The sequence below is a fragment of the Cohnella sp. genome (assembly GCF_041641335.1).
Lineage (GTDB): Bacteria > Bacillota > Bacilli > Paenibacillales > Paenibacillaceae > Cohnella.
In genome coordinates, this window is sequence record NZ_JBEPYQ010000049.1 from 1 (window position 1) to 48,635 (window position 48,635).

The window sequence follows — 48,635 nt, forward strand, 5'->3', positions numbered from 1 at the left end:
GCGAACAGCCACAGCTTGCGGCGCAGCCCGATCTTTGCGGTCGCCGGGGTTTCCTCGGGTTCGCCGCTTAGAACGAGCGTTTCTTGCGGTGCTCCGCCCGGAGGCGCTACAGGCTTGTCCTCCGCTACGGCCCGCTTCTTCTCGGATGGAAGCCATACCGCCCTCAGGACACCGAGCGACAGCAAAATCGCCGCGGACAGCAGCAGCGGCGTCCGGTACGCTCCGCCGTCTCCCCCGCCTCCCGCCAAATCCCCCGCTGCCAGCATTCCCGCTCCCGTGAACGCGGTAAATACCGCAAACATAAGCGAATAGGCCCGCGTCTCCTCCTTGCGATTCGCGCAGTAACGAAACAGCAGTTGCACTTCCGTCGTCTCGACCAACGTAAGCCCGACGGAGACGAGCGTCTGCGCCGCGAGAAAATAGCCAAAGCTTTCGCTGACGGCATAAGTCAAGCTGCCCGCGGCGACAAATCCAGCTCCGACCGCGAGCAGCCGCTTGCGCCCCAGCCGATTCGCCAGCAACGAGACGGGAATGGCCGACACGCCCATGATCAGAATGCCGATAGACGCAAGCGTTCCGACCTGATCGGTTTTCAGTCCCTGCGACAGCAGATGCAAGTTCAGCACGAGCGCGTACATGCCGATCCCGATTCCGTACAACGCCTCCGTCGCGAGGAAACGCCTCACCCCCGCGGGCAACCTCCACAATTCCTGCAAATAAGCCATCTGTTGCTCCTTTCCTTGCTGCCTGACCGTCTGGGACGCCGCTTGAGATACGCTCGCTGGGCGACGCTTATTCGCCTCATCCTCGTAACGCCGCCAGAGATAAGCTCGCACGGCGCGCTTACTCGTCTCGTCCGCGGGGACCGGTGTCTGAAAGATGAAGAAAGGCCCCTGGTCGGAGCCTCCCTTCATCAAACTGCTACTTCGCCTGCGTCTTCTTCAAGTACGCCCGCCAGGTGATGCACCACTGGGCCGGGTCGTCCAGAGACGATTCGTCGTTGCGGTGGACGGTGCTGTTGTGCGGAGCGGTCTTTACGATATCCGGGTTGGTGTACGCTTCCTCGGAAATGTGCGCCAAAGCCTGAATATACTCGTCCAGATCCTCCTTGGAATACGACTCGGTCGGCTCCAGCGTGAACGGCTGAGGCACGATATACGGATGATGGGACGTCCAGTAATGGAGGCCGAAGTCGCACATCCGGCGCGTGATGTCTTCCGTCGTCACGCCCGTCTCGTCGGTCAGCTGCTTCCAGCTATAGCGAACCTGCTCCAGGCGGCGGCCCTTAATGTAAGGGGCGCTCGCACCGCGGATTTGCAATATTTTATGATACAAATAGTTGTTGTTCAGCACGGCGATGCGAGCAACGTCGCGCAGTCCTTCCGCGCCAAGGCTCATAATCCAGGCGTAGGAGCGCAGCACCGTCTGGGCGACGCCGTGGAAGCTGCGCACCTTGCCGATGCTCACGTCCGGTTGATCCTTCAGCGCATACTTGCCGTCCTCGCGTACGACCAGCGGCCCCGGCAGGAAGCGTACGAACGGCTCCGCCACGCCAAGTGCCCCCGTTGCCGGCCCTCCGCACATGTGGGGAGCGGCGAACGTCTTATGCAGGTTGAAGAAGCACATGTCGAAGCCCGCTTCCTTCGCCCGCGTAATGCCGAGCAGCCCGTTGGCGTTGGCCTGATCGTAGAAGCAGACGCCGCCCGCCGCGTGCACGACGTCGGTAAACTCGCGAATCCGGTGATTGTAGATGCCGGTATCCTCCGGATTGGCGACGACGAAGCCCGCCGTACGCTCGGAGACGGCGTTCTTCAGCTTCTCCAGGTCCGGGAAGCCGTCCTCGTCGGGATGCAGCGTAATGATCTTGTAGCCTTTGACCGCCGCGGTCGCCGCCTGGGAAGGATGAGAGAAGATCGTCGTGATGATCTCGTCCCTCTGCTCTCCTTCGCCGCGGGATTCGTAGTAAGCGCGGACGATCGAGGCCATCGCCAGCAAAGCCTGCGTGCCGCTGCTCGGCTGGAACGAGAAGGCGTCCATGCCGGAAATCTCGCGCATCGCCAGATCGAGCTTATGATAGATTTCCAACATGCCTTGCGCCGTGTCTGGATCCTGCAGCGGGTGAAGCTCCATCATGCTCGGCGTGCGGATCAGCATCTCGTTGATGCGCGGAATATATTTCATCGTGCAGGTCCCCTGCCCAATCTCCACGTTCAGATCGGAGCCGAGCGTCTCCTGCGACAGCCGCAAGTAGTGGCGCAGCACCTTGGCCTGGCCGATCTCCGGCAGCTTGGGCGCTTCGCTCCGGCGCATCGTCGCGGGAATGAGCGAAGCCGCTCCTCCGACTTCGGACGCAATGCCTGCCTCCGTACCCGGCGGGATAACGCCTCGCTCTCCCGAACGATGCAGCTCGAATACGACCGGTTCGTCCCATTTTGCCTGGTGGAAATTACGCACTTTATGATCTCTGCGAATCCGCTGCATAGGGCCGGATGATTTGTTCGTCGATGCATGGCTCATTGAGGACTCACAACCTTTCTGATCGCGTCCGAGAGCCGATCCAGATCGGACTGGGAGTGGATTTCGGTTACGCAGTAGAGCGCGCATTGTCCCCATTGGGGATAGCTTGCGGACAAGTCCTTGCCGCCGAAAATGCCTTCGTCCAACAGCCGCCGATTGATCTCGTCAACCGTCAAGCCGGTGCCGCCAAAGTCGACGACGAACTCCTTGAAGAAAGCCGTCTCGCCGAACCGCAGCGTTACGCCGGGGATGGCCGCCAGCCTGCGGGCGGCGTAGCGCGCCTTCTGGACGATCGTCTCGCCCAGCTCTCTCATGCCGTGAGGCCCGAGCAGCGACAAGTAAACGCCGGCCGTAATGCCCCAAAGCGCGGTCTGCGTGCCGACCGACTCCTTGCCCTTCTCGCGCAGAGCGAACGAAGTGCGCTCGTAAGCGACGTCGCCGAAGCCGTATTCCCCTTCCATCTCGGTCGGCACGATGCCGAACAGCCGGGAAGGGTATTCCATGACGAACTTCTCTTCGTCGCGAGTGGCGATAAAGCCGGACTGGCCGCCGCCGTAATTCATATGCATGCCGAGCGGCTGCAGGTCGCCGCACACGATGTCGGCGCCGTAGCGGCTAGGCGGCTCCAGCAGGCCGAGCGAGATCGGGTCGACGCCGACGATCGCGATCGCTCCGGCCCCTTGGGCCAGCGCCGCGATCTCCGCGCCCCGGTCCTCGATGACGCCGAGGAAACCCGGATTCTCGAAGTAGACGGCCGCGACGTCCTCCCCCAGCTTGCGGCGAAGATCCTCCAAGTCAAGCTTGCCCGTCGTCGGGTCGATCTCGATCTCGCGCAGCTCCATGACCGGTGTGCAGTAGTTGCGGATGATTTTCGCCTTGTCGGGATCGACCGACTTCGGCAGCAGCGCAACCGGACGGCCGGTCATCCGGCCCGCCATGCGGATCGCCGTGGATGCGGCCTGCGCCCAATCGAACGTCGGCACGTTGACGACGTCCATGTCTACCAGCTCGGCGACAAGGCTCTGGTATTCGAACAGCGCCTGGAAGCGGCCGTGGTCCTCGTACGGCTCGCCGGCATAGGCGGTGACGAACTCGGAGCGCTGGTTGATTTCGTCGCAGATCGCCGGCACGAAGTGCTGCCAGCAGCCCGCGCCGAGGAAGTTCAGGTAACCGCCCGCTCCGGCATGCTTGTTCTTGGCCAGCAGACCTTCGATATGCCGGCGCAGCTCGTATTCGTTCATCGCCGGCGGCAGATCCATCAGTCCGCCCAGCTTCAAGCTGTCCGGGATGGCCTCGTGCAGCTGCTCGATCGACGTCAAACCGATCTCCTTCAGCATCGCCTCCTGAACTTCGGGCACCGTATTCGGAATATAGGGATGGGCAAAAGCTCTATTTTCGGACAAAGGTAACGCCTCCGTTTCTATAGGGTTGACCCCATGGACCATAAGCCCATTGCATTCCGACAGGGGTCGAGGTTAAATTCACGCAATGCCGCCGCCATCGACGACGAGCACGCTGCCGGTCACCCACGACGACAGGTCGCTCGCAAGGAACAGCACCGCGTTGGCGATGTCGCGCGGCGTGCCGAGCCGCTCGAGCGGACGGCCTTTGGCCGAATCGACGAGAAACGCCGCCTCGTCCCGCCGTAATTGCTTCGCCTCATCGCGCAGCAGCGGCGTATCCGTGTCGCCGGGCGACACGCAGTTGACGCGGATATTCTGAGCGCCGTGGTCGATCGCCATCGCTTTCGTCAGGTTGACGACGCCCGCTTTAGCCGCGCAGTAAGCCGCGGCGCGATCGCCGCCCTTCAGCCCCCAGCCGGAGCCAGAATTAATGATGCTGCCCCCGCCGCTCCGCTCCATAATCGGAATGACGTACTTGGACAGCAGGTACACGCCCTTCAGCGACACGTCCAGCACGAGATCCCAATCGCGCTCTTCCAGTTCGACCACCGTGCGCCGGCGAATGACGCCCGCGTTGTTGAACAAAATATCGATGCGGCCGCACGCGGAATCGATCTCCGCCGCCACTCGTTTGCAATCTTCGGCAGAGGAGACGTCGCAGCGATAATAGCTCGCCTCTCCCCCTTGGCCGCGAATGCCCGCGACCGCCCGTTCTCCCAGCTCATCGTTAATATCGAGCAGCACGGCATGCGCCCCGAAGCCCGCCAGCAGCTCCGCAGTCGCGAGTCCGATGCCGGAAGCTCCTCCCGTGACGACCGCCACCTTGCCCGTCAAGTTCAATACGTCGGCTGTATTCAGCATCGCTTATTCCCCCTTCATCCATTGCGCCGCTTCCGCAGCCATTCGTCTGCTTAACCGCTCCGGATCTTGATCTCCCGCCAAGTAAGGCGCGAGCAAAATCCGGAACCGGAACTCCTCCGAGCCGACCGCGTACGGCGGCAGCTGCGCCGGGCCGCAGCTGTTGCTGCCCAGCCCGTTCTGCCGGTAATCCAGATTCAGCGTGATGAACTCCCGCGGCGCAAGATCGCTCTCGTGCTTCGCCGCCTCCAGGTCGCGGTCGGTATACCTGCGCGCGCTGAATTCCAGCGTCGGCGCTCCCGCCGCCAGCAGACCGATGCCCGCTCCGTCCGTCGCCGACACCCAGCGGACGTCGGTGCGGTTGCCGTTTTCCTGCGGATACACATAAGGCGTGAACAACTCGTCGACGGTCATCTCGTAGACTCCGAATTTGCCTGCCTGCTTGCTGTCGGAGTAGCTCTCGCCCGGTCCGCGTCCATACCATTCGACATGCTTCGCGTCTCCCGGCAGCTCGAGCTGCAATCCAATCTTCGGCAGCATCGCCGGCGGCTTGCCTTCCGGCATGCCGAGGACGTCGACGACGACCAGGCCGGAGCCCGTCACCGTATAGGTCGTCTCGCAGCGGAATCCCCAGTCATGCACGGGCGGCGCGATGCGGGAAGTCCAGCGCGCGCGGATCGCGCTTGCGCCGAGACGCTCCCAGCGGAAGCGGTCGACCCGTTCCGTCAACCGGTCCAGATGCGCCTTGCGCCAGTCCGCGACGACGTACATGTCGTTGTCGATCGGCGCGCGCCAGAAGTTAAGCCGCGGTCCGCCAAGTGTCAGCGCCTTGCCGTCGGCCGTCCAAGAGGACAACCCCGTCCGCGACGCTTCGAACGTCGCGCGGAACCTGTCGTTGCCGACCGCGATCCGGCGGCCCTCCTCGGTACACGCTAGCACCGCGCCTTCGCCTGGCACCGCCTGCACACCTGCCTCGCGCAGCAGGAATTGCGCCCAGACGACCTCATGCCCAGCCTTCGCCCAAGCTTGATCCGCCTTCAGCGCGAAGCTTAGATTCAGCCATTCTTCTTCCCCGCGGCCAACGCCCTGCTCACCGAACGGAACATCCATCTCTGCGCTCTCGCCCGGCTCAATGCTCGGTAAAGCCAGTACGCCGCTGCGCAGCGGACGCCCGCCGATCGCCAAAGACCAGGAGACGCTCAGATGATCCAGCGTCAGGAAATCGTATCGGTTAACCATGCGGACGCGACCGCCGCCGAGATGCTCGACCTTCACCGGTTCGATGATTTTCTTGTACTCGATCAGCCCGGGAGAAGGCGTACGGTCGGGACGGACAAGTCCGTCGATGACGAAGTTGCCGTTGTTCGGCTCGTCGCCGTAATCTCCGCCGTAAGCGTAATCGATGCGGCCTTTCTCCTGGCGAAGGGTCAGACCGTGGTCGATCCACTCCCAGACGAAACCGCCCTGCAATCTGCGATAGGCGTCGAACGTCTCGAAATACTCCTTCAGCCCGCCGGGCCCGTTGCCCATCGCGTGGGCGAATTCGCACAGGATGTGCGGCTTCGGATGGTCTTCCAGCTTGCCGAAGCCTTCCATCTTCTCGACGGACGAGTACATCGTGCTGACGACGTCGCACACTTCCGCTTCCCGATCCTCCTCGTAATGGACGAGCCGAGTCGGATCGTTCTCTTTGCACCATGCGGACATCGCCCGAAAGTTGCAGCCGAAGCCCGACTCGTTGCCGAGCGACCAGAACAGGACGGACGGATGGTTCTTATCTCGCTCCACCATGCGGCGCACCCGGTCGACGTAAGCGTCCTCCCACTGCGGATCGTCGCTGAGCCGCGAGATGTTGCCGAGCGGCTCGAAGCCGTGCGTCTCCAAGTCGGTTTCTTCCATCACGTACAGACCGTATTCGTCGCATAAGTCGTAGAAACGCGGATCGTTCGGATAGTGTGCCGTCCGAACCGCATTGATGTTGTGCCGCTTCATCATCAGCACGTCCTCGCGCATCGTCGCGAGCGACACGGTCCGTCCCGTATCCGGGTGATGGTCGTGACGATTGACGCCCTTCAGCAAGATCGCCTTGCCGTTAACGAGAAACTGGCCATCCCGAACCTCTATTGTGCGGAAACCGACGCGCTGCGCCACTGCCTCCGCCAATCGGCCCGCCCGGTCGAACAGTTCCAGCGTCAGGTGGTATAGCGCCGGGCTTTCCGCGCTCCACAGCGCCGGCCCTCTGACCGGCACCGCGATATCGACAACGCCGCCTTCCACCGCGCTCTCCGCCGCGGCGACCTCCGCGCCCTCCGCATCCAGCAGCCGCAGCTTAAGGTTGCCGGTCACCAATGTCCCGGCCAGCTCCGCGCGCACGCTCAGAATCGCGTCGCGAAAGTTTTCGTCCAGCTCGGTCACGACCCGATAGTCGGCGATCCGGACGGCCGCAGGCTCGGCCACCAAGTAGACGTCGCGGAAAATACCGCTCATCCACCACATATCCTGATCCTCCAGATAGCTTCCGTCGGACCATTGATAGACGCGCACCGCCAGCCGGTTCACGCCCCCGATTACGTAAGGCGTCACGTCGAACTCCGAGGTCAGACGGCTGCCTTGGCTGTAGCCGACGAACTGTCCGTTGATCCAGACGTGGAACGCGCTGTCTACGCCGTCGAATTTGATCGCGATCTTCCGGCCGTTCCAATGCCCGGGCAGCTCGAATTGGCGGACATAGCAGCCTGTAGGATTATCGTTCGGCACGCGCGGCGGATCAACGGGGAACGGATAGTACAAGTCCGTATAATGAGGATTGCCGTAGCCCTGAAGCTGCCAATGCCCCGGTACCCGAATGTCGTCCCACGCTCCGATCGCATAGCCTTCCTCGTAAAATTTTTCCGGAGCCAGATCCGGTCTTTCCGCATATTTGAACTTCCAGAAGCCGTTAAGCGACTTGAACCAGGGAGAGCTTCCCCGGTCGTAACCCAGCGCTTCGGAGGCGCTTGGGAACGGGATGAAATACGCTCTGCTCTTCGCCCTCCCTCGCTCTAACACCTGGATATTTTCCCAATCCTTCGCTGCATTCAAGTCTCGCATGGATGTCTTCTCCTCTCGTTTCTCTCTATACAGGGCGGACAGCCCTTGCCCTGCTTGGCTAGCCTTTGATGCCCGTTCCGGCGATGCCGCCGATGATGTACCTCTGCGCGAAGAAGAATACCGCCAGCGGCAATATCGAGATCAGGCACGTAATCGCCATAATCGATTGCATATCGACGCCGAACATGCCCTTGAACTGCGCCAGGCCGAGCGTCAGCGTATATTTGGACTGATCGTTCAGGAAGATCAACGGTCCGAGATAGTCGTTCCAGCAGCTCATCATCTGGAAGACGCCGACGAGAATGAGCGCCGGTCCCATCAGAGGGACGATAATCCGGAGGAAAATGCCCATCTTGCTCGCTCCGTCGATCGTCGCCGCTTCGTCCAGCTCTCTCGGAAGAGTCAGGATAAACTGCCGCAGCAGGAAGATGAAGTAGGCCGAGCCGAACCATGCAGGCACGATAAGCGGTTTAAGCGTATTGATCCAGCCGAGATAATTAAACTCCATATACTGCGGAATCATCGTGACTTCCCACGGAATCATCATCGTCGACAGGACGACGAGGAACAGGAAGTTGCGTCCCTTAAACTCGAAACGGGCGAAGCCGTAGGCCACGACAGCGCACGAGACGAGCTGCCCAAGCGTCGCCAGCACGGTTACGATCACCGTATTTTTCAGAAATACGTTAAACGGCTGCACCGTCCAAGCCTCCGCGAAGTTGCCGAACTTCCATACGGAAGGCAGCCATTTCGGCGGAAACAGATACAGCTCGGTCGGATCCTTGATCGCCGTCGTCAGCGCCCAGAACAGCGGAGCGATAAACAGCAGCGAACAGAACGTCAGCAACGCGTAAACAACCGTCTTCCTCATGCGGACCGCCTCCTTGCCCCGGACTTCGCCTTCGCGCCGCTCTTGATCTCGCCCTCGTAGTACACCCAGGCCGCCGACGACTTGAACACGAGGAACGACAGCGAGAGCACGATCAGGAACATGAACCAGGCGTTCGCCGCGGAGTAGCCCATCTTGAAATATTTAAAGGCGTTCTCGTACATGTACATCGCGTAAAAATAAGTCGACTTGAGCGGGCCTCCCCCGGTTAAGACGAGAGCCAGGGTAAGCTGCTGGAACGCCGCGATAATCGAAGTGATAAGGTTGAACAGAATGGTCGGGCTGAGCATCGGAATCGTAATGCTGCGGAACTGTCTGAGCCTGCCTGCTCCGTCGATCGACGCGGATTCGTACAAGTCCTTCGGAATGCCTTTCAGTCCCGCCAGGAAAATGAGCATCATAGCGCCTTGGCCCCACAGGCTGGCGATGACCATCGCGACGAGCGACCATCTCGTATCGTTCAGCCAATCCGGACCGTCGATGCCGACGAGAGACAGGAAATAGTTCAAAATGCCGTATTCGCCGCTGTACACCCACCCCCAGATCATCGCCAGCGCAACGCCGGAAATGACGGACGGCAAGTAGAACGCGGTGCGGAAAAAGGCGCTGCCACGCACGTTCTGATTCAGCAGCATGGCCAGCCCGAGCGCGACTACGATGTTAAGCGGCACGAACAGTGCGGCGAACTTGACCGTTACGCCGAACGACTTCCAGAACAACGAATCCTGGGTGAACATCTCGATGTAATTGCCGAAGCCGACAAACTTGACTTGACCTACGATCGGCCAATCGAAGAACGAGATGACGAGCGAAAAGATCAGCGGGCCTAACGTAAACGCGAGGAATCCGAACAGCCATGGAAAAACGAAGAGGTAGGGAGTGACCCTACCCCGTCCGCGTTTCCTTGCAGGCTTGAGGCTGGCCGCGTAGGTTCCCGCTTGAGCAGGGTCGAGTTTAGCCATCTCTTAACCTTCTTTCAAGTAACGGACGCCGTCCTTCACCGCTTCGTTCAAGGTTTCCTGGGCGGATGCGCCGTGCACGACCGCTTCGATCGCGGCGGACAGATGCCGGTTCACTTCGTTCCACTTGGCGTTGAGCAGGAAAGCCGGCGTATTGTCGGAGCGCTCCAGCATCGTGTAGAACGGTTTGTACAGCGGATCCTGGTCGACCTTCAGCTCGTTAACGACGCTGACGCGAACGGGCAGATCGGCGGTGCGCATCTTGATTGCCTCGTTGGAGACGAAGAACTTCACGAACTCCCAAGCCAGATCCTTCTGCTTCGAATCCTTGGCGATCGACAGCGCGGATTCCGCGATGATACCTTTGACCGGCTTGCCCGGGAACGCCGGCATTTCTACCGTGCCGATGTCGATGCCCGCTTCCTTGAAGCCCGCGAGCGGCCAAATTCCGCTCTCCCACATGGCGAGCTTGCCGGCTTTGAAAATGTCCTCGCCGCTCTGCTGGCCTTTGCCGCCGACGAGCACGCCGGACCCGTTCTTCACCAGATCGCCGAAAATTTGAATCGCTTCCGCGGTTTCCGGGCTGTTCATATAGCCTTCGATCGTCTTGCCGTCTTCGGAGATAAACGAGCTGCCGTTGCTCCAGACGAAGCCTTGCAGATCGTACGTATCATTGGAAGCGCGGACGCCGAAGCCGTACTGCTTCTTGCCCTTGTCGGTCAGCTTGGCGGCGACGTCCTTGAAGTCGTCCCATGTCCAGCCGTCCTGCGGATAAGGCACCTGGGCCTCGTCGAACAGCTTCTTGTTGTAGTACACGACGCGGGTCGTAAACCCGACCGGAATGCCGTACAGCTTGCCGTCGATCTTGCCGTAATTGAACAGGCCGGAATAGAAATCGTCGATGTTCAGGCTGGCGTCCTTGGCCGCGTAATCGTCCAGCGGCTCCAGCGACTGATGGTACGTCGGGAAATCCCACATGTACATCACGTCCGGCGGGTTCGTCGCTCCGAAGCCCGCGGCGAGCTTCTGATCGAAGCCGTCGGCGTAAGCTTCTACCTGCACCTTCGTTCCGGGATGGCTTTCTTCGAATTTCTTGGCGATATCCTGCTGGATCTTCAGCGCGTCGCCCGTATCCCAAGTCGCGAATCGAACCGTTTTCGTGCCTCCGGAGCTTCCGCCGGAGGACGACGTCGCGGACGGCTGGCTGTTATCCGCCTTGTCGCCGCCCCCTCCGCAGGCGGTTAACAAAGAGACGATCATCGTTGCGGACAGTAGAAGTGCAGAGCTTTTCTTTTTCATTCGTGCTGCCTCCCCTTGAAATCGAGCTAAATTAATTGAACCGCTTACATCCTTATCATAAAGGACATGAAAGCGGTTCAAAACGGACATCTATTCGGACCTTCGTGCGCATTTGTTCGATGTCGGGGAGCGAGTGTCATTCTGTTCGGGACGCGCCGTCTTTTTGTTGCGCGCGGTAGTGGCTCGGCGTCTGCCCCGTACAGCGCTTGAACCATTTGCTGAAATATTTGCTGTCGCCCAGACCTGTGCGCTCGGCGATCTCCTGCATCGTCAGGGAAGTATCCTTCAGCAACTCGTTGGCGATCTTCAGCTTGCGCTTGTACTGGTACGCCACGAAGCTGAGCCCGACCGTTTTTTTGAACAGGATCGAGAAATGACTGCGGCTGAGACCGACTTGTCCGGCCACGTCGCTGACCGACCAATCGGCGGCCGGACGGTCGCGCATCAGCCTTAGCGCCTTCCAGATCGGCTCCGGCCAGTCTCCGGACGACACTCCGTACGTTTTCTCCATTTCCGCTTCTTTATGCAGGGAACCGATCGCCTTCAGCCACTCGGCCGCCTCTTCGTCCGGGCCAAGCCTCGCCCAGTGCAGCTCGGCTCTCTCGCTCTTACGTTCGACGAGCCAGCCGTCCGCGGCGTCCGCGAGGGCGGACGGGAGCAGCCAGTACCAGCGTTCCTCGCTGAACGGGATGATCGCGCCGTTCTTCCTTAACGCATCGTCCCGGCCCAGCCCTTCCGCAGCCTCTCGCCAACCCACGCCGGACTTGACGGCATAGACGTACAGCGGCTGCCCCTGCCATGAGCTTTTAGCTTCGGCCAGCTTCTCCAGCTCTCGCGCGAACTTGTCGCTGTGGCCGCTCAGCCACGCGTACAACTGCGTGCCCAGCCGCTCCTCGTCGACACTCTCGTCGGAATCGTCGCCGGAATCGGTGCGCGGAGCGGACAGCTCCTTGCGGAACTGCTCCAGCATGCTCTCCAGCTCGTCGTCCTCGAACGCCGTCTTCAGCAGATAACCCGAAGCGCCGAGCTTTAGCCCTTCTTTGGCATATTCGAAGTCCCGGTGGCAGCTTAACAAGACGATTCTCGTATCCGGCGCGGCCTGCTTCACTCTGCGCGACAGCTCGATGCCGTCCATCTCCGGCATGACGATATCGGTAATTACGACGTGCGGCCGATGAAGCTGGAACGCCTCCCACGCCTTGCGGCCGTTCGGCGCGTCCGCGACGACCTCCATTCCGTATTTCTCCCAAGGCACGGTCGCCTGCAATCCCTTGCGCACGATGCTCTCGTCATCCGCGATCAGCACCTTAATCATTCCCGTCGACGTGTCCATGCGGATTCTCCTCCTTCTTGGGCCATTTGATGAAGATCGTCGTTCCTTTGTCCGGAGCGGACTTGACCGTCAAGCCGTACTGCACTCCGAAATGCAGCTTGATTTTCTGATCCGCGTTCCGCAAACCGAGCCCGCCTCTTCCTTTACGCTTCTCTCCCGGCAGCAGCAGCTTCTGCAGCTTGTCGGGCGGAATGCCCGCTCCGTTATCCGACAGCTCGAGCCTGAGCAAAGTTCCTTCATCCGCTACCGCCAGCCGTATCGCGCCCTCGCCGTCCTCGAAACCGTGGAAAAAGATATTTTCGAACAGCGGCTGCAGCGTCATGCGGGGAATCGGATACTTTTTCAACTCCTCGTCGCATTCCAGCTCGTATCGAAACACGGGACCGTAGCGAACCTCCTGGATTTTCAGAAAATGCTCGATCATCCGCAGCTCGCGCCCGAGCGGCACCAGCTCTTGAGAAATGTCCAGATTGCCCTCCAGCACCATCGTCAGGTGGTACAGCATTTGGCGGATGTCCTCCGCTCCCTGAAGCCGGGCCTTCCATTGAATCGAGTTCAGCGTATTGAACAGCAAATGCGGATTGATCTGGTAATGGAAAGCGCGCAGCTCCGCATCCTTCTTCTGCCGTTCGTTCGTCTCCACCTCGCGGATAAGCGACTCGATGCCGCCGACCATGTTGTTGAAGCTGACGTCCAGGCTGCCGAGCTCGTCTTTGGCCTCGACCTTCGTTCTCGTCTGCAGCATGCCGAAGCTGACCTTCTGCATCGAATCCTTCAAGCGCCGGATACGCGCGGTAAATCGCGAAGAGAATAAGTAAGCCAGCGCAAAAGCGAGCAGCGTCGACGCAACGGCGGCGATAACCGTATTCGAGCGGATCAGACCCGAGGAGCGGTAGAAAGATTTGGCCGGCAGCCTTGCTTCGATCGTCCAGTCGTTCGTCTCGATGGCTTTGTGCCAGACGATATCGCTGTCCTTGGCTTCGTACGCCGACGCGGTCTCGTAGACGACGCGCCCTTGCGAATCCGCGATCGTCAGATGCGCCTGCGTGTCGCTCTCGAACAGCTCGAACATGCCCAGCAGATCCTCCGCCTTCTCCTCGATCAGAATGACGCTCCCGCGCAGCGCGCCGTAAGGATTGTTGATCGATTCCGCCAAGCCCAGCACGACCGGCAGCCGCTCCCCTTCTTCCGGCTCCTTGATGCCGTGGTTCTGAGGGTAGAAGCCGAGCCAGTAGTCGCCCGCGCGATCGTCCGGTATTGCCCTCCAGGTCGAAATGCGATCGAGCTTGGCCACGTCCAAATTGTTCTCTCCATAGTAATATCCCGACTTGGCTATAATATAAATTCCGGCGTTCCTTTCCGTTTTAAGCGCTTTCAGGAAGTTTTCGAAATTGTTTTTATCCAAAATCTCGCGATAAGTGCTCGGACTCTCTCCGCCGAGCCCGCTTCTCGCCGGGTCCAGCAAATAGGAATAGATGGTGGCGGCCGTCTGGCTCATTCGGGTCAAATAGGCGTTCGTCTGCTGCTGAAGCTGGGCGACGGCGTTCTCCCCGTATTTCCCGAACTGGGAGTTAATCACCTTGGCCGACTGATAATAGGACAGCGCTCCGACGGACAGCAGCGGAATGACCGTGACGATGAGGAAGCAGACAAGCAGCTTCGTGCGGATGCTCTGATAGGAGAGACGGGCGGAAAACGGTTTGAGCAGAGATCTGAGCATCGGTTCCGGTCTCCTTCGTTGCTGATGTTAGGCGATTCGTATATGAAGTGTAGCATGGACGAAAACCGTCTTACAATGCGCTGTCCGACAAAAAACGGCAAAAGCACTTCTCCCCCGGCCACGATCGGTCGGGCGGTAAGAAGTGCGATTCGCGCAGTTAAGTCAAATACTCGTTCGCCAAAATGAGAAACACGCTCGACGTCCAGGTGAACGCCCGGTCGCGCAGCCCTTCGCCGCTGATCGCGTCGAAGTTTTCCGCCATGCCGCTGCGGTTCAGCATGTCGCAGAAGCGCCGGGCGACTTCGCACGCCAGCTCCCGGTCTCCCGAGGCGGCCGCCCCTTCGACGAGCAGCATGGTCGACGGCGCCCAGATCGGTCCGCGCCAGTAGCCGTCCGGCGTGTAGAAGGGGCTGTTCACATTTTCGGTCGCCCAGCCGTTCGCCGTCAGGAAGCGGTTCTCGTCGCGGAGTCCGGCGAGCAGTGTGTCGCGCACGCGGTCCGGCAGACGGCGACCCAGCAGAATCGGCACGAACAGCAGCAGCGTGTCGCCTTCGGACGGCTCGTGCGTGCCGGAGCGGCAAGCGATGAAGCGGTCTCCCTTCCAGAAGTGGGCAAGCATTCTCTCTTGCGTATCGGCGGCGAGCTGCCGCCACTCGGACGACTCTTCGGCATAGCCAAGCAGTCCGGCGATCTCCGCCAAAATCTCGGCTTGAAGAATCAGGAACGCAGCCAGATCCGGACTTTCCACCGGAATGCCGTTATTAAACGCCGTGCTGTTGTCCCAGCCGGAGTCGTTGCCGTGGTTGTATTGCGGAATGCCGTCTCCGTCCCCGTCGCGGTAACGGAACCACCATTTTGTCCATTTGGACAGCGGCCCGTACACTTCGCGCAATTGCGCCTCCTTGATGAAATCCGTTCTTTGCATCATCCAGGCCAGCGTCCAGCCGTGAATCGGCGGCTTGTTGCAGTTCCACAGCTCGTACTTGTCGTTGACGAAGTCGGGAATAAGGCCGCTCTCGTGCTGCCGGTCGAAGAAAATCATGAACTGGTCCCAGGCGAGCTTCGGATCGTGACGGACGAGCGCCATCGCGTTAAAGCAGTGGTCCCAGCTCCAGATGTTCGTCATCCAGTTTTTGGACATATACATCGCCGGACGGGTCAGACAGCCTTCCGCCGGCACGAGACAGCTCCACGTAATATAGGCGGCCAACTCGCGCGCTTCCTTTAGCCGATCCGGCCCGGGAAGGCAGCGCCTATGCCAATCCGCGAACTCCTCGCCCACTCGCCGGACCGCATCGGCGAACGGCTCCCAGACGCGTCCCGGCTCCCATACCGTGCGGAATTCCTCGATGGCGAATTCCGCGACGCCGGCAGGCTCATCCGGTAGAAACTCGGCGGTAATGCGCGAGCTTTTGATTTTATCCCACGGCACCTCGGTCCGCATGCCGCCGGCAAGCGACGACAGCATAAACCGGCATTCGTGGGTAAAGCTGTTGACCTCCCAGCAGCCGCTGGCCGCCTCGTAAGCGTAGTCGTACGCGGAAGTCCGGAACGTCAGCCGGATGCCGCAGCCTTCGGCGCGGAATCTGGCGGTTCGGGAGTCGGGGAGGCAGATTTCCGCCGCCGCTTGTCCGGGTACGGCACCCGTTGCGGCATACAGCCGAATCCGCTCCGGGGACGCTTCTGCCTCGAAAGGGAGCGCCGCGCCGTCGGCATCGATCAGCTCGATGCGGAACGCTTCGCCGAATTTGTCGTCGCCTCCGCGCACCGTCCGCAAATACAAGCCTTGCTCTCTATTGTCGGCCTTCGGCAGCAGGGAAATCGCCAGGAACGATTCCCTTCTGCTGAAGGGCACGATATTCAAATCGAAGTTCATAACATCGGCTCCTTTGCCATGAGGGATGCGCTTTCATTGTACCGAACGGAGCCATGCGAAAGAACCGACGGTTGTTCTCGCCGGTTCGCTTTAATGTTATGGATCTCCGCTTTTCGCTTCACGGGGTGTCTTTTTGTGCGCGAAGTTTCGCTCATTTGTTCGCCGCGTTTACTTCTCCAGAAGCTTCCCCAGCGGCTGATAAATCCTGTCCACCAACTGCGTAGGACCCGGCATTTCCGGATAGAAAACAAGCAGGGAAGCGATCAGCCATCCGATGAACGTGATAGCCGCGAATGCCGCCTTCTCCTTTTTCTGATCGGGCTTCAGCTTCGGCCATTCCAACGCCGCCATAAGCGCAACGATAGCCGTAATTCCCGCCACGGCCGCCCATTTCACTTTTTCCTCACCTCGTCTTCCGGCCTGACCGCTCCCTCGGAGGACATTCCCGGCCGGATGATTCTCACTTTCGCCTCAACCTCGACTTCGATTTCCGGAAAGATTTCGTCCCAGCGCCCCTTCTCCTTGTTCCATTGCTTCGGGTATTTGCGACGGAAGGCGTCGGCAAATCCGAAAACGTCCGTATGGAGCTTTTTTTGCCCCCGCAACAGCGCTATTCGGACGTAATGCTCGATTTCTTCTTCTGCCTCTTTTTCTATTTCCTTGACATGCTCCGGATTGAGCATGCTGAGACGGGTCGTATTCTGCACGATTTCGTTGGTCGTTTCGATTTTGACGGTTAATTTCCACCCGTCTTCCCCGATTTTCGGTATGAACCCGGTTTTGCTCCGCAGCATTCTCGCAGAGACGAACCCCTCCGCCTCCTCCGGTCTTACGGTAACGGTGGCCAGCTTGACCTCGTCCCTCACCCAGAGCAAGCCTTTGGTCGTTTGGGCGTCCATCTTACCGACCATTTTATCTTCCTTGAACAAGGCGGTTCCCGTAATATAAGGAATCGTTTGCTTCTCCTTCTTTTTCGACTTCGGCGGCAATATTTCAACCCAAGGCACCGCGGCCGCTCCCGAATCGCCGGAGAGCATCTGCGCCAAATCCTTCACCGTCGTTTTAATGCCGATTTGGGTGATCGCCATTTCCCGAAGCACTTCCGCGGAGCTCCGCTCCAAAGGGGGGATCAGCTCCAACGCGGCTTTGGCCTGTCCCCGGCAGACGAACAGGTCCGCTCGTTCGCGAGTTTCCGGATTTCTCATCAGAAAATCGGCATGCTCGCGGATTCCGTCTCTGGCCAGTTTCTCGCCGATGATGAACACTTCTCCGTGTCCCCAGAAGATTTTGCGGGGGATTTTCGCTTGCAGCTTCGCCATCGCGTCGGCAATGGTCACCCCTTCCTGGGATCGGACCAACGTTTGCTCCCCTCCTCCTCCGCCTCCATTTCCCATTCCTCCTCCGACGCCGCCTCCTCCCCCGGACGCCTTGGGAATAAAGATTTGTACAGAAAGCTCGATGGAGCTTTCGCTCTTCTTGTCGATCCCCGCCGCCATAATGAGAGCCAGATCGTTCACTTCCGTTCTGTCCCAGCAGCCGGAGAGCAGAAAAAGGGGGAGGCATAGTAATGCGATTCGATAAGTTGTTCTCGGATAGGAGACCTTCATCCTTTGTCGCCCCTCTTTTTGCCGAATCGGAAACGGACATAAGCGATGACGAGCAGCAGCACCGGAATGACGCCTTTAATCGAGACGATGTAAAAAAAGGCGGAAGTGCTGAAAAAAGCGGACATCTCCTGCAGGTTGGGCGCCACCCAAATACTGAGCGGCAGCAAGAGAAAGCCGAGCGGGAAGACGATCGGCCTGGCGTCGGACAGATTCAGCCATTGCGAGGCAATCAGAACGAGCACATAATAAAACACCGCGATCTTCACAAATGCGCCCAGCACCCAAACGGCCATCAGGAGAGCTTCCACATGCTGAACAAAATCGGCGAGGCTTACATAGCGCGTCGCAGTCAAGACCGGATAATTAAAGCTGTCGATCATCGTTCCGAATAAGAAAAGAGCGACGAAGCTTATCGCTATCATCGTCAACATCACGGCGAATACCGAATAGATGCCCCATTTCAAGCCTTGCTCCCGATCGGTCAGGAAAGGCAGAAGAAAAGCGATATCGATAAATTCGACGAACCAGCCTTGCGCCGGAACGGAACCCATGAGGGAAGCTCCAAGCCCCTTCTCCAGGACCGGAAACATATGGCTTGGATCCAGCTCCGGAAGGAGCAGCGCGTTGATCAAAACCAGAAATAAGAGCATGACCGGGACGAACAATTGGGCGCATCTAGCCAGCACCTCCACTCCTCCCCGTACAGCGAAGGCGCAGACCATCACCATGCTCCCGATCACCACGATTATCGGAGTTTCGGGGAGAAAGGAATCGATCAGAAATTCCCCGTATTGCCGAAGGACGAAACCGTTGTCGTGCGCGTACATGAAAAAAAACAGGAATCCGACGATTTTGGCCGGTACGCGTCCGATGATAAGGCAACTGTATTCGATCAGGCTCATCTTCGGAAACATCTTGTTCAACCGATACGCGGTAACTACCATCAGAATTCCAAGCAGCGAAGCCCAGATCGGAGACAGCCACAAATCCTGCCCGGCATGGGACGCCATGATCGTCGGCACGGAAATAATCGCGGTCGCGATGATCGTAGGATACATCAAGAAGGCCATTTGAAATGCGGAAATTTTCCCTCGTTCGATCATCCATGCTCGTCTCCCTTGGCCGGACCCGGCTTTTGCCCGGGAGCTTGGCGGTACAGGTTGCTATCGCCGGTTAAGCGCGGACGGGTATTCAGCGCCCAGAGCGGCGCGCGAAACAAGACATCCTTCATGTCTCTGCCCTTCATCGGGGCCAACGGGCTCAGGTAAGGGACGCCGAACGACCGTATCGTGCTAAGATGAACGACGATCAGAATAACTCCGAGCATGAGACCGAGCAGGCCCAGCATTCCGGCAAGCAGAATCATCGGGAAACGCAGGATTCTTAAAGCGATTCCTGCCGTATAGCGAGGGATCATGAAGGAAGCGATTCCCGTAATCGCCACGACCATGACCATAGGGGACGATACGAGACCGGCCGCGGTGGCCGCCTGTCCGATGACGAGAGCGCCGACGATGCTGACGGCGGCGCCCACCTGCTTGGGAAGCCTGACCCCCGCTTCGCGCAGCGCCTCGAAGGTGACTTCCATCAGGAAAGCCTCCACGAGCGCGGGAAACGGAATCTCTTCCCGGGATTGGGCCACGCTGAGCAGCAGAGCGGTCGGAATCATTTCTTGATGGAACGTAAGAATCGCAACATAAATCGAAGGCGCCGTTAAGGCGAAAAGAAAAAACAAGTAGCGCAGCCAGCGGACGAACGTTCCGATCATAAACCTCTCATAATAATCCTCTGGCGACTGCAGCAAAGAAAAGAGCGTTGCCGGCGCAATCAGCGAAAAGGGGGTTCCGTCCATCAGGATGACGACGCGGCCTTCCAGCAGCGCCCCGGTCGCCGCATCGGGCCTCTCCGTCGTCAGAAGCTGGGGGAACGGGGAGAACGGATAGTCCTGGATCATTTCTTCGATATAACCGCTCTCGAGCACCCCGTCTATGTCGATGCGCTGAATTCGCTTCGTCACTTCTTCAACCAGGGCAGGCTGGGCGATTCCCTCGACGTATGCGATCGCGACCGAGGTCCGGGTATAACGTCCGACCTGGATCGATTTGATTTTCAACGCCGGGCTTTTGAGCTTGCGGCGGATCAGGGAAGTATTCACGCTGAGCGTTTCCGTAAATCCTTCGCGCGGTCCCCGAATGACGCTTTCGGCTACCGGTTCTTCCACCCCGCGTTTATCCCATTTGGCCAGTCCGAATGCGAAGGCCCGAACCTGCCCGTCGACGATCAGAACGGGATTTCCTTTCGCCACCTGCTCGATCAGCTCGGCAAACGTCGTTAGTCCCTTTCTTTCGGAAACGGTGACCTTCGTTTGCACCATTGCGTCCGTATCTCCCGGCTTGGAAGAAGCTTGCATGAGCGGAGCGAGAACGTGCTGATCGATCAGATCGATATTGGACAACCCGTCTATATAAACTAGCAAGGCTTTCGTTTCTCCCGCGATCAGGAAGTCGCGAATGACGACGTCCATGCAATCCGCGTATATCGATTCCAGAATCGAGCGGTTTTCGTTCAAGTCCGCGGAGAGAGGATGCTGCGGGTTCTCCGGCTGGAGATCCCGCGCGGACGGATGGTCGCTTCCGGACTTCTTCCGTTTCCTGGCTGCTTTATACACGAATCGCATCGTATGTCCCCTTCTCTCATTTCAATCCCCATTTTCGCCGAAATCGGGAAGTTCTATAACTTGCGGAATTCCGCGCCCCCAGACTTTCGACCCTGATTTTCCCAGCCGTTTATGGGAATGCTTGTAGAATGACTTTGGAGACTGGGGGCGGGAACCTTGCTCGAGAAAGGCCAAATATCCGGTTGGCAAATGGTTCTGATGATGCATCCGACGATTATGGCTTCCGGACTGATTCTGATGCCCTCGATTACAGCCCTGTACGCCAAGCAAGATGCTTGGATAGCTCCGATTATCGCCTCCGCGATCGGCTACTTGAACGTGCTGCTCGTCTACCAGTTGAACAAGCGGTATCCCGGAATGACGATCGTGGAATACAGCCAGCGCATTGTCGGCCGGATTCCCGGGAAAATAGTCGGCTTGATTCTGATCTTCTTCTACGTTCACGCCAACGGAACGATCATTCGGGAGTACGGGGAGTTTATTCATTCTTCGTTTCTCTTCCATACCCCGATGGCGGCGATCATAGGAAGCATGTTGGTCGTCTGCGCCTTTGCAGTCCGGGGCGGGCTGGAGGTCATCGCCCGATGCGCCCAACTCGTTGAAATGTTCCTATTCATCTCCCTGGTCGCTACGTTCTCGCTTCTTATTCCGGATTTCAGCCTTTCCAACCTGCTGCCGGTGATGGAGCATGGCCCGGCGCCTTCCTTAAAGGGAGCGGTCGTATCGAGCAGCTTTTACAGCTATTTTCTTCTTCTGGCTTTCGTTCTGCCGCATCTATCCGAGGGCAACAAGGGGATGAAATGGGGGCTGTACGCGGTCCACCTGGCCGTCCCGACCTTTGTTATGCTAGACCTCGTTCCTTTGCTTCTGTACGGAGGGATAACGGGCAGTTTAACGTACCCGTTGATCAGCGCCATTCGCTATATCAGCATCGGTGAAATGTTCGATCATCTTGAAGCGGTCGTCATGGCGATCTACGTGGGAGGCGTATTCATTAAAATATCGGTATTCTTCTATGCCGTCGTTCTGGGTGCCGCGCAGTGGCTGGGAATGTCGGATTACCGTCCGATCGTCTTCCCTCTGGCTTTGCTGCTCTTCTCGGTCAGCCTATGGTCGGTCGGCAGCCTTCAGGAGCTCTCCCGTTACTTCGCGACGACCCGCCCCTTCTACGCGCTCACCGTACAAACCCTGATTCCGGTCCTGCTGCTGGCAGTTGCCCTGCTTCGCCGGCAATCCCGCACTTCCGCCGTTCGGGCGCCCCCGTGAACGGCAAACAGCCGAACCTCCCCGCGGCTGCGGAACGGTTCGGCTGGCATCGCTTCGGTTGGCTGCGCTTCCTACAGTTTTTCGGCCGCGAACGAGTTGGTAAGGGAACCCAGCTTCTCGATCTCGATCGTAACGACGTCGCCGGGCTTCAGGTATACCCGCTTCTCCTTCGGATAGCCGAGAACGACGCCTTCGGGAGTGCCCGTCAGGATGACGTCGCCCGGTTCCAGCGTGAGATGCTGGGAAATGTAGCTGACGATCTCGTCGCAACGGAAGATCATGTCCGACGTGTTGGAGTTTTGACGCTGCTCCCCGTTCACGAAGGCTTTAACGGACAGGTCATTCGGATCGCCTACCTCGTCCGCCGTGACGAGATAAGGGCCGATCGGACTGAAGCCGTCGCCGATTTTGCCGAGCATCCACTGCGGCGTGCGCAGCTGCAGATCGCGGGCGGACAAGTCGTTCACGCAGCAATAGCCGAATACGTGATCGAGCGCCTGCTCGCGGGAGACGTATTTCGTCTTCTTGCCGATGACGATAACGAGCTCGGCTTCGTAATCGAGCATGACGGTCGTCCGCGGAATGGCGATGTCTTGACCGTGAGCGGCGAGCGTATTATGGAACTTGTTGAACAGAATCGGGTACTCGGGAATCGCCGCCTTTGTCTCCTCCGCATGCTTGCGGTAATTGAGCCCGACGCAGATGATTTTCTTCGGTTCCGTGACGCAAGGTCCGAATTCGAGCCCGTCCTCCTGCAGCCATGCGGAGCTATCCGCAGCCGCGGCCAGCTCGGCAAGCGTCGCTATCGCGGAAGCTCCCTGCGCGATCGCCTCCATGACGGAAGCCGGAGCCTCTCGCCGCGCCGCGGCGGCGGCCGTCGATACGTCCAGTACGCCGCGCTCGGTCTTCACGCCGAGAGTCGGCGCCCCTTGCCGGATAAAGGTGAGCAGTTTCATGCTACTGATTCCTCCTGATTATCGTATGAATAAGTTATCGATATCACTAGGCATACTTGCCGAACACAACTCCGCCGTCGATGTACAGCGGCGAACCCATCATGAACTTCGACTCGTCCGAGGCCAGGAACAACGCGGCCTGGGCCACGTCGGAGGGGCGACCGAGATCGCCGCTGAGCTGGCGGGTTTTCAGCGAGGCGTACGCCGCCTCCGGATCGTCGTAAGACTCCGCCAAATACTTCTCCACGAACGGAGTCAGAATCGTCCCCGGGAGCAGCGCATTAACGCGGATGTTATACGGCGCGTAATCGACTTGCATCGATTTCGTCAGCGCCAGCACCGCCCCCTTCGTCGCCGAATACGACGCGCGCTTGGCCAGTCCGATCTCCGCGATGCAGGACGACATGTTGATGATCGATCCGCTTCGCTGCTCCATCATGACCGGAAGAACATACTTGGAGGGCATGAAAACACCGCGAATGTTGACTCTCATCACGCGATCCCATGCTTCCGGCTCGATCTCGTGCAGCATTCCGACTCCGCTGATTCCGGCATTGTTGAACAGCACGTCGATCCGGCCGTACTTCGACTTTACGGCAGCTACCAATGCCTCCACCTGCTCCGGATCGGTCACGTCCGCAGGCACGCAGATCGCTTCTCCGCCGGCTTCAGCGATCATTCGGACGGTTTCTTCCCCTTTCGGCCCGGTCAGATCGTTAACGACGACCGTCGCGCCTTCCCGCGCGAACAGAACCGCGGCGCTTTGCCCGATCCCCGAGCCCGCTCCGGTAATGAGAGCGATTTTGTTCGCCAATCTTGCCATCTGCTACGTCACTCCTTCTCTTCAATCGACCGGATGCAGCGCCGTGCTTAAGCGTTCTGCCAGACTTACGATCTCTTCCTTAGCCCGTTCCGCGGACTCCTCCCACTTATGCAACGGAATCGACGCGCTAACTGCGGCTACCGCCGCCCCTCCCGAGTCCAGGATCGGCGCCGCAACGCAGCAGAAGCCCATCACCGACTCTTGTTCCTCCGTCGCGAAGCCCGACGATCGAATCGCCTCCAACTGCGCTATCAACACAGCTCTGGACTTCACGGTATTCGGAGTCAGCTCCTCCAGCCGCTCTCCGAGCACGTCCTCCAGTCCTTCGCGAGGCTGCCACGCCAGCAGCGCTTTCCCCAATGCCGTCGCGTGGGCCGGAAACCGCATCCCAGGCTCGGATACAAGCTTGACGCGGGAAGGCGCTTCGACCTTCGCCAGATAGAGCACCTGGTCCCCTTCCAGCTTCGCGAGCTGAAGCGTCTCTCCGAGCATGTCCCGGGATTTTCCGGCCTCTTCGCGAAATCTGGCTTCCAGATCAAACTGGCCGACGAAAGCATGACCCAGTACGCCGAGCACATGCCCCAGGGAATAGGCGTCGTTCGAATCTTTGCTTACCCAGCCGAGTTCCTCCAGCGTATGAAGAAGGACGAACATCGAGCTTTTGTTCAGATCGAGCCGCTTCGACAGGTCGATTAACCGGAACTTCCCCGGCTCCTGGCGGATAAGCTCCAGAATGTTGTGGGCTCTCTCCAAAGCGGGGGCCCAATATTTCCGTTCGCTAATGCTATCCCCTCGCCTTTTTAGTTTATTTAGTTAAACTATAGTTTATTAAGATATACTCCCATTGTAGACAGAGGCGGATCGCCAGTCAAGGCGTACCTGACTTTCACCGCAATATAAAGGGGCGATCCGCAGGCATAGACCGCAGTCCCGCTTACGAATCAGCCCCTTCATGCTTTCAAGCTTCTTCCTTCCGAAAAACCGCCGACAGATCGACGGTCAGGCAAGGCACGGTAGCGGCCACAAGCACATCCTCCTCCGACCAGGTCGCGAGCAGGCGATATTCCCCATCTACGATCGCGAACTGCTCCACGAGCCGATAGACGGGATCGACCAACCAATACTCCCCGACTCCGAACTTCTCATAGGTCGACTTCTTGAGCGTCTTATCCCTCCGCGCCGTACTTCCCGACAAAATCTCCACGACCAGATCGGGGGCCCCGTACACGTAGCCGTCCCTGATGATGCCTCTGTTTTCTCCGCGAATGTACAAAATATCCGGCTGCAAAATATTTTGCTCGTCGAAATGAACGTCCATCGGGGCAAGCAAAATGACGCCGTCCTCCGAGCAGGCGGAATGGAACGCCACGTGCAATCTTCCAAGCGCATCCTGATGCGAGAACTTCGGAGAGGTCAGGAAATCGTATCTCACGCCCCCGATAATCTCGTATCTCTCGTCGATAAAATAAGTGCCGTGCGTCTCTTTGACTTTACCCGGCTTCTCCTTCTTGCCCTCGCTCATCGCCATCTTCCTCCTCGTACGAAAACACCCCGCAAAGCAACACGATTCGTGTCTCTCTTTGCGGGGTGCTTCCCCTTCGTTTTCCCTTATTATGGTCGAAAAAGAGCAGGCTTGTCAATTCGTTGCCAGATCGGCTTACGGAACTTCCAGGACAAAAGGAACGACGAAATCTTCGCCGCCGCGCTTGAACTGTCCCCACAGCTTATACGTGCCGCTTTCGGGAAAATCGATAGAGAACAACGCTTGCGGCCCGGAGGAGAGAGCATTGACCGGATGAACGTGAATGTACCTCTCGACCAGGGGGTCGGTGGCAACGACATGCCCGACCGCGCCGAGATAAGGCTCGAGATCGCGAACCGGCTTCCCCTTCTTCCGGTCGCGGAACGTATACGCGATCGTGGAGGGCATGCCCGCCATTAGATGTCCGAGATGCAGCTCGACCTCCATCCCTCGCACAACGGTCTTCAGGCGCTTGCTCGCTTGAACCGCCGCCTCGCCTTCCGGCTCCGCTCCTTGTACGGATACCCGCCCGGCGCGCGTCAGTTGGATCATGCCGATCGGCATGAAGTCCGCGAACAGCCGGTACTCTCCCCCGGTCGGAAAAGCCATGCCGATGCGAAACTTCCCCTGCCCCTCGTAATCCGGATGAACGTGCACAAACTGCGACAAGTCCCGGCTGATCGCGATCAGATGCAGCTTTTTCTCGTGATTGATCTCGTAATCGGCGACAGGCAGACCGTCTCCCCCGGTAATCGTCAACGTCAGCCGCGCTTGTACGCCTGCCCTCGGAACGCCGTCCCATTCCCATTCGATCCGAACCTGCCGTTCGGCATCGCTTTCCTGCTGCGCGCCGTCATGGGTATGCATCTGCGACAGCATCATCGGATCGAGCAAAGGGTCCCGCATATCTTTCGGAACTTCCGGCAGCGCCATCATCATCTCCGCCATGCTCGCGCCTGGACCGGCCGACGATGAGGGACTCCGCGCGAACGCTTCATCGCCTCCTCCGTCCGAGATGCTTTTCCCCAGCAAAGCCAGCGCCACCGCCAACAATCCCGCGAACACTGCCGTTTTCCACGTTTTCGCCATTGCGCGTTCACCTCTCTCGCCCCATTGTAGCGAACGCAGGTAAGATTTCAGGCCTGTTTTCGTCCGGTTACGGTAAAGAGTCGGTTAATCGAGCATTCATAATGTCATATTTTATTACATATCTATTGCAGAAATCTTACGTCACCCTTTATATTATATAGAAATACGTTCGTCAACCCCATCCGCGGAGGTGCGCTTATGCCGGGAGAACTCATACTGACAGTGGACGACGAAGTGAAGATCGGCGAGCTGGTTGGCCTGTATTTGCTGAAAGACGGATTTCGCCACCGCACCGCGCTAAGCGGCCGGCAAGCGCTCGAGATCGCGAAGAAGGAGCAGCCGTCGCTTATCGTGCTCGACGTCTTCCTTCCGGATATGGAAGGCTACGAGCTGTGCGTGAAGCTCCGTCAGATGACCGACGTGCCGATTATGTTTCTGACCTGCAAGGATTCGGAGACCGACAAGGTCGTCGGCCTGTCCGTCGGAGCGGACGATTACGTGAGCAAGCCGTTCAGTCCCGTCGAGCTGATCGCCCGAATCAAAGCCCAGCTGCGCCGGGACCGCATCGTTCACGACCGCCGGACCGACGAGCCCGCCGTCCTCGCCACCGAACGCCTCCGGCTTCACGTGAATGCGCACGAAGCCTATCTGAACGACGCCAAGCTCGAGCTGACGTCCAAGGAGTTCCAGCTTCTCTCCTACTTGATGCAGAACGCCAAACGGGCGCTGCCGGCCGACAGACTGCTGAACCAGGTCTGGGGCTACGACAGCCACCTCGATACGAAGACGCTCAAAGTCCACATCGGACAGCTCCGCAAAAAGATCGAGCGCGACCCCGCCAACCCGAGCGCGATCGTCACGATTAGAGGTTTGGGGTACAAATTCGATGAGCCGCTTCTCTAGCCTGCGAAGGGTTGCCCCTCCCCGAACCTTCTCCTCGCAGCTGCTCGCCAGCATGCTGATCGGTTCTCTCGTCCCTCTTCTTCTGATCTCTCTGTTGGCCGGCCAGACGATCCGCTCCCAACTGCGCAACATGAACGAATTAAGCGCAAACTGGTCCGAGCGCAACTATATTATCGCTTACGAGGCGAACATCCAGGAGCAGGCAAACGCGATCGGCGCCGAGCTGCGGCAAGTCGAGACCGCCGTGCTCGTCGCCAAGTCGATGGCCGAATCCCTCTTCTCCGACCGCGGCCGGGAACCATCCATCTCCCCGCTTGTTCTCGTCTATGACGAGCGCACCCGAAGCTTCCGCGAGCCACGGCCGGACGGTCTCGGCACCGTCTCGATTTCGTTCGAGGCCGGGGCGGGGAAGCCGACGTTCGAGCAAACCCGGGACTTGGCCATGGTCAAGCCTTTGTATCCGATCTTCAAGTCGATTCAGTCCAACAATCCGACCATCGTGAACATGTACTATATTCATCCCCAGTCGGGCAGCTTCTTCTATCCCGAATACGACGGTCCGGCGGAGAAGGACATGGGGTCGATCCAAGATCTTACGACTTATTCCTTCTACTTCCAAGCGCTGAGCGTACCGCCGGGGCAAGAGCGGATCGTCTGGACAAAGCCGTACCTCGACATTACGCCCCGCGGGTGGATGTTCACCGCCACGACGCCCGTATACGATTCTTCCGGCAAGCTAAAGGGAGTCGTCGCCGCGGACGTCCAAATTCAGCGCTTCGTCAAAAATGTGCTGGACGCAAGGTTCGCCGATGAAGAAGGCTTCGCGCTGCTGCTGGACCAGGAGTACGATCTCATCGCCGTCCAGGACCGGGGCGCGGACGAGATCGCCATGCTGGACATGGCTTCGCTGTTCGGTCCGGGCCACGACAACGGGTTTCGCAACTTGCCGCTCCTCGGGGAACAGCATGAAGTGTTCAGCCGGAGAATCCCGTCGACGGGATGGATTCTCGGGTATATCGTTCCAGAACGGAAATTGCTGGAGCCGGTAAACGCGGCCTCCGAGGAGCTGCAGCGCAATTCGGGCGAGAAGCTGTTCGGTCAATTGGCGCTGCTCTCGGGCTTGGCCGTCGGACTCAGCCTGCTGCTCGCCTACTACATGCAATCCAGATTGGCCCGGCCCGTCTCCCTGCTGTCGGATGCTTTCGCCCGCATGGAGGACGGAACCTTCGAAGGCAAGCTCCACGATACGCAGACGATGGAATTCAATCATCTGCTCAACGCCTTCAACCGCATGTCGGCCAAAATCAAGGCGCTGCTGGAGGAGCAATCGGCGCTGAATCAGGAGCTGGAGCACAAGGTCGACAAGCGCACGGAAGAGCTGCGCGTCATGAACCAGGAGCTGGAGCTGCGGATCGATCAGCTTATTCGCATGGAGAGCTGGCGCAAGCGGCTGTTCATGAACATCTCCCACGACCTGAAGACGCCGATTACGCTCATAAGCGGCTACGTAGAAGCGATCAACGACGGCACGATTCCGCCCGAATCGGTCGGAAGCTTCCTCCGCCGTATCGACGAGGAGACGCGGACGATTACCCGGTTCGTCCGCAACCTGACCGAGCTCAGCATGCTGGAGACGCGGCAGCAGCAAGCCTCCTTCGAATCGGTGGCGATTCGGGACTTGTACGCGGCAACCGCGGACAAGTGGGCCGCCTTCGCTTCCGTGGAAAAGCGCGAATTTCGCATCTCGCCTCTGCAACCGGAAGAACGGGCCGTCGCCAACGTCGACCGCCATCTGATGGCCAGGCTGTTCGACAATCTGATCGAGAACGCGATGAAATACTCGGCGGCCGGCTCTCCCGTCGCCTTCGAATGTCGAATAGACCGAGATTTCGCGTCGCTGTCCGTCATCGATTCCGGCGCCGGCATTCCCGAAGCCGAGCTGCCCCATGTGTTCGATTCCTTCTATCGCGTGGACAAGTCGCGCAACAGCCATGTGCCCGGCAGCGGACTCGGACTCGCTATCGCCAAAGAGATCGCCGCCATGCACGACAGCCGCTTGACCGTCTCCCTGAACGAAGGCGCTCCGGGCTGCACGTTTACTTTGATCATGCCCATCGTCCGAAACAACCGGGATTAACTCCGCACCGGAATGTCCGTGATTCCTCCTCCGGATCTCCGTCCCGGAATGTCCGGGATCGGCCCTCCCGTCCTCCGCACGCCAAAGCGCGGCGATCCGTCCAACCGCCGGATCGCCGCGCTTTCTGCTTTCTCTTTTATTTCACGTCTTCCACTTTGGCCAGGTCGAGCGTAGGAGTTTCGTTGAAGAAGTTAAACGGCTTGATCATCGCCGTCACCCATTCGGTCGGCATGATCGGGAACTCCTCGGCGCGCATGACGTGCGTCGTTCCCGTCGTCAGCCAGACGACCGTGTCGGTGTTCTCGATCTTCCGGTTTTGCGCCGTCCACATTCCGAGCCCGGTGTCCTTGTTGTGCGCCGGGTATTTGCCCTCCGAATATAGTTCGTCTTTCTTGTACGGAGTCACGAATACGTGATTAGAAATAAATTCGGCGCGTTTGAGCACGTAATCGGTCTTCGTAAACATCGGCTCCTCGGCGAACGGATGGGTGCCCCCCGCGTAGGGAATGACCTGGTAGCCGGTCGAGTAGCCCTGCTTGTTCTTGGCTCCGCTCGTGTTCGTGACGAGAACGATTTTATCCGGATCGAACTTCTGGATCGCCTGCTGCTCCGTCTTGTACGTCTTGTTCACCGTGATCATCTCGCTCCGGGCGAATTCGGGATCCGCTACCGAGACGGCCTTAGGCAGGATTTCGCCGACCGAGTTGGCCAATCCGTCCACGTCGAGATCGAGCCGCAAGCTGAAAATATGCTGGTGCGTCGGGGCCACGATGTTCGCATCAACGAGCGTTCCGTTGCGCGTATCCGCCTTCGCAGTCGGATCCTGCATCGTCTTGCTGTCGACGGCCTTCGCCTGGGCGAGTCCCGTCGCTCCGATCATGATCTTGATCGTTCCGTTTTGCTGGAAAACCCAGTCGAGAATATAGTCGTAGTTGCCGATCGTGGCGACGTTCCGCAGCACCAGCTCGCGGCGCTCGCGCGCATGCCCGTTGTGAGACCATTCCGCGTCGGCGTAACGCTCGAACAGCGCGAACGCCTTGTCGATCACCTTCGCCTTGCCCTCCGTGTCGTTGATCGCGGCACTGAAATACGTCGCGTTCTGAGGGGCGTCGGCGCCTTCGTTGAGCGGACGCGACGACAGGCCGATGCCGTACTCTCCAGCATCCATGAAGATTTTGTACAGCCACGCCGGAGAAGGGTCGCCGTAAGGAACCATCATTCCGCCAATGAAGCCCTCGTACATGATTTTGCGTTTCGTGCCGTTGTCGTCGAAGGAAACCGTCGAGACGATCGGTCCGACCCGGGGATCGAGACGGAAGTGGAACTTGTAGTTTTGCCATTCGACCATCGTGCCCTTGACGTTAAAGCTCGCTCCCTTGGGTTGGGAAATGATCAGCGGCTTGAGTTGATCGGTCCGCTTGCTCTTCACGACCTTGGAGTAGTCGTTCGGGTCCTCGGACACCGGCGGATTGCCGTAATCGTAGATTTTGAGCACCTTTTTCTTGTCGAGATCCACGAGGAACGCCAGACCGTCGATCGGATGGGCGTTCCAGTTGGCGTCGAGACCGAACGCCCTGGCCGGCACCGACATCGCCAGGCGCGATCCCGGCGGCGTCAGCTCCGGTCCGTAATCGCCAAGCGGACCGTCGGCGAACGTCAGCTTATCCAGATCGGTGAAGCCGTGTTTGGCGAGCACCTCGACCGCGGCCTTGTCGTTCTTGACGATCTCGGTCGTCTGACCCCATTCGGTGTAGATTGGCCAGCCCGTCTTCACAGCCTGCCATGAGATGACTTTGCCGTTATCGAGATCGACCACGCCCTCGAAGGGCTTGCCGCCCTTGATCGCGTTGAAGGTCGCGTGTCTCGGCAGACCCGGAGAACCCGGACGATCGTCCCACTCCCACACCTTCAGCTTGTCGGGCTCCTCCAGCTTGATTTCCGCGAAGTACAGATCCTCGCTCCCGTACGAAGACGCCTTGACGATAGAAGCGGCTTTCTCGATCTCCTCCGGCGTCAGCGGATTTAACGGATGATAGACGATTTTCTGAATGGCCGCCGAAGATAATCCCGTATCGAACAATCCCGGAATGAAACCCGTACAAGACAACGCGACCGCCAGCACCGTAAACGATGCGACCCACTTTTTACGTTTCATGGTTCCCCTCCATACCCCTGTTTTGTACAATCCCCAACCTCAACCGCGCGGTTATGTTAGGAATTCTAACACTCGAAGGTAATCGGAACAGGCGCGGAAGGTAAAGAGCGGTTTACGGTTTGGTAAATTCACGAAACGCGAGCAGCCGCATTCTGCACGTCCCGCTCCCAAGCGTCCACGCAGACCGGGTGCGAGCTGCGACATTCTGACGAAAACGCGGTGCTGGAGAACGTTCCGAACATTCTGCCAGTCCAGCTTATTCATGCGCATTCGTTCCAGCCGATCCGGGGTCCAAACTCTCTTGTTCATGTTTTAACATGTGCCGAAAGCGGGCAGGATGAGAAGAAAAGAGAAAGGCGGCCGCTTATGCCCCAAGCCCGAATTAATGGATTCAACATGCATTACACGGACCACGGAACAGGAACCGCGATCGTGTTCATTCATCCTCCTGTGCTGACGAGCTTGAGCTTTCAACATCAAATCGAAGCCTTGTCGGCCCGTTTTCGCACGATCGCATTCGACATACGCGGACACGGCCGAAGCGAAGCTTCGAAGGAAGCCGTCACCTATTCCTTGATCGCCGAAGATATTAAAGGGTTGATGGACGAGTTGAAGGTGGAGCAAGCTTATTTGTGCGGCTATTCGACCGGGGGTTCCATCGTTCTCGAGTTTCTGCTCGCCTACCCCGAACGGGCGGCGGGCGGCATCGTCATAGGAGGAATGTCGGAAGTGCGCGACCGGAAGCTGAAAAACGCCATATCGCTCGGCCGCCTCTTCGCCAAATTCGGCGCCGTCGGCACGATCGCTCTTGCCGTCTCCTGCGGGCAATCCCGAAAATTATCCGTAATCCGTTCGCTATACGGCGACGCTAAAAAAGGAAACGCCAAAAACGTTCAACAATACTATCGCTGCAGCCTGCATTATAACTGCACGGAGAGATTGACGACGATTCCCCATCCGGTCTTGCTCGTCTACGGCGAGAAGGACAAACGCTTTCGCCCGTACGCGGAGCTGCTTCATCGACGATTGCCCGATAGTCGGCTGATCTTCGTCAAGAACGTCACCCACCAAATCCCGACGAAGGCGCCGGAACGCCTGAACGAGTCGATTCAGCGGTTTATCGAAAGGCGCGACCCGACCTGATCGGCGGTTGCGCCTTTTCCCCGACGGCCTGCGCCTCAGCTAAGCGATTTCTTCCGAATAGCTTGTAAAGCAAACGAATAGATGGCAAAGATCAACGCGACGAAGACAATCCCCCCGCTCATCCAGCCCAAATCCAACAAGGATGCGCGCTCGATCGCCATTCCGCCCAAACCGGCTCCCAGGGTCATCCCGAAATTCATCAATGCCGTCTGAAAACTCAGAACCATCTCCGAGGATTGGGGCTTCAAGGAAATCAAATAAAACTGATTGGCAGGGGTCGTCGTCCATGCCGCTGCCCCCCATATCATCAGGAGGACAAAAACTCCGACCGTAGATCCCGCCGTTGCCGTGAATGCGACTAAAGCAGCGCCATGCACGATCAAACTGATGGAGATCGTTCGGACTGGCCCCCATTTATCCACGGCATATCCTCCAAAACGCGACCCGATAAACGCGAACAGCCCCAGGACAAACAAAGCCGTGCTGATCATTTCGATGGAAAACCCGGCCAGACGAGTCAGAAACGGGCCGATGTACGCGAACACCATCGTATATCCGAGAATCCAGAATACGGTAACCATCAAACCGGCGATCAAAGGTTTGTCCCGGAGCAGCCGCAATTGCTCCCGCAAGGGCGGAGCTTCGGCTCCCTCCAGCTTCGGTATGAATCGATAGAGCAACAAGAGATTCATCAACGTGACAACGGCAATCGCCAAGTAGACGTATCGCCAATCCATATAGGCGGCCATCAGCGTTCCAAACGGTACCCCCAGGACCAGCGATACGGAAAAACCCGTAATCACGACAGCGATCGCGTTGCCCCTTTTTTCAGGCAGGGCAAGACGGGCCGCGTAGTTAGAAGCGATTACGATATAGAGTCCGCCGCTCGCAGCCATCATGATGCGGGAAAGCATCAATACACTATAATGAAAGCTGAAGAACGCGATTAGATTTCCCGCGATAAAAGCAATCATGGCATACAGCAGCATTTTTTTGCGTTCAAGCTTTGCGGTCAACATGACGAGCAGCAGCGCTCCAACCGCATATGACAAGGAGTAGAACGTGACCAATTGACCGGCCGTGGCAATCGACACGTTCAGATCTCCCGCAATGATCTCCAAGATGCCGGAAACGACAAATTCGGCCGTACCGGTTACAAATGCCCCCAATGCCAGTAAATAAATAGCTGATCGGTTCATGCTCATTCCCTCTCTTTTTCTGTCTTGCCTCCATTCTATACAGCATGTTATCATCAGTAAAATTCATATTTTTAATATTGGAGTTGAGTAAATACTCATGACGATAGCCCGTTTTGAAGCATTCGCCACAGTTGTCGAGCTGGGGAGCTTCACGAAAGCTGCCGAGCATTTGAACATGACGCAATCTGCGGTCAGCCATGCGATTGCAAGCCTGGAGTCCGAGTGGGGAACAACGCTTTTCATTCGCGATCGAAAAAAGGGGATCTTCCTTACTGAGGTAGGACAGAAAACGATTGTACATATGCGTGAGATTTTGAACCGGATGGAAACGATCAGGCAGGAGGTAACTTTGGCTTCCAAGCTGGAAGTCGGCACCATACACATCGGGACCTTTGCCAGCGCTTCCGCATGTCTTCTGCCCAAAATCCTGTCAAAATTCCAAAGGAAGCATCCTAATATCGAGTTCCGGTTTTACGAGGGAACTTACGAGGAGATTGCGGAATGGCTGCACACCGGCGTTGTCGACATCGGCTTTGTCGTGCAACAGGATTCGCCAGCCCCATTTGACATGATTCCTCTTGCGAAAGATGAAATGGTCGTCGCCTTCTCCGCTCATCACAAATTGGCCGCAGAAGTCACTGTCCCAATTCGTGCGTTGAAAGACGAACCTTTTATTATGCCGACGGGAATGTACCGGGCCCATGTGCAAGCCCTGTTTCGACAAGAGAAAATCGCGCCCAATATCCGTTTCGAAGTCCATGACTGCAACACGATCGCCAATATGGTTCAGGAAGGGCTCGGCGTCACAATCGGTCCTGCATTGTTTTTGAAGACGCAGCCAAACATTCAAGTCAGACATTTGGATGTCAAGCATTGGCGCACTGTTTCGTTGGCTTGTCTCTCGATTCCGGAAAGCTCTCCGGCCGTAAAAGCATTCCTTTCGGTTGCAGAGAATGTATAGGTCTCTGCTATCCCCAAGAAACCAACTCATCGCTTCCTGCAGCGCCATAGCAAAGAACCCTGATAAACCAAAGGATCTGGTCATCAAGGTTCAAGGGTTACACGCCTCTTATACTTTATAAGCCTTCATAGCCTTCACGATTTCCTTCATCGAAGGACGCTTGCCGTACATCAGCACGCCGACGCGGTAGATCTTCGCGGAGAGCCAGCCGATGGCCAGAATCGAAGCGATCAGAATGCCGATGGAGAAGGCGATTTCCCACCAGGCCGGTTCCGCAACTCCGATTCGAAGGAACATAATGAACGGAGAGAAGAACGGAATGTATTGACAGACGACCATCAGCGTGCTGTCCGGCTGGTTCAAGCCGAAGATGGCGATATAGAAGCCGACGAGCGTCAGCATCGTGATCGGCATGACCGCCTGGCCGAGATCCTCGGTGCGGCTGACGATCGATCCGATCGCGGCGAACAAGGTCGCGTACAGGAAGAAGCCGGCCAGGTAGAAAAATATCGCGAAGATCAGCAGCAGCGGATCGATCGTGCTCAGATCGAAGCCGAAGTTCTTCAGAATGTCCGAGTTGTGCGGCAGCGACAGGTTCGCCACCAGCGCGCCGACCAGAATGACGATCTGGATCATGGCGACGAGGAACGTTCCGAGAATTTTCCCCCACATCTGCTTCAGCGGAGACACGCTCGTGACGATGATTTCCATGACGCGGGAGCTCTTCTCGGCCGTAATCTCGGTTGCGATCAGCTGTCCCGTGATCATGACCGCCATGAACAGCATAATGATCATGACATACGTAAGCGCGATAGCGATGCCTTGCTCTTCCTCGGTTTTACCTTCCTCATTCGTGAAGCTGACCTTCTGGGTCTGGAACGAAACGGGAGCGTGCAGCTGCGCTTTCTGCGCATCGGACAGCCCCGCTCCGTCAAGAACGGTATCATACTTCACCTGCTGGAGAGCCCCCGTAAGAGAGGACGAGGTTCCGCCCTCGAACGCGCTCTTGGAGTTGTAAGTCACTTTCGGGAACCCGGCCGCGGCGTCCTCCTGGAACGTCAAGTAGCCTTTAATGTCGCCGTTCTCAAGCGCGGACTTCAGCTGCTCCTCGGACGCGATGCCGACCAGTTCAACGCCGGGCTCCGGCAGCTTCGCGTAGTGGCTCTTGAGCCCTTCCACGACCTGCGTCTGCTGCCCTTCCGCGTAGCCGACTTTCGTTGCGCCTCCGCTGCCTCCGCTCAGCTTCTCGATCAGGTAGGGCAGGTTGCCCGCCACGACGAGCAGAAGCGCGAGCACCACCGTCATAATAATAAATCCTTTGCTGCGCAGCTTGTTGCGCATCGTAAACGACATTACCGTCCATAAGCTGTTATTCATGGCTCTCACCTACCGTTTTAATAAAGATTTCGTTAAGCGTCGGCTCCAATACTTCGAAACGGTTAACCGGTCCTTGATCCAGAGCGTGCTTCAGAATACTCTGTCCCACAGCCGGGGAATCCACCTTCAACTCGTAGCCGCCATGCTCGTGCAGGATGACCTGCCTGACGCCCGGGATCTTATCCAGCCCTTCGATCTTCCCGTCGGCCGTAACGATGACTCGTTCTTGCGGGAACTTCTTCTTGATGTCCTTAATTGGGCCTTGCAGCACCGGATTGGATTTGTGCATGATCGTAATGTTGCGGCACAGTTCCTCGACGTGCTCCATCCGGTGCGTCGAGAACACGATGCTCGTGCCTCCGTCCCGCAGCTCTTTGACCGTCGTTTTCAGCAGCTCCACGTTGACAGGGTCAAGTCCGCTGAACGCTTCGTCCAGAATGAGGATTTTGGGCTTATGGATAACGGCCGCGATAAACTGGATCTTCTGCTGGTTGCCCTTGGACAGCTCTTCGACCTTCTTGTTGTAATACTCCGGCACTTGGAACTTCTCCAGCCACAGCTTCAGGTTCTTGTCGGCATCCTTGCGGGACATGCCGCGAAGCTGGGCGAGATACATAATCTGCTCGCTTACTTTGATATTCGGATACATGCCCCGCTCTTCCGGCAAATAGCCCAGCATGCTCAGCTGCTGCTCGCTGTAGGAATTGCCGAGATAGCGAATGTCTCCCTCGTCCGGCAGAATCAAGCCTAGTATCATGCGCATCGTCGTCGTTTTCCCCGCGCCGTTGGCGCCCAGCAATCCGTAGATTTCCCCTGCCGCTACTTCGAAGCTAAGACCGTTCACGGCCCTCTTGTCGCCATAATTTTTAATAATTCTGTCTACTTTTAACGGATTCATCGTCTTGCTTCCTCCTTCCGAATTAAACAGCTCAGTATGTCTTCCAGATCCATGCGCTGGACGGCCAGCACTTGGAATCCGTTGTCCCGGCAATACGCTTCTCCCCGTTCGGGTTCGTCCACTTCCAGCCTGTAGAGGCCCGGTCCCGCTTCCGTCAGCCCTTGAAAGCCGGGGGTTCGCTGAAGCATCTCGCTGCCGTCCTTCCGGGCGTATTCGATCTGCACGACGATCGTTCGCCAATCGTCCAGCAGCCGGTCCTTCTCATAGAGGCCGAGGACTTTCCCCCGGTAGATAAACAGAATGTAGTCGGCAAGCCTCTTGATCTCCTCAAGAATGTGGGTGGCCAGCACGAGCGTCCGGTCTCCGGGCTCCATATAGCGCCCGAGCTCCTGAAGCATCGTCTTCCAAGCGAACGGGTCCAGTCCGGAGGACGGTTCGTCGAGCATAAGCAGCTCCGGATCGTGCGCCATCGCGATGGACAGCTCGGCTTTGCGCCTCATGCCCTTGGACATCTTGGACAGCCTGACCCCGCCGTCTACGTCGAAGTGGCGAAGCAGCTTGCGATACTTCTCCCAATCCCACCCCGGATACCAGCGGGAAGCGAACTTCGCTTTCTCGTCGGCGGCCAGATGGTTCTCGTGGGCATGAGGGTTTTCCGCAAGGAATCCGATTCGGCTCTTGTACTGATCCTCCTGGTTCCCGTTCAGCGGTGTGCCGAGAACTTCGGCTTCTCCCGACAGTATCGGCTCGAGCCCGAGCAAAGCCCGGAACAGCGTGCTCTTGCCGGAACCGTTCGGCCCGACGATCGCCGTAACCATCCCTTTGGGAATGTCGCAGTCGATCGGCCCGAGCGCAAATCTTTCATGCTGCAGCTTCATTCCGCGCAGGGAAATCGCGGCTTCCATATTCGCAACCGTCATGTGACATCCCCCCCTCTTTCCTTCGATTTCCGATGCAGAGCTTGCCGGAACGCCGTCTCGATCTCCTCGGGCGCGCACTGGAGCTGAAGACCGAGCTCGATCGCCTTCTCCATTTCTTCAGTCACCCGCTCCAGACGATGCTCGTCCCGCTGAACCGCCCCCACTCCCGCGACGAACGTTCCCGTGCCCTGTCTTGTGCGGATCAGGCCTTCGTTTTCCAAGTCCTGATACACTCTCCGCACCGTTATCGCGCTGCATTTCAGCGAGACCGCCAGCTCTCGAATCGAAGGAAGCAGCGTGCCTTCCTTCAGCTGTCCGCCGAGGATGAGCCCGCGAAGCTGGACCTCGATCTGGTGATAGAGCGGTTCCGGACGTTGTTCATCTATTCGTATCGGCAGCCACACAAGCTCACCCCTCTTTCCTTATCCGTCGCTTAGAGCGGCAGCGACCTCGCGCGGATTCGTGCGACCGTCAGCTGATGCCCCGCGGCTGTCGCGACTGCCGCGAGGACCGCCATTCCGATAAGCACTGCCGGCCCATAGCCGTCTTTAATGATGTCCAGCACGCTCCGGAACACGTACACGCCTTGCCAGGTCAGGATGATCGCGATCGCCGCCACGGCAACCATCATTCCGAAATACATCAGGCAATATTGTTTGCCTGTATAACCAAGCTCCATCAGAATGATCAGCGAGAGGACCGCTACCCCGTAGCACATCCAGATGAGACCGTTCTCGATCCACTGCATTGGAGTGACATATTCCCTCAGTCCCGGCGTAAACAGGTATTGCGCAAGAAGGTAAATTCCGCCGATAACCGGAAGCATTACCGCGCTCTGCAGCATTCTGGCCCATACGATTGAAGCTACGGGAATCGGCATCGTGCGCCATTGGGCGATCCTCTTGGAATAATAATTGTCTCTCCACATGCCCCACGCCGACTTGTTCATGACCATTCCGAATATCGGATACATGACCATGTTGAGCCAATCGACAAGACCGTTCAGCGCTCTCGGAATGTTCTCGTCTCCCGCAAGCAGACCGCCGATCGTGGTGCTATTGATCACTCCCAAATATACCGCGAATAAGAGCGAAAAAAGCATTCCTAGCCGCTCGCGTCTCCACAAATAAGCTCCGATATAAGCGACGGCTTGCCGCTGGTTCATCGCGAATCCCCCATCACCAGTGTTCATGTGTGTATATCCATATACACACTATACAGTGCAGAAAACTTACCGTCAACCCTTTAGAGGAAACTTTTTCCGGAACGCCCCGAACTCTGTCTTACACCGTGGATTTCGTCCGTGCGGCCAAATGAGGTATAATCGATTGCATTAGTGCTACGCATACGAGAGGAACGGTTGATTACGCCTATGAGAAAAGAGAACAAAAATCCCCGTCGGCATTCGGCAGCTTCGCCGAGCCGGAATACGGCCCCCGCCAGACGGTTTCAAGTGACAGAGACCGGCGAGTTACTGGAGTTTTTGCTCGCCAAGCTCGCGCCCCAGGGGCGCAACAGCGTCAAATCCATGCTCGCCCACGGCCAAGTCGCAGTCGACGACCGGGTCGAGAAGCAGTATAACCACCCCTTGCATCCCGGTCAGACCGTGACCGTAAGCAAGACCCGCGCGTCGGCGTCTGCTCCTCTTGTCGGTTTACGCATTCTATACGAAGACGATGCGGTGATCGTCGTTCACAAGGATGCCGGCCTGCTGTCCATCGCAACCGCGCAGGAAACCGAACTGACCGCCTACCGACAACTGAACGCCCATGTTCGGCAGACCGATCCCAAAGCCCGCATCTTCGTGCTTCATCGGCTGGACCGGGAGACGTCCGGCGTCATGATGTTCGCCAAGAGCGAGCAGATTCAGAAGAAAATGCAGGACAACTGGAAGGATGTCGTTACGGAGAGGAAATATGTCGCGTTGGTCGAGGGCTTGGTCAAGAAGACGAACGGAACGATCTCGTCCTGGCTGAAGGAAACGTCGACGCTGAAGATGTATTCCAGCCCCGTAGCGAACGACGGGCAGCATGCGATCACGCACTACAAGGTGCTGAGAGCGAGCCGCAACTATTCCCTGGTAGAGCTTGAACTGGAGACCGGACGCAAAAATCAGATCCGCGTCCATATGCAGGATATCGGCCACCCGGTCGCCGGCGACAAGAAATACGGAGCGAAGACGAAGCCGTTTTCCCGACTCGGCCTCCACGCCCGCGTTCTCGCTTTCGAGCATCCGACGACCGGCAAGCCGATGCGCTTCGAGACGGACATTCCCAAGCCGTTCCTGAGCCAATTCAAGGAAGAGGCTCGTTAACGCTTCGCGGCAAGACATTCGCAAGTCGGTTCACTTCAGCTTGAAGATCGCGACGCCCGCGATCATGACGACGATGCCGATCAGCCTGTTCGCCGACAGCGCTACCTTGTCGACGCCGAACAGGCCGAAGCTCTCGACGGCGAGCGTTCCGAGCAATTGCGCGATCAGCAGTATGGCGATCGCGTACGCCGGATTCAGTGCGATGACCGACTTCATCGCTGTAAACACGATGACGACGCCCATGCAGCCGCCGAGAAGGTATAGCTTGTTGACCGAGCCCAGCTTGTGCAGGCTTCCGTCTTTAATGAGCCAGAACACGACGAGCGACAGTACAAAGCCCGATCCGTGCACGATCGCGTTTGTCAGCCAGAAGCCGACCTTCTCGCTAAGCCTCACGTTGAATATCCCTTGAACGCTGACGAACAAGCCCGCGATCAGCGCGTATATCGCTCCTACCATCCGCTTCACCTCTCCTAGCTGTACAATGTGCCGCTCGCAAGCCGCTGCAAACCCGCGATGTCCTTCACGTAAAGCGCGCCCCGCGTCCGCTCGATCAATCCTTGCGCGACGAACTGTGCGATGACTCGATTCAGATGGCGATAGCTCGTTCCGAGAAGCTCCGCGATTTCCGTCAGCTTGGAAGCCTTCAACTCCTCAATGCGTTCCCGGTCGTGCTCGTCGGCCGTAATCGCGACCAGATAGCTGGCGAACCTCGTTTCCACAGGATATAAAATGTTGAGACTGGCAACGGAGGAATTCGTATTCAGCTTGCGGGCCAGATGCTTGATGATAAAGCGCAGGAACGCCGGATCTTCTCCGGCCGTATCCGCCAACGCTTGACGCTTGATGCCGATAAACAACGATTCGCCCACCGATTCCACCGTATTGTGGACCTTCAGGTCGCCCAGCATCTCCATGTCTCCGATCAGGCTGAGAGGGTTGTTGAAGCGGAGCAGAATCGACTTGCCGTTGGGCAGCACCCGATAGATTTTGACCTTCCCCTTGACCAGTATGAAGAGGTGATCGAGGCTGTCCTCCGCCCGGCAGATCATTTCCCCTTTGTCGAAACGGTACAGTTCCATGACCGCTTCGGTCTTTTCTCCGAACCTGCCGCTCAACCGATGCTCGTCCATGACGCTCCGCAGCAGCGCCGGATCTCGAATTGTCCTCATCCCGTTCACCTGACCGTCTCGTCTAATGTCTGCAATCATTGTAAAACCATTATTCCCGGAGCAAAAGGACATATGTCCCAAGCAAAAGCGCGGATGATTAAGACCGACGCCCCTAGATAGGGTATAATTTACTTAATCCTATCCATGATTGGGGCGAGTTCGAAAATGAGCGAGAAAAAACCCCTCATCGAAGAGCGATACGAAATCATCGACGGAATCCGATACGACTGCTCTCCTTCCCCGACGCTGAAGCATCAGCTTCTCGTCACCCAGCTCTGGAATGAACTGCACGGCACTTGCCATGCAACGGGTACGATCGTCGTCGCCCCAATGGACGTGCACTTTGACGAGAACAATGTCGTTCAACCGGACCTGATTTACGTCACAAACGAAAACGCCTCGATTCTCAAAACGAGAATCGAGGGAGTTCCCGACCTGCTGATCGAAATTTTGTCTCCAAGCACGGGAGAGCACGACAAAGTCCGAAAGAAAGCTCTCTACGAGCGTTTCGGCGTTCGAGAATATTGGATCGTCGACGTCCACCACCGGACGATCGACCAATTCGCCCTCCGAGAGGGAGCTTATTCGCTGGAGCGTACGTACGGCTCAGCAGGCACGGTGTTGTCCGAGAGATTCCCCTGCATCTCCGTTCAATCGGGTAAGCTATTTTCCCTCTTGGACAAGTACGAGTAGGAAAGGAAATCCTCGGGCTTATCGATCGTAAATTTTCAAGTTCCCGGAAAGCGCCTCGGAGCCCGCGTCCGCCCATTCGAACACGATCCATACTCCGTTCTCGTACCGCAGCCGGTAATTCGTCGTCTGCTCGCCCGCCGCAGGCTCGGGTCTGAAATCGAACGCCCCGTAATAATACGCTTCCTCGTAGTCGATCCGGGCCAGCACGGACACCGAGTAATCCGACGCTCCCAACTGATAGAGCCGCAGGCTATCCCGGTCGAAAGCCGCCTTCCGCAATTGCCCGACATAGTGTTCGTCCCCGGCGACCATATCGGCGAAATGGCCTGCGAGATCGGCTTTGCGGTCCGGATGGACGTGCCGCAGCCGCCCCGCGTCGCGTTCCCGGAAAGCCTCGTACCAGCTCGAGACGAACGCGTGCGCGGCATCGACGATTTGCTCTTTCGCCTCGTCCGTCAGCGCGGCAAGCTCGAACTCCGCCCGCGTACCTTCAATCGGCCGCTCCTCGCTCTTCGACGTCCCCCACGGATAATCGGCTTCCACGCTTATCGTATTCGTGCCGTCCGTCGCGATCGGTCCGATCCGCTGCCCGTCGCCCACGGTAAGTCCGATGTCTTCTCCGTTAATGAAGATGCGGGCAAAGCCGTTGTTCGAGAAGACGTCGACGTACTCCCCTTGAAGCGGAACCTCGATCGGATCGGCGGAGCCGCCGATCGGGAACAGCTTGGCTTTAACTTCGTTTTCCAACGTCGTATACTTGCCCGCGTACACCGCTTTAACCGCATATTCGCCCGGCAGCAGCGGTCCAAGCTGCAGCGTGGAACCGCCGACTCCCGCAGTTCCGACCTCTTCGCCGTTCAGCATAATCTTCGCCCCGCCGAAATTCGTGTTCACCGGAACCTTGTAGCTCCGAAGCTTTAGCTCGTAGTCGTCGTAGACGAGCCACCGCTTCCTTTCTTTCTTATGTACGTAGACGAACGCAGACTCGCCGTCCTCGGCGAACGATTGCGCCGAGCCTTCCTTCAACTGCTCGACTTCCGCCTTCAGCCTGGAGAACACGGCTTCTTTCGCCTTCTCGTCCTTCCCGAGATGGCCCGCGATCGCCTCCGCCGTCGAGCGTTCCACAGCCCCTTCGGGTGCGGAGAGCAGCTTCAGAAGCTTGTCCGGCTGCCCCTCGTCGATCGAACTCTCGAAGCGCTCAAGCAGCCTCTGCCCATCCGCCAGATAACCGCCTATAAAATAAAGCCCGGCGGTCGTCATCAGGGCAAGCGCCCCCGATGCTATCGTGATTTTCATTTTCTTGGATGCCATTCGCTCACCTAGTTTCCGTCAATCTGAGCACCTTGCCGTCGCCCGTGCAGACGTACAGTTCTCCCTCCGCGTCGAGGCCGAACGAGGTCATGTTTTCTTCGGATTGCAGAAGCGTCCGATGCTCGGCCGTGCCGTCCTCCCGATCCCGCAGCGTCCACATCGTGCCCATGCCGTAATCGGCGTACACGTACCAGCCCGTCAAATTCGGAAGCTGTTTCCCTCTGTACACGTAACCTCCCGTTACCGATACGCCGTCATTGCGGCCGTACGTGAACAGCGGATCCTTGAGGTCTTCCCGCTCGCAGCCGCTCTTGGGATTAAAGCATTCCGCGCCTTCCATCAGACGCCAGCCGTAGTTGCCGCCGCGTTCGATCAGGTTGATCTCCTCGAAGCGGTTCTGGCCTACGTCCGCCGCCCACAGCTTCCCGGTCTCCTCGTCGAAGCTGAACCGCCAAGGATTGCGCAAACCGTAAGCATAGATCTCGGGACGTCCGTCCCCCAGGAACGGATTGTCCGCCGGAATCGCGTACGCTCTTCCTTCCGATTCGCTTCTTACGTCTATCCGCAATATTTTCCCCAGCAGGCTGTCCAGGTTCTGGCCATGATTCTGCGGATCGCCGCCGCTGCCGCCGTCTCCAACCGCAATGTACAGATAACCGTCCGGCCCGAACGCAAGTTGCCCGCCGTTATGGTTGGAATAAGGCTGTTCGAACGTAAGCAGAATCTGCTCGCTTCCCGGGTCCAGTCTGCCCGGCTCTTGCGAATCGGCGGCATAGCGGGCAATGATCGTATGCGACTCGGTCGTATAATTTACATAGGCGTCGTTCGGGTTCTGCGGGTCGAAGGCCAGCCCCAGCAACCCTTGCTCTCCGCCCTTATCGTACACCCGCTCCCGAATGTCCAGTACGACCTCGGCCTCTCGATCGGGACTGCTCAAGCTTTTGCTTACGATTCGTCCCGGCTGCTCTACGATGTACACGGCTTCCGGGTAGCCCTCGCGACGCTCCAGCCCTACGGGTTTGTCGAACGTCTCTCCCCCGAAGGCCGGTTCAAGCGTCACGGCGCCGCTGGCCGCGGACTCCGTCGGTGCGGCGGTTCCGCGCTTGGACTTATCCTCCGCATTCCAGCATGAGGTCAAGCCCAAGAGGATGAGCAGACTCGCTAGCGTACTTCCGATACCCTTCATCGTCCCCCCCCTTGCCAATCGCTTTCTGTTTTCTGATCGTACCTTCCTACCCTTTAGACGTAGACGGATGGATAAAGTTTCTTTTTTCTTCATGTCAAACGTCTATCGCCGTTTCCCCGCCAACGCAAACCGCCGCGCCTCCCCAAGGAGGACGCGGCGGTTTCAGCATGGCTTGCCGACGAACCGTTCAAGATTTCGTTTCCAATTTTCTCAACCGTTCGCCCAGCTCCCAACTGCTGAAGTGATCTTCCCAAATGATATGGTACAGATTATCGTGAATTTCAACGATGACTCCTTGCGTGCCGTCCTGAACGTAGACCACGTGATCGCCAATCTTCATCTCGCGTCCCACCTTTGTCACCCGAGTCGAAAAACGATGCCGTGTCCGCCCTTCGGATACACCCATTTGATGTTCTGGTGAGGACAGCCGATGCGGCAGCTTCCGCATTCATGGCAGCCCTCGTAGCCGACATGCATGCGTACCTCTTCCCATTTGTATACTTCCGCGGGGCAAAATATGGTGCAAATTTTATCCGGACAATCCGTGAGACACACTTCCGCATCCATAACGTGCAGGTGGGACTGGGTATCGGCGTTAAAACGGATCAAATATTGCTTCTCTTCAATAGTCGAGCCCTTGGCCGGCGGAGCCGGTTGCGCTTCGCTCATCACTTCATCACCTTCCACGCCCGATACAGGTCGCGGGCCATTTTGATCTTCTCCTTGGCCGGGCCGATATCCCGCCATATTTTCTTCTGCTTCTCCCGCTTGGGCATGCCGTCGACGGTCAGCATCTGGCTCGCCGCCCGGTTCACCATCGGGATGTACTGCTCGAAGTATTGCGGGAACTTGTCGAAGTGGTGGGTGGCGTCCTTGTATTTCTTCAGATCCTGCCCGACGAAGCTGCCCATGAGCTTCTTTCGGTAATCGTCGAGAGAAGCCTCCGAGAAATCCTCGCGCTCCCTCGCCTTGACAATCGTCTCCGCAGCCAGCCTGCCCGACGTCATCGCCATGTTGGAGCCCTCCCTGTGAATCGCGTTCACGAGCTGGGCCGCGTCTCCTACGACGAGGACTCCCGCTCCGACGACTTTGGGCATCGAGCGGTACCCGCCCTCGGGGATCAGGTGGGCCAGATACTCCTGGGCTTCCGAACCTTGAATGTAAGGACGAATCATCGGATGCGTCTTCACGTATTCCATCAGCTCGTAAGGCTTTATCTTATGCTTGATGAGGCCGGAGAGCAACGTGCCGACGCCGATGCTGAGCGTATCTTTATTCGTGTACAGGAAGCCCGTGCCGAGAATGCCCTTCGTCGCGTCGCCGAACAGCTCGATCGTGCAGCCCTGACCTTCCTCCAGATTAAAACGCTCCTCGATGATCTTCTTGTCGAGCTTCAGAATCTCCATCGTCGCCAACGCCACTTCGTCCGGTCGGAATTCCTTATGGAATCCGAGCTGCTTGGCGAGCAGGGAATTGACGCCGTCGGCCAGCACGACGACGTCGGCGCGCAGCTCCCCGTCCGGACGATCCGTGCGCACTCCGACTACCCGGCCGTCCTCCACGATGCACTCCAGCACGACCGTCTCGTTAAGCAGCAGCGCGCCCTGTTCCACCGCCTTGCCCGCGAACCACTGATCGAATTTGGCACGCAGCACGGTGAAGTTGTTGTACGGCTCCTCCGCCCACTCCATGCCCTTATACGAGAACGTCACCGCCGACGTCTTATCCATCATCATGAACCTTTGCTCGACGATCGGCCGTTCGATTGGCGCCTCCTTGTGGAAACCGGGAACGACTTCCTCCATCATTTTGCGGTACAACACGCCTCCCATCACGTTCTTGGAGCCTGGGTACTCTCCTCGCTCGATCAGGATCACGTTCACGCCCGCCTTAGCCAGCTCGTAAGCGCAGGCGGTTCCGGCAGGCCCCGCTCCTACGACGATCGCGTCAAACTTTTCCGGCATCGGCCTCTTCCTTTCTTCCCAACGCGGATTTGAATGCCTCGGTCAGCATCGGAACGATCGTGAGCGCGTCCCCGACGATGCCGTAGTGGCAAGCTTGAAATATGGGAGCCGCCGGGTCCTTGTTGACAGCGATAATGAGACCCGAGTTCTGCATGCCGACCAGATGCTGAATCGCGCCGGATATGCCGATGGCGAAATAAATTTTCGGCGTCACCGTCACTCCCGTCTGACCCACCTGATGATGATGTCCGATCCAGCCGGCTTCCACGACGTCCCGGCTCGCTCCGACGGCGGCGCCGAGCGCTTCCGCCAGCTGCTGCACGACCTTGAAGCCCGCGGGGCTGCCCAGCCCCTTGCCGCCCGCCACGATAATATCGGCTTCGTCGATCCGGACGTGCCGCGTCGTCGAACGGACGATTTCCAGCACCTTCGTTCGAATATCCTCTTCCTTCAGCGGGATGCACTCCTCGACGACGACTCCGGATGCGCCTGCTTTTCGAAGCAGCGCTTTCATGACTTTAGGGCGAACGGTCGCCATCTGCGGACGGTACTTCTTGCACAGAATCGTCGCCATAATGTTCCCGCCGAAAGCCGGCCGACTGGCGAGCAGCAGCCCCGTATCTTCTTCGACGTCAAGCTGCGTCGTATCCGCGGTCAAACCCGTCGGCAGATCGGTCGCTACGGCGCTCGCCAGGTCCTTGCCCGTCGACGTCGCCCCGTACAGCAGAATTTCCGGTTTATGCTTCTCCACGCATGCCAGCATCGCCTTCATATAAGTCTCAGTCCGATAGAAACGATAGATCGGAGCGTCGTACACGTACACTTTGTCCGCCCCGTATTCGAACGCCGTCTCGGCCAACGCGCCGATATTCTCCCCGATCAGCACGCCAGCCAGCTCCGTCTTCCTCTTGTCCGCAAGCTGCCTTCCGGCTCCAAGCAGCTCCAGAGAGACGGGAGCGATCGCTCCATCCTTCTCCTCGATAAACACCCATACGCCCCGATAATCCTCGAAATTCAAGGAGCATCACCTCCTGAAGCGGCAGCGAACAGCTCTTGACGCGCCAATAGAATATCCAGCAATTGAGAGACTTGATCGCTCTGCGTCCCCTCCAGCATCGTGCCTCCCTGAGGCTTAGGAGGCGCCCACACGGAGCTGACGATGGTCGGAGAGCCCTTCAGCCCCAGCTGCGTCTTGTCGATGTCCGGCAGATCGGCGACCGACCAGATATGCGGCTGGTAGCGTGCGGCCCTCAGCATGTTCGGCAGCGAAGAGTACGGCACTTCGTTAATCTCTTTCTCCACGGAGAGCAGACACGGCAGCGTGGAACGAACGACCTCGTAGCCGTCCTCCAGCTTCCGGTGAACGATCGCATGCCCTTTCTCCGAGTCGATCTCGACAACCTTGTTGACGGACGTGAGCGGCGGCATATCGAGCCTGCGGGCGATGCCGGGGCCGACTTGGCCAGTATCTCCGTCTATCGTCATTTTGCCGCAGATGATCAGATCGATCGGCCGAGTCTGCGCGATCTTCTCCAGCGCCTTCGTCAGCGCATAGCTGGTCGCCAGCGTATCCGCTCCCGCGAACGCCCTGTCGGTAATCATGTAGCCTTCGTCGGCGCCGATCTCGATGCACTTGCGAATCGCCTTCACGGCAGGAGGAGGTCCCATCGTCAGCACGGAGACGACGCCCCCGTAACGATTGCGCAGCCTCACCGCCTCCTCCACCGCATGGGCGTCGTACGGATTCAGGATCGCCGGCGCGCTGGAACGATCCATCGTGTTCGTCTTCGGATTCATTTTGATGATCTTCGTGTCCGGCACCTGCTTGATGCAGGCGACGATATGCAGCATGAGGCCCTCACCCTTTCCGCTCTGTCCGGTCGGTTCCCGGTTCAAACCTTTCCACTTATCTATATTAGCCGGCGGGCGAGATCATGCCTGGGTTTGTCCTTTGGCGAGGGGGTGCGAGGGTTAGGGGGATGCGATCCCAATGTTGTCAGCTTATGCGTACAATTCGCGGCCCCGGCCACTTGACGCCAAGGCACCTTCTTGGCCTTGGCCCGCGGCTTTGAGTAGCGCCAAGGCACTTTTTTGGCCTTAGCCCCACAGCTTGGGTAGCGCGAAGGCACTTTTTTGGCCTTAGCCCCACAGCTTTGAGTAGCGCCAAGGCACTTTTTTGGCCTTAGCCCGCGGCTTTGAGTAGCGCCAAGGCACTTTCTTGGCCTTAGCCCCACAGCCTTGGGTAGCGCCAAGGCACTTTTTTGGCCTTAGCCCCACAGCTTTGAGTAGCGCCAAGGCACTTTTTTGCACTACTCATGCATCAAACCTAACATGAAAAATTACTCGCCATAATTACCTATATTAGGAATATTATGATTGCTTTTTCGTAGTCAAACACATAAAAGCTCCTTTATTGTA

At 58.0% G+C, this 48,635-nt stretch carries 43 protein-coding genes; 7 read left to right on the forward strand and 36 right to left on the reverse strand.

Annotation, left to right across the window (positions count from 1 at the left end; all coding sequences use genetic code 11):
* From ACESLM_RS16600 to ACESLM_RS16670, 15 genes are all read right to left on the reverse strand, one after another.
* Positions 1–725 (reverse strand): MFS transporter (locus tag ACESLM_RS16600; protein WP_372632700.1); only part of this gene is annotated, 725 nt, incomplete at its 3' end.
* A gap of 196 nt (positions 726–921) precedes the next feature.
* Complete coding sequence (gene gcvPB, locus ACESLM_RS16605) at positions 922–2,481, reverse strand: aminomethyl-transferring glycine dehydrogenase subunit GcvPB (RefSeq protein WP_372632742.1); 1,560 nt, start codon at positions 2,479–2,481, stop codon at positions 922–924.
* Between the two features lie 32 nt (positions 2,482–2,513).
* Positions 2,514–3,920: an aminomethyl-transferring glycine dehydrogenase subunit GcvPA gene (gene gcvPA, locus ACESLM_RS16610; RefSeq protein WP_372632701.1), complete on the reverse strand. Its 1,407-nt coding sequence runs from the start codon at positions 3,918–3,920 to the stop codon at positions 2,514–2,516.
* 78 nt (positions 3,921–3,998) lie between these two features.
* Positions 3,999–4,781, reverse strand: coding sequence for an SDR family NAD(P)-dependent oxidoreductase (locus ACESLM_RS16615; RefSeq protein ID WP_372632702.1), 783 nt, complete (start codon positions 4,779–4,781; stop codon positions 3,999–4,001).
* Between the two features lie 3 nt (positions 4,782–4,784).
* Positions 4,785–7,868 (reverse strand): beta-galactosidase, LacZ type, encoded by a 3,084-nt coding sequence (gene lacZ, locus ACESLM_RS16620; protein ID WP_372632703.1) that lies wholly within the window; start codon positions 7,866–7,868, stop codon positions 4,785–4,787.
* A gap of 58 nt (positions 7,869–7,926) precedes the next feature.
* Positions 7,927–8,739 carry a carbohydrate ABC transporter permease gene (locus ACESLM_RS16625; RefSeq protein ID WP_372632704.1) on the reverse strand — a complete coding sequence of 271 codons (813 nt, stop codon included), beginning with the start codon at positions 8,737–8,739 and terminating at the stop codon, positions 7,927–7,929.
* On the reverse strand, positions 8,736–9,719 hold the full coding sequence (locus ACESLM_RS16630; protein ID WP_372632705.1) for a carbohydrate ABC transporter permease: 984 nt from the start codon (positions 9,717–9,719) through the stop codon (positions 8,736–8,738). Before ACESLM_RS16630 ends, ACESLM_RS16625 begins: the two co-directional genes overlap by 4 nt.
* A gap of 3 nt (positions 9,720–9,722) precedes the next feature.
* A complete protein-coding gene (locus ACESLM_RS16635; protein WP_372632706.1) occupies positions 9,723–11,015 on the reverse strand; it encodes an ABC transporter substrate-binding protein in 1,293 nt (430 codons plus the stop codon).
* Between the two features lie 136 nt (positions 11,016–11,151).
* The gene (locus tag ACESLM_RS16640; RefSeq protein WP_372632707.1) at positions 11,152–12,348 is read right to left on the reverse strand and encodes a response regulator transcription factor; all 1,197 of its coding nucleotides are present in this window, start codon (positions 12,346–12,348) and stop codon (positions 11,152–11,154) included.
* On the reverse strand, positions 12,323–14,068 hold the full coding sequence (locus ACESLM_RS16645) for a cache domain-containing sensor histidine kinase (protein WP_372632708.1): 1,746 nt from the start codon (positions 14,066–14,068) through the stop codon (positions 12,323–12,325). The genes ACESLM_RS16640 and ACESLM_RS16645 overlap by 26 nt, the downstream gene beginning before the upstream one ends.
* Before the next feature lie 157 nt (positions 14,069–14,225).
* Positions 14,226–15,944: an amylo-alpha-1,6-glucosidase gene (locus ACESLM_RS16650; protein ID WP_372632710.1), complete on the reverse strand. Its 1,719-nt coding sequence runs from the start codon at positions 15,942–15,944 to the stop codon at positions 14,226–14,228.
* Between the two features lie 168 nt (positions 15,945–16,112).
* Positions 16,113–16,340, reverse strand: coding sequence for a hypothetical protein (locus ACESLM_RS16655; RefSeq protein WP_372632711.1), 228 nt, complete (start codon positions 16,338–16,340; stop codon positions 16,113–16,115).
* On the reverse strand, positions 16,337–17,551 hold the full coding sequence (locus ACESLM_RS16660; protein WP_372632712.1) for a Ger(x)C family spore germination protein: 1,215 nt from the start codon (positions 17,549–17,551) through the stop codon (positions 16,337–16,339). The genes ACESLM_RS16655 and ACESLM_RS16660 overlap by 4 nt, the downstream gene beginning before the upstream one ends.
* On the reverse strand, positions 17,548–18,654 hold the full coding sequence (locus ACESLM_RS16665; protein ID WP_372632713.1) for a GerAB/ArcD/ProY family transporter: 1,107 nt from the start codon (positions 18,652–18,654) through the stop codon (positions 17,548–17,550). Before ACESLM_RS16665 ends, ACESLM_RS16660 begins: the two co-directional genes overlap by 4 nt.
* Positions 18,651–20,228, reverse strand: coding sequence for a spore germination protein (locus ACESLM_RS16670; RefSeq protein WP_372632714.1), 1,578 nt, complete (start codon positions 20,226–20,228; stop codon positions 18,651–18,653). Before ACESLM_RS16670 ends, ACESLM_RS16665 begins: the two co-directional genes overlap by 4 nt.
* A gap of 156 nt (positions 20,229–20,384) precedes the next feature.
* Between ACESLM_RS16670 and ACESLM_RS16675 the strand changes: the two genes are divergently transcribed.
* Positions 20,385–21,494 (forward strand): GerAB/ArcD/ProY family transporter, encoded by a 1,110-nt coding sequence (locus ACESLM_RS16675; protein ID WP_372632715.1) that lies wholly within the window; start codon positions 20,385–20,387, stop codon positions 21,492–21,494.
* Positions 21,495–21,565: 71 nt separating this feature from the next.
* Here the strand turns inward: ACESLM_RS16675 and ACESLM_RS16680 are convergent, their stop codons facing one another.
* From ACESLM_RS16680 to ACESLM_RS16700, 5 genes are all read right to left on the reverse strand, one after another.
* A complete protein-coding gene (locus tag ACESLM_RS16680) occupies positions 21,566–22,450 on the reverse strand; it encodes a fumarylacetoacetate hydrolase family protein (RefSeq protein WP_372632716.1) in 885 nt (294 codons plus the stop codon).
* A 46-nt stretch (positions 22,451–22,496) separates the two neighbouring features.
* A complete protein-coding gene (locus ACESLM_RS16685; protein WP_372632717.1) occupies positions 22,497–23,273 on the reverse strand; it encodes an SDR family NAD(P)-dependent oxidoreductase in 777 nt (258 codons plus the stop codon).
* 21 nt (positions 23,274–23,294) lie between these two features.
* Positions 23,295–24,026: an IclR family transcriptional regulator gene (locus tag ACESLM_RS16690; RefSeq protein ID WP_372632718.1), complete on the reverse strand. Its 732-nt coding sequence runs from the start codon at positions 24,024–24,026 to the stop codon at positions 23,295–23,297.
* Between the two features lie 205 nt (positions 24,027–24,231).
* Complete coding sequence (locus ACESLM_RS16695) at positions 24,232–24,795, reverse strand: Uma2 family endonuclease (protein WP_372632719.1); 564 nt, start codon at positions 24,793–24,795, stop codon at positions 24,232–24,234.
* Positions 24,796–24,930: 135 nt separating this feature from the next.
* On the reverse strand, positions 24,931–25,884 hold the full coding sequence (locus ACESLM_RS16700; RefSeq protein WP_372632720.1) for a hypothetical protein: 954 nt from the start codon (positions 25,882–25,884) through the stop codon (positions 24,931–24,933).
* Between the two features lie 198 nt (positions 25,885–26,082).
* On the opposite strand from ACESLM_RS16700, the gene ACESLM_RS16705 reads away from it, so the two are divergent.
* Together ACESLM_RS16705 and ACESLM_RS16710 are read left to right on the forward strand one after the other, a co-directional pair.
* Entirely contained in the window at positions 26,083–26,787 is a 705-nt protein-coding gene (locus ACESLM_RS16705) for a winged helix-turn-helix domain-containing protein (protein ID WP_372632721.1), read from the forward strand.
* On the forward strand, positions 26,771–28,924 hold the full coding sequence (locus ACESLM_RS16710; RefSeq protein ID WP_372632722.1) for a sensor histidine kinase: 2,154 nt from the start codon (positions 26,771–26,773) through the stop codon (positions 28,922–28,924). The genes ACESLM_RS16705 and ACESLM_RS16710 overlap by 17 nt, the downstream gene beginning before the upstream one ends.
* 136 nt (positions 28,925–29,060) lie before the next feature.
* Here ACESLM_RS16710 and ACESLM_RS16715 read toward each other — a convergent pair whose 3' ends face one another.
* Positions 29,061–31,079 carry a copper amine oxidase gene (locus ACESLM_RS16715; RefSeq protein WP_372632723.1) on the reverse strand — a complete coding sequence of 673 codons (2,019 nt, stop codon included), beginning with the start codon at positions 31,077–31,079 and terminating at the stop codon, positions 29,061–29,063.
* A 366-nt stretch (positions 31,080–31,445) separates the two neighbouring features.
* On the opposite strand from ACESLM_RS16715, the gene ACESLM_RS16720 reads away from it, so the two are divergent.
* Positions 31,446–32,222 carry an alpha/beta fold hydrolase gene (locus ACESLM_RS16720; RefSeq protein ID WP_372632724.1) on the forward strand — a complete coding sequence of 259 codons (777 nt, stop codon included), beginning with the start codon at positions 31,446–31,448 and terminating at the stop codon, positions 32,220–32,222.
* 35 nt (positions 32,223–32,257) lie between these two features.
* Here ACESLM_RS16720 and ACESLM_RS16725 read toward each other — a convergent pair whose 3' ends face one another.
* A complete protein-coding gene (locus ACESLM_RS16725; protein WP_372632725.1) occupies positions 32,258–33,421 on the reverse strand; it encodes an MFS transporter in 1,164 nt (387 codons plus the stop codon).
* Positions 33,422–33,518: 97 nt separating this feature from the next.
* Here ACESLM_RS16725 and ACESLM_RS16730 point away from each other — a divergent pair, with 97 nt between their 5' ends.
* Positions 33,519–34,382, forward strand: coding sequence for a LysR family transcriptional regulator (locus ACESLM_RS16730; RefSeq protein WP_372632726.1), 864 nt, complete (start codon positions 33,519–33,521; stop codon positions 34,380–34,382).
* A gap of 108 nt (positions 34,383–34,490) precedes the next feature.
* Here ACESLM_RS16730 and ACESLM_RS16735 read toward each other — a convergent pair whose 3' ends face one another.
* From ACESLM_RS16735 to ACESLM_RS16755, 5 genes are read right to left on the reverse strand one after another with little or no spacing between them, the layout of a single operon-like run.
* Positions 34,491–35,759 (reverse strand): ABC transporter permease, encoded by a 1,269-nt coding sequence (locus tag ACESLM_RS16735; protein ID WP_372632727.1) that lies wholly within the window; start codon positions 35,757–35,759, stop codon positions 34,491–34,493.
* Positions 35,752–36,657, reverse strand: coding sequence for an ABC transporter ATP-binding protein (locus ACESLM_RS16740; RefSeq protein WP_372632728.1), 906 nt, complete (start codon positions 36,655–36,657; stop codon positions 35,752–35,754). Before ACESLM_RS16740 ends, ACESLM_RS16735 begins: the two co-directional genes overlap by 8 nt.
* Positions 36,654–37,577 (reverse strand): ATP-binding cassette domain-containing protein, encoded by a 924-nt coding sequence (locus ACESLM_RS16745; protein WP_372632729.1) that lies wholly within the window; start codon positions 37,575–37,577, stop codon positions 36,654–36,656. The genes ACESLM_RS16740 and ACESLM_RS16745 overlap by 4 nt, the downstream gene beginning before the upstream one ends.
* Positions 37,574–37,981, reverse strand: a complete 408-nt coding sequence (locus ACESLM_RS16750) for a GntR family transcriptional regulator (protein ID WP_372632730.1) — start codon at positions 37,979–37,981, stop codon at positions 37,574–37,576. The genes ACESLM_RS16745 and ACESLM_RS16750 overlap by 4 nt, the downstream gene beginning before the upstream one ends.
* A gap of 29 nt (positions 37,982–38,010) precedes the next feature.
* Entirely contained in the window at positions 38,011–38,742 is a 732-nt protein-coding gene (locus ACESLM_RS16755) for a hypothetical protein (protein ID WP_372632731.1), read from the reverse strand.
* 207 nt (positions 38,743–38,949) lie between these two features.
* Here ACESLM_RS16755 and ACESLM_RS16760 point away from each other — a divergent pair, with 207 nt between their 5' ends.
* Complete coding sequence (locus tag ACESLM_RS16760; RefSeq protein ID WP_372632732.1) at positions 38,950–39,891, forward strand: RluA family pseudouridine synthase; 942 nt, start codon at positions 38,950–38,952, stop codon at positions 39,889–39,891.
* 30 nt (positions 39,892–39,921) lie between these two features.
* Here ACESLM_RS16760 and ACESLM_RS16765 read toward each other — a convergent pair whose 3' ends face one another.
* Positions 39,922–40,350, reverse strand: coding sequence for a DMT family transporter (locus ACESLM_RS16765; protein ID WP_372632733.1), 429 nt, complete (start codon positions 40,348–40,350; stop codon positions 39,922–39,924).
* Positions 40,351–40,364: 14 nt separating this feature from the next.
* Positions 40,365–41,063, reverse strand: coding sequence for a Crp/Fnr family transcriptional regulator (locus tag ACESLM_RS16770; protein WP_372632734.1), 699 nt, complete (start codon positions 41,061–41,063; stop codon positions 40,365–40,367).
* 165 nt (positions 41,064–41,228) lie between these two features.
* On the opposite strand from ACESLM_RS16770, the gene ACESLM_RS16775 reads away from it, so the two are divergent.
* A complete protein-coding gene (locus ACESLM_RS16775) occupies positions 41,229–41,756 on the forward strand; it encodes a Uma2 family endonuclease (RefSeq protein WP_372632735.1) in 528 nt (175 codons plus the stop codon).
* Between the two features lie 18 nt (positions 41,757–41,774).
* On the opposite strand, the gene ACESLM_RS16780 is transcribed toward ACESLM_RS16775, so the two are convergent.
* The 7 genes from ACESLM_RS16780 to ACESLM_RS16810 all read right to left on the reverse strand — a co-directional run bounded on the left by ACESLM_RS16780 (position 41,775) and on the right by ACESLM_RS16810 (position 48,068).
* Positions 41,775–43,067, reverse strand: coding sequence for a TcaA 3rd/4th domain-containing protein (locus ACESLM_RS16780; protein WP_372632736.1), 1,293 nt, complete (start codon positions 43,065–43,067; stop codon positions 41,775–41,777).
* Positions 43,068–43,071: 4 nt separating this feature from the next.
* Positions 43,072–44,253 carry a PQQ-dependent sugar dehydrogenase gene (locus tag ACESLM_RS16785; protein WP_372632737.1) on the reverse strand — a complete coding sequence of 394 codons (1,182 nt, stop codon included), beginning with the start codon at positions 44,251–44,253 and terminating at the stop codon, positions 43,072–43,074.
* Positions 44,254–44,440: 187 nt separating this feature from the next.
* A complete protein-coding gene (locus ACESLM_RS16790; protein WP_372632738.1) occupies positions 44,441–44,593 on the reverse strand; it encodes a hypothetical protein in 153 nt (50 codons plus the stop codon).
* Positions 44,594–44,610: 17 nt separating this feature from the next.
* Positions 44,611–44,922: a ferredoxin family protein gene (locus ACESLM_RS16795; RefSeq protein ID WP_094050032.1), complete on the reverse strand. Its 312-nt coding sequence runs from the start codon at positions 44,920–44,922 to the stop codon at positions 44,611–44,613.
* Positions 44,922–46,217 (reverse strand): FAD-dependent oxidoreductase, encoded by a 1,296-nt coding sequence (locus tag ACESLM_RS16800; RefSeq protein WP_372632739.1) that lies wholly within the window; start codon positions 46,215–46,217, stop codon positions 44,922–44,924. Before ACESLM_RS16800 ends, ACESLM_RS16795 begins: the two co-directional genes overlap by 1 nt.
* Positions 46,201–47,235: an electron transfer flavoprotein subunit alpha/FixB family protein gene (locus ACESLM_RS16805; protein WP_372632740.1), complete on the reverse strand. Its 1,035-nt coding sequence runs from the start codon at positions 47,233–47,235 to the stop codon at positions 46,201–46,203. Before ACESLM_RS16805 ends, ACESLM_RS16800 begins: the two co-directional genes overlap by 17 nt.
* Positions 47,232–48,068: an electron transfer flavoprotein subunit beta/FixA family protein gene (locus tag ACESLM_RS16810; RefSeq protein ID WP_372632741.1), complete on the reverse strand. Its 837-nt coding sequence runs from the start codon at positions 48,066–48,068 to the stop codon at positions 47,232–47,234. The genes ACESLM_RS16805 and ACESLM_RS16810 overlap by 4 nt, the downstream gene beginning before the upstream one ends.
* Positions 48,069–48,635: the final 567 nt, after the last annotated feature.

Bases quoted from the DNA above. Each gene is read 5' to 3' on its own strand.
- gcvPB (WP_372632742.1), bottom strand. From the start codon at position 2,481: ATGCAGCGGATTCGCAGAGATCATAAAGTGCGTAATTTCCACCAGGCA.
- ACESLM_RS16615 (WP_372632702.1), bottom strand. From the start codon at position 4,781: ATGCTGAATACAGCCGACGTATTGAACTTGACGGGCAAGGTGGCGGTC.
- lacZ (WP_372632703.1), bottom strand. From the start codon at position 7,868: ATGCGAGACTTGAATGCAGCGAAGGATTGGGAAAATATCCAGGTGTTA.
- ACESLM_RS16625 (WP_372632704.1), bottom strand. From the start codon at position 8,739: ATGAGGAAGACGGTTGTTTACGCGTTGCTGACGTTCTGTTCGCTGCTG.
- ACESLM_RS16630 (WP_372632705.1), bottom strand. From the start codon at position 9,719: ATGGCTAAACTCGACCCTGCTCAAGCGGGAACCTACGCGGCCAGCCTC.
- ACESLM_RS16635 (WP_372632706.1), bottom strand. From the start codon at position 11,015: ATGAAAAAGAAAAGCTCTGCACTTCTACTGTCCGCAACGATGATCGTC.
- ACESLM_RS16640 (WP_372632707.1), bottom strand. From the start codon at position 12,348: ATGGACACGTCGACGGGAATGATTAAGGTGCTGATCGCGGATGACGAG.
- ACESLM_RS16645 (WP_372632708.1), bottom strand. From the start codon at position 14,068: ATGCTCAGATCTCTGCTCAAACCGTTTTCCGCCCGTCTCTCCTATCAG.
- ACESLM_RS16650 (WP_372632710.1), bottom strand. From the start codon at position 15,944: ATGAACTTCGATTTGAATATCGTGCCCTTCAGCAGAAGGGAATCGTTC.
- ACESLM_RS16660 (WP_372632712.1), bottom strand. From the start codon at position 17,551: ATGAAGGTCTCCTATCCGAGAACAACTTATCGAATCGCATTACTATGC.
- ACESLM_RS16665 (WP_372632713.1), bottom strand. From the start codon at position 18,654: ATGATCGAACGAGGGAAAATTTCCGCATTTCAAATGGCCTTCTTGATG.
- ACESLM_RS16670 (WP_372632714.1), bottom strand. From the start codon at position 20,228: ATGCGATTCGTGTATAAAGCAGCCAGGAAACGGAAGAAGTCCGGAAGC.
- ACESLM_RS16680 (WP_372632716.1), bottom strand. From the start codon at position 22,450: ATGAAACTGCTCACCTTTATCCGGCAAGGGGCGCCGACTCTCGGCGTG.
- ACESLM_RS16685 (WP_372632717.1), bottom strand. From the start codon at position 23,273: ATGGCAAGATTGGCGAACAAAATCGCTCTCATTACCGGAGCGGGCTCG.
- ACESLM_RS16695 (WP_372632719.1), bottom strand. From the start codon at position 24,795: ATGAGCGAGGGCAAGAAGGAGAAGCCGGGTAAAGTCAAAGAGACGCAC.
- ACESLM_RS16700 (WP_372632720.1), bottom strand. From the start codon at position 25,884: ATGGCGAAAACGTGGAAAACGGCAGTGTTCGCGGGATTGTTGGCGGTG.
- ACESLM_RS16705 (WP_372632721.1), top strand. From the start codon at position 26,083: ATGCCGGGAGAACTCATACTGACAGTGGACGACGAAGTGAAGATCGGC.
- ACESLM_RS16710 (WP_372632722.1), top strand. From the start codon at position 26,771: ATGAGCCGCTTCTCTAGCCTGCGAAGGGTTGCCCCTCCCCGAACCTTC.
- ACESLM_RS16715 (WP_372632723.1), bottom strand. From the start codon at position 31,079: ATGAAACGTAAAAAGTGGGTCGCATCGTTTACGGTGCTGGCGGTCGCG.
- ACESLM_RS16720 (WP_372632724.1), top strand. From the start codon at position 31,446: ATGCCCCAAGCCCGAATTAATGGATTCAACATGCATTACACGGACCAC.
- ACESLM_RS16725 (WP_372632725.1), bottom strand. From the start codon at position 33,421: ATGAACCGATCAGCTATTTATTTACTGGCATTGGGGGCATTTGTAACC.
- ACESLM_RS16730 (WP_372632726.1), top strand. From the start codon at position 33,519: ATGACGATAGCCCGTTTTGAAGCATTCGCCACAGTTGTCGAGCTGGGG.
- ACESLM_RS16735 (WP_372632727.1), bottom strand. From the start codon at position 35,759: ATGAATAACAGCTTATGGACGGTAATGTCGTTTACGATGCGCAACAAG.
- ACESLM_RS16740 (WP_372632728.1), bottom strand. From the start codon at position 36,657: ATGAATCCGTTAAAAGTAGACAGAATTATTAAAAATTATGGCGACAAG.
- ACESLM_RS16745 (WP_372632729.1), bottom strand. From the start codon at position 37,577: ATGACGGTTGCGAATATGGAAGCCGCGATTTCCCTGCGCGGAATGAAG.
- ACESLM_RS16755 (WP_372632731.1), bottom strand. From the start codon at position 38,742: ATGAACCAGCGGCAAGCCGTCGCTTATATCGGAGCTTATTTGTGGAGA.
- ACESLM_RS16760 (WP_372632732.1), top strand. From the start codon at position 38,950: ATGAGAAAAGAGAACAAAAATCCCCGTCGGCATTCGGCAGCTTCGCCG.
- ACESLM_RS16765 (WP_372632733.1), bottom strand. From the start codon at position 40,350: ATGGTAGGAGCGATATACGCGCTGATCGCGGGCTTGTTCGTCAGCGTT.
- ACESLM_RS16770 (WP_372632734.1), bottom strand. From the start codon at position 41,063: ATGAGGACAATTCGAGATCCGGCGCTGCTGCGGAGCGTCATGGACGAG.
- ACESLM_RS16775 (WP_372632735.1), top strand. From the start codon at position 41,229: ATGAGCGAGAAAAAACCCCTCATCGAAGAGCGATACGAAATCATCGAC.
- ACESLM_RS16780 (WP_372632736.1), bottom strand. From the start codon at position 43,067: ATGGCATCCAAGAAAATGAAAATCACGATAGCATCGGGGGCGCTTGCC.
- ACESLM_RS16785 (WP_372632737.1), bottom strand. From the start codon at position 44,253: ATGAAGGGTATCGGAAGTACGCTAGCGAGTCTGCTCATCCTCTTGGGC.
- ACESLM_RS16790 (WP_372632738.1), bottom strand. From the start codon at position 44,593: ATGAAGATTGGCGATCACGTGGTCTACGTTCAGGACGGCACGCAAGGA.
- ACESLM_RS16795 (WP_094050032.1), bottom strand. From the start codon at position 44,922: ATGAGCGAAGCGCAACCGGCTCCGCCGGCCAAGGGCTCGACTATTGAA.
- ACESLM_RS16800 (WP_372632739.1), bottom strand. From the start codon at position 46,217: ATGCCGGAAAAGTTTGACGCGATCGTCGTAGGAGCGGGGCCTGCCGGA.
- ACESLM_RS16810 (WP_372632741.1), bottom strand. From the start codon at position 48,068: ATGCTGCATATCGTCGCCTGCATCAAGCAGGTGCCGGACACGAAGATC.